53 protein-coding genes (1 of these 53 only partly in view) are annotated in these 56,259 nt (G+C 65.6%); 41 read left to right on the top strand and 12 right to left on the bottom strand.

What is annotated here, in order from left to right:
* The 3 genes from aspS to ACCD07_RS23940 form a co-directional block, all read left to right on the top strand.
* A protein-coding gene (aspS, locus tag ACCD07_RS23950; protein WP_176655515.1) for an aspartate--tRNA ligase crosses the window boundary here: on the top strand, positions 1 to 580 show its 3' portion. Its footprint begins 1,220 nt before the window's first position; 580 of the gene's 1,800 nt are visible here — the last part of the coding sequence; its start codon lies beyond the left edge, outside the window; the stop codon is at positions 578 to 580.
* Between the two features lie 48 nt (positions 581 to 628).
* Entirely contained in the window at positions 629 to 1,090 is a 462-nt protein-coding gene (nudB, locus tag ACCD07_RS23945) for a dihydroneopterin triphosphate diphosphatase (protein WP_176655330.1), read from the top strand.
* A gap of 74 nt (positions 1,091 to 1,164) precedes the next feature.
* Positions 1,165 to 1,980 (top strand): endonuclease/exonuclease/phosphatase family protein, encoded by an 816-nt coding sequence (locus ACCD07_RS23940; protein WP_176655331.1) that lies wholly within the window; start codon positions 1,165 to 1,167, stop codon positions 1,978 to 1,980.
* A gap of 1 nt (position 1,981) precedes the next feature.
* Here ACCD07_RS23940 and ACCD07_RS23935 read toward each other — a convergent pair whose 3' ends face one another.
* Positions 1,982 to 2,794 carry a substrate-binding periplasmic protein gene (locus tag ACCD07_RS23935; protein ID WP_413448769.1) on the bottom strand — a complete coding sequence of 271 codons (813 nt, stop codon included), beginning with the start codon at positions 2,792 to 2,794 and terminating at the stop codon, positions 1,982 to 1,984.
* Between the two features lie 103 nt (positions 2,795 to 2,897).
* Here ACCD07_RS23935 and clsB point away from each other — a divergent pair, with 103 nt between their 5' ends.
* Together clsB and ACCD07_RS23925 are read left to right on the top strand one after the other, a co-directional pair.
* Positions 2,898 to 4,061: a cardiolipin synthase ClsB gene (clsB, locus tag ACCD07_RS23930; protein ID WP_413448768.1), complete on the top strand. Its 1,164-nt coding sequence runs from the start codon at positions 2,898 to 2,900 to the stop codon at positions 4,059 to 4,061.
* The gene (locus tag ACCD07_RS23925; RefSeq protein WP_176655334.1) at positions 4,058 to 4,441 is read left to right on the top strand and encodes an RNA-binding S4 domain-containing protein; all 384 of its coding nucleotides are present in this window, start codon (positions 4,058 to 4,060) and stop codon (positions 4,439 to 4,441) included. The genes clsB and ACCD07_RS23925 overlap by 4 nt, the downstream gene beginning before the upstream one ends.
* On the opposite strand, the gene ACCD07_RS23920 is transcribed toward ACCD07_RS23925, so the two are convergent.
* Positions 4,438 to 5,778 carry an MFS transporter gene (locus tag ACCD07_RS23920; protein ID WP_413448767.1) on the bottom strand — a complete coding sequence of 447 codons (1,341 nt, stop codon included), beginning with the start codon at positions 5,776 to 5,778 and terminating at the stop codon, positions 4,438 to 4,440. The two genes, ACCD07_RS23925 and ACCD07_RS23920, sit on opposite strands and share 4 nt — an antisense overlap.
* A complete protein-coding gene (locus ACCD07_RS23915; RefSeq protein ID WP_413448766.1) occupies positions 5,778 to 6,797 on the bottom strand; it encodes a LacI family DNA-binding transcriptional regulator in 1,020 nt (339 codons plus the stop codon). Before ACCD07_RS23915 ends, ACCD07_RS23920 begins: the two co-directional genes overlap by 1 nt.
* Positions 6,798 to 7,083: 286 nt before the next feature.
* On the opposite strand from ACCD07_RS23915, the gene ACCD07_RS23910 reads away from it, so the two are divergent.
* The 12 genes from ACCD07_RS23910 (at position 7,084) to ACCD07_RS23855 (ending at position 23,597) form a co-directional block, all read left to right on the top strand.
* Entirely contained in the window at positions 7,084 to 9,936 is a 2,853-nt protein-coding gene (locus tag ACCD07_RS23910) for a TonB-dependent receptor (protein WP_413448765.1), read from the top strand.
* A complete protein-coding gene (locus ACCD07_RS23905; RefSeq protein ID WP_413448764.1) occupies positions 9,923 to 11,221 on the top strand; it encodes a BNR repeat-containing protein in 1,299 nt (432 codons plus the stop codon). Before ACCD07_RS23910 ends, ACCD07_RS23905 begins: the two co-directional genes overlap by 14 nt.
* A 101-nt stretch (positions 11,222 to 11,322) precedes the next feature.
* Positions 11,323 to 12,474 (top strand): glycoside hydrolase family 88 protein, encoded by a 1,152-nt coding sequence (locus tag ACCD07_RS23900; RefSeq protein ID WP_413448763.1) that lies wholly within the window; start codon positions 11,323 to 11,325, stop codon positions 12,472 to 12,474.
* Positions 12,475 to 12,492: 18 nt separating this feature from the next.
* Positions 12,493 to 13,758: a DUF2264 domain-containing protein gene (locus ACCD07_RS23895; protein ID WP_413448762.1), complete on the top strand. Its 1,266-nt coding sequence runs from the start codon at positions 12,493 to 12,495 to the stop codon at positions 13,756 to 13,758.
* A 1-nt stretch (position 13,759) separates the two neighbouring features.
* Complete coding sequence (locus ACCD07_RS23890) at positions 13,760 to 14,971, top strand: DUF4861 family protein (RefSeq protein WP_413448761.1); 1,212 nt, start codon at positions 13,760 to 13,762, stop codon at positions 14,969 to 14,971.
* Positions 14,972 to 15,211: 240 nt separating this feature from the next.
* Positions 15,212 to 15,832, top strand: coding sequence for a TetR/AcrR family transcriptional regulator (locus tag ACCD07_RS23885; RefSeq protein WP_176655342.1), 621 nt, complete (start codon positions 15,212 to 15,214; stop codon positions 15,830 to 15,832).
* Between the two features lie 49 nt (positions 15,833 to 15,881).
* On the top strand, positions 15,882 to 17,672 hold the full coding sequence (locus tag ACCD07_RS23880) for an acyl-CoA dehydrogenase C-terminal domain-containing protein (protein ID WP_353405026.1): 1,791 nt from the start codon (positions 15,882 to 15,884) through the stop codon (positions 17,670 to 17,672).
* 18 nt (positions 17,673 to 17,690) lie between these two features.
* Positions 17,691 to 20,090 carry a 3-hydroxyacyl-CoA dehydrogenase/enoyl-CoA hydratase family protein gene (locus ACCD07_RS23875; protein WP_413448760.1) on the top strand — a complete coding sequence of 800 codons (2,400 nt, stop codon included), beginning with the start codon at positions 17,691 to 17,693 and terminating at the stop codon, positions 20,088 to 20,090.
* Between the two features lie 56 nt (positions 20,091 to 20,146).
* Positions 20,147 to 20,596 (top strand): YiiD C-terminal domain-containing protein, encoded by a 450-nt coding sequence (locus ACCD07_RS23870; RefSeq protein ID WP_176655345.1) that lies wholly within the window; start codon positions 20,147 to 20,149, stop codon positions 20,594 to 20,596.
* Between the two features lie 30 nt (positions 20,597 to 20,626).
* Entirely contained in the window at positions 20,627 to 21,823 is a 1,197-nt protein-coding gene (locus tag ACCD07_RS23865) for an acetyl-CoA C-acyltransferase (RefSeq protein ID WP_176655346.1), read from the top strand.
* Between the two features lie 72 nt (positions 21,824 to 21,895).
* On the top strand, positions 21,896 to 22,675 hold the full coding sequence (locus ACCD07_RS23860; protein ID WP_413448759.1) for an enoyl-CoA hydratase: 780 nt from the start codon (positions 21,896 to 21,898) through the stop codon (positions 22,673 to 22,675).
* 55 nt (positions 22,676 to 22,730) lie between these two features.
* Positions 22,731 to 23,597: a hypothetical protein gene (locus ACCD07_RS23855; RefSeq protein WP_413448758.1), complete on the top strand. Its 867-nt coding sequence runs from the start codon at positions 22,731 to 22,733 to the stop codon at positions 23,595 to 23,597.
* Here the strand turns inward: ACCD07_RS23855 and ACCD07_RS23850 are convergent.
* Positions 23,594 to 23,974 carry a DUF427 domain-containing protein gene (locus ACCD07_RS23850; protein WP_413448757.1) on the bottom strand — a complete coding sequence of 127 codons (381 nt, stop codon included), beginning with the start codon at positions 23,972 to 23,974 and terminating at the stop codon, positions 23,594 to 23,596. The two genes, ACCD07_RS23855 and ACCD07_RS23850, sit on opposite strands and share 4 nt — an antisense overlap.
* Before the next feature lie 81 nt (positions 23,975 to 24,055).
* Between ACCD07_RS23850 and ACCD07_RS23845 the strand changes: the two genes are divergently transcribed.
* The 6 genes from ACCD07_RS23845 (at position 24,056) to ACCD07_RS23820 (ending at position 28,201) form a co-directional block, all read left to right on the top strand.
* On the top strand, positions 24,056 to 24,211 hold the full coding sequence (locus ACCD07_RS23845) for a hypothetical protein (protein WP_413448756.1): 156 nt from the start codon (positions 24,056 to 24,058) through the stop codon (positions 24,209 to 24,211).
* Positions 24,212 to 24,278: 67 nt separating this feature from the next.
* Positions 24,279 to 25,109: an AraC family transcriptional regulator gene (locus tag ACCD07_RS23840; protein ID WP_353405034.1), complete on the top strand. Its 831-nt coding sequence runs from the start codon at positions 24,279 to 24,281 to the stop codon at positions 25,107 to 25,109.
* Positions 25,110 to 25,156: 47 nt separating this feature from the next.
* Positions 25,157 to 26,344 carry a DUF4331 family protein gene (locus ACCD07_RS23835; RefSeq protein ID WP_413448755.1) on the top strand — a complete coding sequence of 396 codons (1,188 nt, stop codon included), beginning with the start codon at positions 25,157 to 25,159 and terminating at the stop codon, positions 26,342 to 26,344.
* A complete protein-coding gene (locus tag ACCD07_RS23830) occupies positions 26,341 to 26,934 on the top strand; it encodes a HupE/UreJ family protein (protein WP_413448754.1) in 594 nt (197 codons plus the stop codon). Before ACCD07_RS23835 ends, ACCD07_RS23830 begins: the two co-directional genes overlap by 4 nt.
* On the top strand, positions 26,931 to 27,383 hold the full coding sequence (locus ACCD07_RS23825; RefSeq protein WP_413448753.1) for a hypothetical protein: 453 nt from the start codon (positions 26,931 to 26,933) through the stop codon (positions 27,381 to 27,383). Before ACCD07_RS23830 ends, ACCD07_RS23825 begins: the two co-directional genes overlap by 4 nt.
* A gap of 8 nt (positions 27,384 to 27,391) precedes the next feature.
* Positions 27,392 to 28,201, top strand: a complete 810-nt coding sequence (locus ACCD07_RS23820) for a DUF4198 domain-containing protein (RefSeq protein ID WP_413448752.1) — start codon at positions 27,392 to 27,394, stop codon at positions 28,199 to 28,201.
* A gap of 4 nt (positions 28,202 to 28,205) precedes the next feature.
* Here the strand turns inward: ACCD07_RS23820 and ACCD07_RS23815 are convergent, their stop codons facing one another.
* Entirely contained in the window at positions 28,206 to 29,222 is a 1,017-nt protein-coding gene (locus tag ACCD07_RS23815; RefSeq protein WP_413448751.1) for an alpha/beta fold hydrolase, read from the bottom strand.
* 73 nt (positions 29,223 to 29,295) lie between these two features.
* Here ACCD07_RS23815 and ACCD07_RS23810 point away from each other — a divergent pair, with 73 nt between their 5' ends.
* From ACCD07_RS23810 to ACCD07_RS23800, 3 genes are all read left to right on the top strand, one after another.
* Positions 29,296 to 30,087 carry a helix-turn-helix transcriptional regulator gene (locus ACCD07_RS23810; protein WP_176655355.1) on the top strand — a complete coding sequence of 264 codons (792 nt, stop codon included), beginning with the start codon at positions 29,296 to 29,298 and terminating at the stop codon, positions 30,085 to 30,087.
* Positions 30,088 to 30,171: 84 nt separating this feature from the next.
* Positions 30,172 to 32,187, top strand: a complete 2,016-nt coding sequence (locus tag ACCD07_RS23805; RefSeq protein WP_413448750.1) for a DUF6600 domain-containing protein — start codon at positions 30,172 to 30,174, stop codon at positions 32,185 to 32,187.
* Between the two features lie 14 nt (positions 32,188 to 32,201).
* Positions 32,202 to 33,311, top strand: a complete 1,110-nt coding sequence (locus ACCD07_RS23800; protein ID WP_413448749.1) for a catalase family protein — start codon at positions 32,202 to 32,204, stop codon at positions 33,309 to 33,311.
* Here ACCD07_RS23800 and ACCD07_RS23795 read toward each other — a convergent pair whose 3' ends face one another.
* Complete coding sequence (locus tag ACCD07_RS23795) at positions 33,312 to 34,091, bottom strand: substrate-binding periplasmic protein (protein WP_353405045.1); 780 nt, start codon at positions 34,089 to 34,091, stop codon at positions 33,312 to 33,314.
* Between the two features lie 97 nt (positions 34,092 to 34,188).
* Between ACCD07_RS23795 and ACCD07_RS23790 the strand changes: the two genes are divergently transcribed.
* The 5 genes from ACCD07_RS23790 to ACCD07_RS23770 all read left to right on the top strand — a co-directional run bounded on the left by ACCD07_RS23790 (position 34,189) and on the right by ACCD07_RS23770 (position 40,589).
* Positions 34,189 to 35,127, top strand: a complete 939-nt coding sequence (locus ACCD07_RS23790) for an S-adenosyl-l-methionine hydroxide adenosyltransferase family protein (protein ID WP_413448748.1) — start codon at positions 34,189 to 34,191, stop codon at positions 35,125 to 35,127.
* A gap of 65 nt (positions 35,128 to 35,192) precedes the next feature.
* Positions 35,193 to 37,175 (top strand): ATP-binding protein, encoded by a 1,983-nt coding sequence (locus ACCD07_RS23785; RefSeq protein WP_413448747.1) that lies wholly within the window; start codon positions 35,193 to 35,195, stop codon positions 37,173 to 37,175.
* Between the two features lie 81 nt (positions 37,176 to 37,256).
* Positions 37,257 to 38,465 carry a M48 family metalloprotease gene (locus tag ACCD07_RS23780; protein ID WP_413448746.1) on the top strand — a complete coding sequence of 403 codons (1,209 nt, stop codon included), beginning with the start codon at positions 37,257 to 37,259 and terminating at the stop codon, positions 38,463 to 38,465.
* Between the two features lie 13 nt (positions 38,466 to 38,478).
* Positions 38,479 to 39,063 carry a nicotinamide riboside transporter PnuC gene (gene pnuC / locus ACCD07_RS23775; protein ID WP_353405049.1) on the top strand — a complete coding sequence of 195 codons (585 nt, stop codon included), beginning with the start codon at positions 38,479 to 38,481 and terminating at the stop codon, positions 39,061 to 39,063.
* Entirely contained in the window at positions 39,042 to 40,589 is a 1,548-nt protein-coding gene (locus ACCD07_RS23770) for a methyl-accepting chemotaxis protein (RefSeq protein ID WP_176655363.1), read from the top strand. The genes pnuC and ACCD07_RS23770 overlap by 22 nt, the downstream gene beginning before the upstream one ends.
* A 9-nt stretch (positions 40,590 to 40,598) precedes the next feature.
* On the opposite strand, the gene ACCD07_RS23765 is transcribed toward ACCD07_RS23770, so the two are convergent.
* Entirely contained in the window at positions 40,599 to 41,414 is an 816-nt protein-coding gene (locus ACCD07_RS23765; RefSeq protein ID WP_413448745.1) for a response regulator, read from the bottom strand.
* Positions 41,415 to 41,741: 327 nt separating this feature from the next.
* Here ACCD07_RS23765 and ACCD07_RS23760 point away from each other — a divergent pair, with 327 nt between their 5' ends.
* Positions 41,742 to 42,236, top strand: a complete 495-nt coding sequence (locus ACCD07_RS23760) for a winged helix-turn-helix transcriptional regulator (protein WP_176655365.1) — start codon at positions 41,742 to 41,744, stop codon at positions 42,234 to 42,236.
* Positions 42,237 to 42,240: 4 nt separating this feature from the next.
* Here ACCD07_RS23760 and ACCD07_RS23755 read toward each other — a convergent pair whose 3' ends face one another.
* Genes ACCD07_RS23755 through ACCD07_RS23745 form a run of 3 tightly spaced genes read right to left on the bottom strand, consistent with a single transcriptional unit; the run spans position 42,241 to position 43,933 of the window.
* A complete protein-coding gene (locus tag ACCD07_RS23755) occupies positions 42,241 to 43,059 on the bottom strand; it encodes an anti-sigma factor family protein (RefSeq protein WP_413448744.1) in 819 nt (272 codons plus the stop codon).
* Positions 43,056 to 43,559: an RNA polymerase sigma factor gene (locus ACCD07_RS23750; protein WP_413448778.1), complete on the bottom strand. Its 504-nt coding sequence runs from the start codon at positions 43,557 to 43,559 to the stop codon at positions 43,056 to 43,058. The genes ACCD07_RS23755 and ACCD07_RS23750 overlap by 4 nt, the downstream gene beginning before the upstream one ends.
* Before the next feature lie 14 nt (positions 43,560 to 43,573).
* Positions 43,574 to 43,933, bottom strand: a complete 360-nt coding sequence (locus ACCD07_RS23745) for a hypothetical protein (RefSeq protein ID WP_176655367.1) — start codon at positions 43,931 to 43,933, stop codon at positions 43,574 to 43,576.
* Between the two features lie 126 nt (positions 43,934 to 44,059).
* Between ACCD07_RS23745 and ACCD07_RS23740 the strand changes: the two genes are divergently transcribed.
* Together ACCD07_RS23740 and ACCD07_RS23735 are read left to right on the top strand one after the other, a co-directional pair.
* On the top strand, positions 44,060 to 44,578 hold the full coding sequence (locus tag ACCD07_RS23740; RefSeq protein ID WP_353405052.1) for a DUF4142 domain-containing protein: 519 nt from the start codon (positions 44,060 to 44,062) through the stop codon (positions 44,576 to 44,578).
* Between the two features lie 178 nt (positions 44,579 to 44,756).
* Positions 44,757 to 47,612, top strand: a complete 2,856-nt coding sequence (locus ACCD07_RS23735; protein WP_413448777.1) for a diguanylate cyclase — start codon at positions 44,757 to 44,759, stop codon at positions 47,610 to 47,612.
* Here the strand turns inward: ACCD07_RS23735 and ACCD07_RS23730 are convergent.
* Positions 47,609 to 48,067 (bottom strand): OsmC family protein, encoded by a 459-nt coding sequence (locus tag ACCD07_RS23730; protein ID WP_176655369.1) that lies wholly within the window; start codon positions 48,065 to 48,067, stop codon positions 47,609 to 47,611. The two genes, ACCD07_RS23735 and ACCD07_RS23730, sit on opposite strands and share 4 nt — an antisense overlap.
* A 104-nt stretch (positions 48,068 to 48,171) precedes the next feature.
* Here ACCD07_RS23730 and ACCD07_RS23725 point away from each other — a divergent pair, with 104 nt between their 5' ends.
* The 5 genes from ACCD07_RS23725 (at position 48,172) to ACCD07_RS23705 (ending at position 53,318) form a co-directional block, all read left to right on the top strand.
* Positions 48,172 to 48,729 (top strand): DNA-3-methyladenine glycosylase I, encoded by a 558-nt coding sequence (locus ACCD07_RS23725; RefSeq protein ID WP_176655370.1) that lies wholly within the window; start codon positions 48,172 to 48,174, stop codon positions 48,727 to 48,729.
* Positions 48,729 to 50,429 (top strand): FAD-dependent 5-carboxymethylaminomethyl-2-thiouridine(34) oxidoreductase MnmC, encoded by a 1,701-nt coding sequence (gene mnmC, locus ACCD07_RS23720; protein ID WP_413448743.1) that lies wholly within the window; start codon positions 48,729 to 48,731, stop codon positions 50,427 to 50,429. Before ACCD07_RS23725 ends, mnmC begins: the two co-directional genes overlap by 1 nt.
* Before the next feature lie 107 nt (positions 50,430 to 50,536).
* Entirely contained in the window at positions 50,537 to 51,271 is a 735-nt protein-coding gene (locus tag ACCD07_RS23715; RefSeq protein ID WP_353405056.1) for a sensor histidine kinase, read from the top strand.
* Entirely contained in the window at positions 51,268 to 52,968 is a 1,701-nt protein-coding gene (locus tag ACCD07_RS23710; RefSeq protein ID WP_176655373.1) for a tetratricopeptide repeat protein, read from the top strand. Before ACCD07_RS23715 ends, ACCD07_RS23710 begins: the two co-directional genes overlap by 4 nt.
* Before the next feature lie 134 nt (positions 52,969 to 53,102).
* The gene (locus tag ACCD07_RS23705) at positions 53,103 to 53,318 is read left to right on the top strand and encodes a hypothetical protein (protein ID WP_176655374.1); all 216 of its coding nucleotides are present in this window, start codon (positions 53,103 to 53,105) and stop codon (positions 53,316 to 53,318) included.
* A gap of 22 nt (positions 53,319 to 53,340) precedes the next feature.
* Here the strand turns inward: ACCD07_RS23705 and ACCD07_RS23700 are convergent, their stop codons facing one another.
* On the bottom strand, positions 53,341 to 54,060 hold the full coding sequence (locus ACCD07_RS23700) for a PhaM family polyhydroxyalkanoate granule multifunctional regulatory protein (protein ID WP_176655375.1): 720 nt from the start codon (positions 54,058 to 54,060) through the stop codon (positions 53,341 to 53,343).
* Between the two features lie 118 nt (positions 54,061 to 54,178).
* Here ACCD07_RS23700 and ACCD07_RS23695 point away from each other — a divergent pair, with 118 nt between their 5' ends.
* Together ACCD07_RS23695 and ACCD07_RS23690 are read left to right on the top strand one after the other, a co-directional pair.
* Positions 54,179 to 55,354 carry a DUF3108 domain-containing protein gene (locus tag ACCD07_RS23695; RefSeq protein ID WP_413448742.1) on the top strand — a complete coding sequence of 392 codons (1,176 nt, stop codon included), beginning with the start codon at positions 54,179 to 54,181 and terminating at the stop codon, positions 55,352 to 55,354.
* Between the two features lie 5 nt (positions 55,355 to 55,359).
* The gene (locus ACCD07_RS23690) at positions 55,360 to 56,115 is read left to right on the top strand and encodes a DUF3108 domain-containing protein (RefSeq protein ID WP_413448741.1); all 756 of its coding nucleotides are present in this window, start codon (positions 55,360 to 55,362) and stop codon (positions 56,113 to 56,115) included.
* Positions 56,116 to 56,259: the final 144 nt, after the last annotated feature.

Genomic DNA, 56,259 nt, shown 5'->3' with positions numbered 1-56,259 from the left:
GATCGGCGCGCTGCGCGTGAAGATCGGCCACTCGGAATTCGGCAAGAAAGCCGGCCTGTTCGACGACGTCTGGGCGCCGCTGTGGGTGATCGACTTCCCGATGTTCGAATACGACGAAGAGTCGGACCGCTGGACCGCGACCCACCATCCGTTCACCGCGCCGAAGGACGGCCATGAAGACTGGCTGGAAAGCAATCCGGGCGCCTGCATCGCCAAGGCCTACGACATGGTGCTGAACGGCTGGGAACTGGGCGGCGGTTCGATCCGTATCCACCGCGAGGAAGTGCAGTCGAAAGTGTTCCGCGCGCTGAAGATCGACGCCGACGAAGCCCGCCTGAAGTTCGGCTTCCTGCTCGACGCGCTGCAGTACGGCGCGCCGCCGCACGGCGGCCTGGCATTCGGCCTGGACCGTATCGTGACCCTGATGACCAAGTCCGATTCGATCCGCGACGTGATCGCCTTCCCGAAAACCCAGCGCGCCCAGGATCTGCTGACCCAGGCGCCGTCGGAAGTGGACGAGAAGCAGTTGAAAGAACTGCATATCCGCCTGCGTACGGCCGAGCCAAAAGTGGCCAGCTGATTATTGCAATGGAAAGGGCGCTTCGGCGCCTTTTCTTTTACCAGAACTATGAAGCCCTACAAGATCCCTGTCTCGGTGCTGGTGGTGATCCACACGGCCGATTTGCAAGTGCTGCTGATCGAGCGCGCCGACCGGCCCGGCTATTGGCAGTCGGTGACCGGCTCGCTGGACGCGGTCGACGAACCCTTGCTGGAAACGGCCGCGCGCGAGTTGTTCGAGGAAACCGGCATCGTCGCGGACGGCGAGCGCATCGTGCTGCGCGACTGGCACTTGTCCAACATCTACACGATCTATCCGGTCTGGCGTCACCGCTACGCGCCGGGCGTGACGGAAAATACCGAGCACGTCTTCAGCGTCGAGGTGCCGCGCGACATCGCCATCACCCTCGCGCCGCGCGAACACCTGAACCACGTCTGGCTGCCCTACCTGGACGCGGCCGACAAGTGCTTCTCGTTCTCCAACGCCGAAGCCGTCCTGCAACTGCCGCGGCAGGTCCGCGAGCTAGGCTAGCCGGCATTCAGGCGTCGGACTGTATGTGCGGCGCCGCACGCCATAAACCCGGACTCAGGGTTAGAATGAGCGCTATGAAAATCCGAGTCGCGACCTACAACATCCACAAAGGCGTGTCCGCCATCCGCAGCGAGCCGCGGGTGCTGGCGCTGAAGCAAGCCATCGGCCTGTTCGATGCCGATGTGGTTTTTTTGCAAGAGGTGCAGGGCAAGCACGACTTGAAAGCCGCCAAATACGGGGCCGAACATCTGGGCCACAAGCATTGGCCCGCTGCGGCGCAGCATGAATATTTTGCCGGCGAGTCGCGTCACGCGCATAGCGCCTACGGCATGAACGCGATCTACGACCACGGCCATCACGGCAACGCTCTGCTGAGCGCCTATCCGATCGCCAACCAGGCCAACCACGATGTGTCCGACCACGCCTACGAACAGCGCGGCATCCTGCACTGCGCGCTGAATACGCCGCACGGCGCCGTGCACTGCTTTGTGGTCCACCTCGGCCTGTTCGAGGCCGGCCGCCGGCGCCAGACCCAGGCGCTGATCTCGGCCGTGCGCGAGTCGGCGCCGAACGGCGAACCGGTCATCATCGCCGGCGATTTCAACGACTGGCGCAACACCCTGGGCGGCGAACTGCGCAACGCGCTGGGCGTGGTCGAGGCCTTCGACCAGATCGGCTCCAACTCCACGCTGGACGAGATCGTGCGCACGCTGCGCCGCAAATCCAGCGTCAACCCGGCCCGCACCTTCCCGGCGGCCCTGCCGTTCTTCCGCCTGGACCGCATCTACGTGCGCGGCTTCAAGGTCGACGCGGCGGAGGTGATGCACGGCAGCCTGTGGGCCAAGCTGTCCGATCACGCCCCCATCGTCGCCAACCTGACGCTGGCCTGAGTTATTTGCGGCTCAGCGTTGCGCTGTCGAGCTTGACGTCCAGGGTTTGCAGGCTGACGTTGAGCATGGCGATGTTGGTCTTGTTGGCCACCAGCTCCTTGAGCCGTGCTTCAAACGCGTCGAGATACTTGACGCAGGGGCTGGTTTTGGCGAAGGCGTAGTAATTCTTGTCCTCGGCCAGGAAGGGCCGCATCGCCATGAACTGCTCGCCCTGGCGATGGCGCGCCAGCCATGCTTCGCCGGTGAACAGGCCGCTGATGAAATAGTCGATGCGGCCCAGGGCCAGCTTGCGGAAATTGGTGTCGGCGGTGCCCGATTCCTCCAGCTGCAAATGGCTGGCGGCAAACTCCGAGAACGCCTGGCCGAAGGTATTGCCCAGCGCGATGCCGCCCTTGTGGCTGGCCAGGTCCTGCCAGTTGTTGAAGATGAAGGCGCGCTGGCGCTGCACGAACACCGCCACCGGATTGGGAAACGCCGGCGTGCGCACGAAGTCCAGGTAGCGTTCGCGTTCGGGCTGGATCTTCAGGGTCGCCACCAGGTCGACCTTGCCGACCGCGGCATTGGCCAGCACGCGTTTCCATGGGCCGACATAGCGCACTTCGTAGGGGATTTGCAGATCGGCCAGGATGCGCGCGGCCAGCTCGACGCTGGGGCCGCGCAACTCCTTGCCGTCGTACCAGTGCAGCGGGGGATAGTCGGGATCGGCGGACACCACCACCTTGGCGCAAGCCGCCGGAGTCTCGGCCGCCGCGGCCTGCAGCCAGGACGCCAGCAGCATCATCGACAGACTACGGGTCAGCAATCGTGCTCCCATGCATAGCGCTCCGAGCGTTAGCCCTCACAATAGGGTTGCAATTTATTATAGACTTGTTTCCACGGGAGCGCCTGATCTCGTCGCCCGGGGTTAGAATCCAGTTATGCGCACAGTCAATTTCCTTGCCGATAACGAAGTCACGCTCCTGCACACGGGCACCGACTTCTTTCCCGCGCTGATAGCCGCCATCGACGCCGCCCGCTACGAGGTATATTTCGAGACCTATATCTTTGCCGGCGACGCCACCGGACTCGCGGTGCAGGCCGCGCTGACCGGCGCCGCCCAGCGCGGCGTGCAGGTGCGCATGATTACCGACTGGTGGGGCACCGGCCGCCGCCAGGTCAACAGCATGCACGAGAAGCTGGTGGCGGCGGGCGTCGAGCACCGCGTGTTCAATCCCTGGTTCAGGCGCGGCGTCACGCGCACCCACCGCAAGATCTGCGTGGTCGACCGCGAGATCGCCTTCGTCGGCGGCATCAACATCAACGACGACATGTACTGCGACTACAACCACGCGATCAGCCTGTCGGCGCCACGCTGGGATTTCGCGGTGCAGGTGCGCGGCCCGCTGGTGGGGGCGATCCAGCTGGAGGCGCAGACGCAATGGCGCCGGATGGGCAAGCTGGGCATCATGAAGCGGATCCACCTGTACCGCGACATGCGCAAGGTCAACAAGCGCGCCACGCAGAACATGGTCCAGGCCGGCTTCGTGGTGCGCGACAACCTGCGCAACCGCCGGACCATACAGCGCGCCTATCTGCAGGCGCTGGGCCGGGCGCGCAAGAGCGTGCTGCTGGCCAATCCGTATTTCGCGCCGGGCGCGCGCTTCCGCCACGCGCTGGCCGCCGCCGCCGAGCGCGGCGTCGAGGTCACGCTGCTGATCGGCGTCGGCGAAATCTGGCTGCAGGATGCGGTCGCGCATTCCTTCTATCCGAAGCTGCTTGCGGCCGGCGTCAAAGTGGTGGAATATCACAAGACCCAGTTGCATGCGAAGGTTGCCGTCATCGACGACGACTGGGCCACTGTGGGCTCGAGCAATGTGGACGGCTTGAGCCTGTTTTTGAACCAGGAAGCGAATGTCGTGATCAAGGACGCCGCCTTTGCGCAAAGCCTGCGCCGGCATATCGAGGCGGCGATCGCCGACGGCGTGGAAATCCATTACGCCGATTTCGAACACGTCGGCCGCTTCCGCCGCATCGGCTACGAGATAGCCTTTTTCTGCTACAAGATGCTGATGCGCGTTTTTGCCGTGGGGAAGTACGCTTGAGCGATAGTGTCAGACTGGACAAATGGTTGTGGGCCGCGCGCTTCTTTAAAACCCGTTCGCTGGCCACCGAGGCCGTCGACAGCGGCAAGGTCAGGCTGGGCGGCGACAAGGTCAAGCCGGCGCGCGCGGTGCGCGTCGGCGACCAGCTGGACATCGACAACGGCTCGGATCGCTGGGAGGTCGACGTGATGAACCTGTCGGACGTGCGCGCCGCCGCGCCGATCGCGCGCAATCTGTACGAAGAGACCGACCTCAGCGTCGCCCGGCGCGCCGCCGTGGCCGAGAACCGCCGCATGTTCCGCGAACCGAGCGCGGACTTCAAGGGCCGTCCCACCAAGCGCGACCGGCGCCAGCTGGGCAAGGCCGGCGATTACGACTAGACAGGCATCGGCCGCGCCTGCAGGCGGGCCAGGCACAGCACGCACAGCAGCGCGAACAGGGCGCCGCTGAGCAGCGTCAGCCGATAGTCGTGGCCGGACAGGTCGAGCACGGGCCCCTGCACGCCGCTGACCAGGATATTGCCCAGCACAACCATCAAATCCTTGGTCGAGTTGTATTGCACGAACTGAGCCCTGGGGAACAGCGCCATCGGCATCGATGCCGCCGCCGTGAACCAGGCGCCGGACACTACCACATGGGCCAGGTAAAACCACGGGAAGCAGGCCGGGTTGCCCAGGCTCAGGTAGCCGATCGCGGCCGCCGCGCAGTACACCCCCATGATCAGGCTGGACACGCGCAGCGCGCCGTAATGGTCGACCAGCCAGCCGATGCCGAACGCGGACGCGATGGAGACGGCATAGCCGTAGGCCGTCAGCGTGCCCAGCGTCGCCTTCGGGATGCCGGACAGGTGGGCGTAGTACTGGTAAAACGTATTGAAGGGATTGAAGGTGACGCTGGCCAGCATGAAGGCCGCCACCGCCCACAGGAAGGGGCGGTGGGCGAAGCAGGCCAGCACGTGCGCGCGCGGCACGGCCAGCGCGCGCCAGCCGCCGGCGCGCCGGCCGTCGTCCTGCGCGCCGCAGGCCGGCTCCTTGACCATCAGGCACACCAGCAGCAGCGCCAGGCCGAACACGACGCCGATGGCCAGCAGGATTTCGCTCAGGTAGTGGTCGGTCAGCGCGAACACCCAGGTGTTGAAGGCGATGCCGACGCTGAGCCCGACGATGCGGAAGGCGGCGTAAAAGCGCCCCAGCAGTCCCTGCGGCACGACGTCGTTGACCAGGCCGGTGAACAGCGACGCGGCGCTGATGCCGGCGCATTCGAAGATGGTCCAGAACAGGCTGAAGGCGGCCAGGTTGCACAGGCGGCGTCCCGGCGACAACGCGCCCAGCGCGGCGTCGGCCAGCGCGCCCAGCGCCGGCGAGCAGGCCAGGCCCAGCATGGCGGCGCAGCCCACCGGCGCCACCGCCAGCAGGAAGGGCCGGCGCCGGCCCCAGCGGCTGCGCAGGCGGTCCGAGTGGTAGCCGAGCAGGGGCACCAGCAGCACGCTCAGCAGCGCCGGCACGGTCGACATCAGCAGCGAGGTGGTGGTGTCGGAGGCGCCGTTGCGGCGCAGCAGTTCCAGCCCGCTGGGCAGCGCGGCCCGTTCGCGGATCGAGATCGCCAGGTCGCCCACCAGCAGCCAGAACAGCACCGCCAGCAGGCCGGCCGAGGCCAGGCCCCAGGCAGCGCGCTGGCCGACGGGGCGGGGGCCGGCCATGGCGCCGTCGCTGTCCATCAGTCCGGCCGGCGCAGCGGCCCGGTGGAACTGCGCAGCACCAGGTTCATCGGGAAACCGATGCGCTGGGCCTGCTTCTCGCCGCCCTGTATCTGCGCCAGCAATTCGTTGACGGCGCGCGCCGCCATGTCGGCGTTGGGCTGGCGCATCGTGGTCAGCGGCGGATGGACAAAGCTGGAGGTCGAGATGTCGTCGAAGCCGATCACCGAGATATCGTCCGGCACCTTCAAGCCCCGGCTGTGGATGGCGTCGATGGCGCCGAAGCCGGTTTCATCGTTGGCGGCGAAGATGGCGGTGGGCGGGGTGTCCAGCGACAGCAGTTTTTCGGCCGCGGCATAGCCGCCCGTCTGCGAGAAATTGCCGTCCACCGCCAGCGCCGCGTCGGCCGTCACGCCGGCCGCCCGCAGCGCGTCGTGATAGCCCTTGAGGCGCTCGGCGCCCTGGCCGGTGCCGGCCGTGCCGCCGATGAAGGCGATGCGGCGGTGGCCCAGCGACAGCAGGTGCTCGACCGCCGTGCGGGCGCCGGCGCGGTTTTCCACCACCACCACCGGCAGGTTGACCGGACGCGCGTCGAAGCCGACAAACACACAGGGCAGGCTCTGGCGCTCGACCACCGCCAGGTAGCCGTCGGCCGCGTTGGGCAACAGCAGCACCAGGCCGGCGCACAGCTGGCTCAGCATGGCGCAGGTTTCCGTGCGGCTGGGCAGGTCGAAGCGCTCGGCGTTGAACAGCAGGATGTCGTAGCCCTGGCGCCGCGCCTCGTCGCTGATGGCCTTGGTGATTTCATGCAGCACCAGCGAGCCATAGTTGTTGACGAACACGCCGATCAGCTTGCTTTTATCGCCGCGCATGCGGCGGGCCAGCATGTCGGGCGTGTAGTTCAGCTGCGCCGCCGCCGCCATCACGCGCGTGCGCGCCGCCTCGGACACGTAGCCGGTGCCGCGGATCGCGCGCGAGGCGGTGATGGGCGAGACCCCGGCGATTTTCGCCACTTCACTGAGTTTGCTCGATTTTGCCATGTGTGCGAATGAGTTGCTGGAGATCAGGATGTGGTCACGATACCACATCCTTAATTGCTCTTCCATCAAATTTATTTCTGATAAAAATCAAATAGATACGTGCATTTCACGGGCAGTGCTGAAAAATTAAGTTGTACGATGAGTTCAATGGGTGGTAACGTGACCACATGCGATATGCCAAAAAATCAGGCAGCAGCGCGGCACGCTTTTCAGGAGACACCGGCGTGGCGTGAAAAAAACTACACAGTGAACTTTTAGATTGTTGCATACAACAACGGGGGAAATAATGCGTAAGAAACTACTCGCCACTCTGCTGCCGCTGGCTCTGGCTGCCGCCTACGGGGCGAACGCCGCCGCGCAGGAGACGCCGCCGCCGGCCGCGCCAGCGCCGGCGGACGGCGCCGCCGAGCCGACCACGGTGGTGGTCACCGGCTTCCGCTCCAGCCTGCAAAAAGCCTTGAACCTGAAACAGCAGGCCATCGGCGTGCGCGACTCCATCGTGGCCGAGGACATCGGCAAATTCCCCGAGGCAAACATCGCCGAATCGCTGCAGCGGGTGCCCGGCATCATCCTCAACCGCGACGACAGCTCGGGCGAGGGCCAGCGCATTTCGATCCGCGGCCTGCCGACCGAATACTCGGTGACCACGCTCAACGGCGCGCCGGTCAACACCACCTCGACCAGCACCATCGGCAGCGCCGCGCGCGGCTTCAACTACGACGTGTTCGCGTCGGAACTGTTCGGCCGCGTCGACTTCTACAAGTCGCCGCTGGCCGAGCTGAGCGAAGGCGGCATCGGCGGCGTGGTCGACCTGCAAACCCCGCGCCCGTTCGACAATCCCAAGCGCACCATCCGCTACGCGATTTCCGAGCAGTACAACACCATGTCCAAGCACGCCGACCCGATGGGCTTCGCGCTGTTCTCCAACACCTGGGGCAACTGGGGTTTCCTGGTGGGTGGCTCGCACTCGGCCAGCGTCAACAACCGCTCCGGCTTCGAGGCGACCGGCGGCTACAACAGCTCGGCGCGCGGCAGCCAGAGCCCGGTCAAGGGCACCTTCGCCGTGCAGCTGGATTATGACGATCCGCGCGCCAACCTGAGCGGCTACACCCGCGACCAGATCGACAACGCGCTGCTGCCGCGCATCTACCGCTTCTACGGTTCGGCCAACGACCGCACCCGCGACGGCCTGGTGTCCTCGCTGCAGTACAAGAACGGTGACGTCAACATCAGCCTGGACGTGCTGGGATCGCAGCTGAAGAACACCCGCGATGAAATGTATATGGGCATCCTGGTGCGCAACAGCAAGACCACCAACCGCGCCGCGCCGGCCGGCCAGACCGGTCACAGCGGTTTCGTGCCGCTGAACGTGCACATCGATCCGGCGTCCAATCTGTTGACCGGTACCTTCGGCAACACCTCGTATAGCAGCGGCGTGACCTACAGCGAAGACGAAACCAAGTTCGGCTACATGTCGTTGAACGGCCGCTGGGCCGCCACCAAGGAACTGGTGTTGACCGGCCAGGTCAGCGGCAACAACAGCACCGCGCTCAGCTACCAGGACACCTTGTCGGGTCAGATCTTCGGCGTCGACTCGACCATCGACTACGGGTCCGACCATGTCTATCCATCGGTCTCCTCCACCACCAGCTATACCGACGTGAACAACTACCAGGGCTTCGGCATCGGCACCACCTGGACCAAGGAAACCGACCACGGCAAGCAAGGCCGTCTGGTCGCCGACTGGGACTACCAGCTGCCCGGCGACTGGACCGGCCACCTGAAGGCCGGCACCGTGTACGTGGAAACCACCAAGGGCATCAACAAGCGCAACGGCACCACCCAGGCGACGGCCAAGCTGAATTCGCTGGGCAACACCGGCATGCGCGGCATCATGACCACCACGCTGCCGATCGACAACCTCGACATGGGCCCGGGCTGGCCGCACGCGTTCGGCACGTTCACGCGCGCCTCGACCTACTCGACCTTCGATCCGCTGGCCTTCAATCCGGCGTCGGCGTTCACGCCGGCGCAAAGCTTCACGGCGGCGGAAAAAGTCACCACCGGCTTCGTCCAGTCCGACTTCAAGGGCGAGGTGGGCGGCCACGAGCTGCGCCTGAACGCCGGCGTGCGCTACTCGCGCACCGAGACCGAGATCGACAACTTCAAGCAGCAGGGCGCCAGCCTGGTCTATGCGCCGAACCACGAGAAGGGCACCTACAGCAATGTGCTGCCGGCGCTCAGCGGCGCCTTCGACCTGACCGATGCCCTGATGTGGCGCGCGTCGTGGGGCAAGACGGTCAGCCGCGCGTCGCTGGCCATCATCGCCGCGCAGACCACGATACCGAATCCCTTCGATAACTCGGCCACCTCCGGCAATCCCGGCCTGAAGCCGCAACAGTCGAAGAACCTGGACACCAGCCTGGAATGGTATTTCGCCCCGGGCAGCCTGCTGTCGGGCGCCGTGTTCAAGAAGGAGCTGACCGACGCCACCGTGGCCAACACCACCAACACCACCTTCGGCAAGCTGGGCCTGCCGGACACGGCGCTGGGGGCGATCTTCTACGACGCCAGCGGCCACGTCGATCCGAACCTGCCGATGACCTTGCGCAGCTACACCAATGCCGGCGAGCAGACCTTGAAGGGCTTCGAGCTGGCCTACCAGCAGGCGTTCACCTTCCTGCCGGAACCGTTCAAGGGCCTGGGCGCGCTGGCCAGCTACACCCACATCAATCCGTTCAACAGCGTGCCGTGGATCAGCAACGCGGGCAAGGACATGAATGTCAATTCCGTGCCCAAGTTTGCCTACAGCACCACGGTCTACTACGAGAACGGCCCGCTGGCGCTGCGCATGTCCTACAACTACAAGGACCGCTCGCTGCATCCGGACAGCCCGCGCAACACCGGCGACGACCTGATCCGCTGGCACGCCGGCCGCGGCTACCTGGACGCCAACGCCAGCTACAAGATCAGCGAGCAGCTGGAACTGCGCATCGATGCCTTGAACCTGTCCAATACGCTGGCCTACGACTACTTCGAGGACGTCAGCGGCAAGTATGGCAGCGGCAAGAAGACGCGCATGGACTATGCCAAGTACGACGGCCGCACCATCAAGGTTGGACTGCGTGGCAAGTTCTAAGCGCCTGAGGTTGTTGGCCTGCCTGGCCATCGCGTCGCAGGCGGCCGGCGCGGCCGGCCCCGCGCGCGTGGTCGACGTCGCGCCGGGCTGGGCCAACAACTCGGTCAACGCCGTGGTGTTCCGCAAGAACTCGCTGGTATCGGACGGCGACACGCAGTACATCGCCTTCTACGACAAGGATGCGATGGTGGTGCTGGGCAAGCGCAAGCTGGGCACGGCACGCTGGGCGCTGCGGCGCACGCCGTATCGCGGCAACGCGGCGGACGCGCACAACAGCATCAGCATCATGGCCGACGGCGCGGGCTATCTGCACCTGGCGTGGGACGCGCACAACCAGCGCCTGCGCTATGCGCGCGGCATCCGCCCCGGCGCGCTGGAGTTGACGCCGGAAACAGCGATGCTGGGCCGGGACGAGGCCTCGGTCAGCTATCCCGAGTTCTTCCGCTGCCCGGACGGCGGCCTGCTGTTCCTCTACCGTGACGGCGGTTCCGGCCACGGCAACCTGGTGATGAACCGCTACGACGTGGCCAGCGCCAGCTGGACCCGGCTGCACAGCAACCTGATCGGCGGGGAAGGGCGGCGCAGCGCCTACTGGCAGGCGTTTGTCGACCGCGCCGGCACCATTCACCTGTCGTGGGTTTGGCGCGAATCGCCGGACGTGGCCAGCAACCACGACATGGCCTACGCCCGCTCGCGCGACGGCGGCCTGACGTGGGAACGCAGCGGCGGCGAGCGCTATACGCTGCCGATCACGGCGGACAGCGCCGAGTACGCGGCGCGTATTCCGCAGAGCAGCGAGCTGATCAACCAGACCTCGATGGCGGCCGGTGCCGACGGCGAGCCGGTGATCGCCAGCTACTGGCGCGCGGCCGGCTCGGCGGTGCCGCAGTACCACCTGCTGTATCGCGACGGCGGCGCCTGGCGCCAGCTGGACCTGGATTTCCGCCGCACGCCGTTTTCGCTTGCCGGCCTGGGCACCAAGGCGATTCCGATTGCGCGGCCGCAGGTCATGGTGGATGGCCACGCGGCCCTGCTGGTGTTCCGCGATGCCGAGCGCGGCAACAAGGTCTCGGTGGCCAGCATCGCCGATCTGCGCCGGCCGCGCTGGACCGTGCGCGACCTGGGCGAGGCGCCGGTGGGCGCGTGGGAGCCGTCGTTCGATACCGAATTGTGGCGGCGCCGCGGCGAGCTGCACCTGTTCGTGCAGGACGTGCGGCAGCTGGACGGCGAGGGCACGTCCGCCGGCGTGTCGGCGCCGGTGCAAGTGTGGCAGTGGAAGCCCTAGTGTTTTTGTTGGCAGTGCACTCCAGGCCGGGACCGCTTGACGGGTCCCGGGTGTTTATGCCGAAGGCCGCCCCGCCTTCGGCCCTTTTTTCAAACGGTCCCATGAATTTCAAAAAATACGCGCAAGGATTTTTGCTGCTGCTGGCCTTTACGCTGGGCGGCTGCGCCACCCGGGCAGGGGACGGCGCGGCCATCGGCGGCAGCCGGGCGGAGGTGGTCGCCATCATCGACCAGGTCAACGGCCACTGGCAGCGCACCACGCCGGCGCAGCAGTGGTCGTTCTGGCACGTGGCGGCCTACCACACGGGAAATATGGCGGCCTACCAGGTCACGCACAACCAGGCGTACCTGCGCTATTCCGAAGCCTGGGCCGCGCACAACCAGTGGATGGGCGCGCGCTCGACGGACAGGGAGCGCTGGCAGCACACCTATGGCGAGACCGACGAGCACGTGCTGTTCGGCGACTGGCAGATCTGCTTCCAGACCTACGCCGACCTGTACAAGCTGGCGCCGGATCCGCGCAAGATCGCCCGCGCCCGCGAGGTGATGGAATACGAGATGAGCACGCCGCGCAACGATTACTGGTGGTGGTCCGACGGCCTGTACATGGTGATGCCGGTGATGACCAAGCTGTACGGCATCACCGGCGACCGCCGCTACCTGGACAAGCTGCACCAGTATTTCGAGTACGCCAACAGCATCATGTACGACCCGGCCGAGCGGCTGTACTACCGCGACGCCAAGTATGTCTATCCGGCGCACGCCAGCGTCAACGGCAAGAAGGATTTCTGGTCGCGCGGCGACGGCTGGGTGTTTGCCGCGCTGGCGCGGGTGCTGGACGAGCTGCCGGCCGACGATCCGCACCGCGCGCAATACGTGGCCCGGTTCCGGGACATGGCACAGGCGCTGAAACGCGCCCAGCAGCCCGAAGGCTACTGGACCCGCAGCCTGCTCGATCCGCTGCACGCGCCGGGGCCGGAGACCAGCGGCACCGCCTTCTTCACCTACGGCTACCTGTGGGGCATCAATCACGGTGTGCTGGCGCGCGACGAGTTCCTGCCGGTGGTGCGCAAGAGCTGGCATTACCTGAGCAAGGTGGCCTTGCAGCCGGACGGCCGCGTCGGCTATGTCCAGCCCATCGGCGACCGCGCGATCCCGGGCCAGGTGGTGGACCAGGATTCCACCGCCGATTTCGGCGTCGGCGCTTTCCTGCTGGCGTCGGCGGAACTGGTACGCTTGCTCGATCAAAAATAAATCAACATCGGAGACACTATGGAACGTCGCAACTTCATGCAGGCGGTGCTTGCCGGATCCGCCGCCACCGGCCTGATGGCCTCCGCCGGCGCCAGCGCCGCCGACAGCGCGCCGCTGGCCGCCGGCGGCGAGCGCGCCTACATGGCCGGCCTGCTGCAAAAGATGGCCGAGCCGGTGCTGTCGAACATGGCGCAAGGCAAGCTGAAGAAGAATTTCCCGGTCGAACTCAGCCCGACCTGGGACGGCCGCGACCAGGGCGTGACCTACCTCGAATGCTTCGGCCGCCTGATCGCTGGCGCCGCGCCGTGGCTGGCGCTGCCGGAAGACGGCACGGCCGAGGGCAAGACCCGCAAGCGCCTTCAGCAGCTGGCGCTGCAAAGCTATGCCAACAGCGTCGATCCAAAGAACCCGGACTATCTGCTGTGGAAGGGGCCGGAGCAGGCGCTGGTCGACTCGGCGTATTTCACCAACGCCCTGATGCGGGCGCCCAAGGCGCTGTGGGAGCCGCTGGACAGCGCCACCAAACAGCGCATCATTACCGAGATCAAGAGCTTGCGCCGGGTCGATCCGCCTTACACCAACTGGATCTTGTTCGCCGCGATGAACGAGGCCTGGCTGATGTCGATCGGCGAGCAGTACGACCAGATGCGCATCAGCCTGGCGGTCCGCAAGATCAACGAGTGGTATGCCGGCGACGGCTGGATCAAGGATGGCGACGCCTTCCACTTCGATTACTACAACTCGTACGTGATCTATCCGATGCTGGTGGAGATCCTGGAAGTGCTGGCGCGGGCCAGGACGCCTTTCTGGGGCGGCAATTCGGAAGAGCTGCTGGCGCAGGCGCTCAAGCGCACCCAGCGCTACAGCGAGCACCTGGAGCGCTTCATCTCGCCGACCGGCACCTATCCGCCGATCGGCCGCTCGCTGACCTACCGCACCGCCGTATTCCAGCCGCTGGGCCTGCTGGCCTGGCGCAAGCAGCTGCCGGCCAGCCTGCCGGCCGGGCAGGTGAGGGCGGCGCTGCACGCTGCGCACCAGGCCGTGTGGTCGGCGCCCAGCAACTTCACGCGCGACGGCTTCCTCACCATCGGCTTCGTCGGCCACCATCCCGAGCTGGGCGACTGGTATTCCAACAACGGCAGCATGTACATCGCGTCCGAAGGCTTCCTGTCGCTGGGCTTGCCGGAGAACGATCCCTACTGGACCGCGCCGGCGCAGGACTGGACCCAGAAGCTGGCCTACTCGGGCCGCCAGTTCCCCAAGGACTATCCGGTGAAATACTGACATGCGCCCACGCTACGCACTGCTGCTGGCCTTGGCCGGCGCTTCCGCCGGCGCGGCGGAACGGCTGGTGGTCACGGCCAGCCACGAGCTCGACGCGGCGCGGCCGGCCGAAACCATTACGGTGCCGTGGAAGGACGTCAATCAGGCCCTGCCGGGCGCATTGCTGCAACACCTGACGATTCGCGACGCGGCCGGCCGCAGCCTGCCCTACCAGGTGACCAATGTGGCGCCGGAGGCCAAGGACCCGCAGGGCAAGGGCATCGCGTACGGCGAGCTGATCTTCCAGCACGACTTTGCCGCCGGCGAGCACAGCGCCAGCTTCACGGTGGAGAAGAGCGAGGCGGTGGCGCCGCCGTTCCCGGTGCAGGCCTTTGCCCGCTACGTGCCGGAACGGCTGGACGATTTCGCTTGGGAGAACGACCGCATCGCCCACCGCACCTATGGCCAGGCGCTGGCCGCGCCGGATGCCCAGGGCAACGGCAAGGAGGTGCTGGTGACCAGCGGGCTCGACATCTGGTTCAAGCGGGTACGCTATCCCGTCGTCGACCGCTGGTACAACAAGGGCCACGACCATTATCACAAGGACGAGGGCGAGGGCCTGGACATGTACGGCGTCGGCATCACGCGCGGCGCCGGCGGCACCGGCATCTGGGATGGGAAGCTGCTGCACACCAGCCGCAACTACGCCAGCTGGAAGGTCATCGCCAACGGGCCGATCCGCGCCATCTTCGAGCTCCGCTACGACGCCTGGGACGCGGCCGGCGCCAGCGTGTCGGAAGTGAAGCGCTTCACGGTCGACGCCGGGCACGATTTCGACCAGATCGACAGCACCTTCAGCTTCAGCGGTCCGGCGCAGCTGACCGCCGCCATCGGCCTCAACAAGACGCCCGCCTACGCGCCCCAGCAGCCGACGGTGGCCGCCACGCCGCTGCCGGCGGCGCACGCGCTGACCCAGTGGGTGACCCAGCGCAGCGCCGGCGACTTCGGCGTGGCCATCGTGCTGCCGGCCGGCGAGCCGGCCTATGCCGCCGACGCCGCCAACGAGCTGATCCTGGCGCCGGTGCGTCCGGGCCAGCCGCTGCGCTACTACGTGGGCGCCATCGCCAGCTGGTCCGGCGAGGTGCCCGACGCCGCCGCCTGGCAGCGCCGGGTCGCCGCCTATGCCGCCCGCCTGCGGGCACCGTTGTCCATCCGCCTGCGCCCCCTGCCTTAACATCCCTCCCTCACCCCGCTGTTGCCGCCCGTTGTCCCCCGGCGGCAACAGCCATGTTGCGTCAAGATAATAGAACGCCACCTCTAACGGTACTGTTTGACATTTACCCCTCGGTGGATAATAGTACGAGCGTTCGCAATTCTTTTCACACGGAGTAAATTTAACTGGAGCAAAATGCTCTTTTCTCCATGATTAAATTTTACTTTGGGATGAAATCTTATTAATACCTCAACTAAATTTATGCGCAAAGGTGAACTGACACGCGCCGCAATCCTCGACGTGGCGCTGGATCTGGCCAGCCGGGACGGTCTCGAAGGCCTGACCATCGGATTGCTCGCGGATAAGATGAACATGAGCAAGTCCGGCGTGTTTGCGCACTTCGGATCGCGCGAGGATTTGCAGTTGGAAGTACTCAAGCTGTACCACCACCGCTTCGAGCAGGAAGTGTTCTTCCCCAGCGTCAAAGAGCCGCGCGGCATCCAGCGTCTCAAATCGATGTTCGCGCGCTGGGTCAAGCGGGTCAGCGTGGAAGTGGCCTCCGGCTGCATCTACATCAGCGGCGCCGTCGAGTATGACGACCGCCCGGGCCCGATCCGCGAAGAGCTGATGGCGATGGTCGGCGCCTGGCAGGGCGCGCTGCTGCGCTGCGTGAAGCAGGCCGTCGAATGCGGCGACCTGAAGGCGGACACCGACCCGCAGCAGCTGGTGTACGAGATGTACGGCCTGATCCTGGCACTGCACCACGATGCGCGCTTCCTGCGCATCCCGGGCAGCCTGGAGCGGGCGGGCAAAGGCTTCGAGCGCTTGATTGAAACGTATCGCAATCCGCAATCGCCGGCAGCGGTGGTTGCGCAGCACTAATTAAGTCAAACCAAACTAAACCAATAGTTGTAGTCATCAGGAGAAAATCATGGGTCAATACGTCGCGCCAATCCGGGATATGCAATTCGTTCTGCACGAATTCCTGAACGTGGGCGAAGAGCTGAAGGCATTGCCGGACTACGCCGAAGTCGATGCCGACATCATCAACCAGGTGCTGGAAGAGGGCGGCAAGTTCACCGCCGAAGTGCTGTTCCCGCTGAACCACTCGGGCGACCGCGAAGGCTGCAAGCACGACGCCGCGACCCATACCGTGACCACTCCGAAAGGCTTCAAGGAAGCGTACAAGCAGTACGTCGACGGCGGCTGGGCCGCGCTGGCCTGCGATCCGCAATACGGCGGCCAGGGCCTGCCGGTCGTGCTGAACAACTCGTTCTATGAAATGCTGAACTCGGCCAACCAGGCCTGGACCATGTACCCCGGCCTGTCGCACGGCGCCTACGAGTGCCTGAAGGAACACGGCACCGACCACCAGAAGGAAGTCTACCTGCCGAAGCTGGTGTCCGGCGAATGGACCGGCACCATGTGCCTGACCGAGCCGCACTGCGGCACCGACCTGGGCATGCTGCGCTCGAAAGCGCTGCCGCAGGCCGACGGCTCCTGGCTGATCACCGGCAACAAGATCTTCATCTCGGCCGGCGAACACGACATGTCGGAAAACATCCTGCACCTGGTGCTGGCCCGCGTGCCGGACGCGCCGGAAGGCTCGAAAGGCATCTCGCTGTTCCTGGTGCCTAAGTACCTGCCGAAGGAAGACGGCTCGGTCGGCGAGCGCAACCCGATCACCTGCGGCGCCATCGAAGAGAAGATGGGCATCCACGGCAACTCGACCTGCCAGATGAACCTGGACGGCGCCAAGGGCTGGATCATCGGCCAGCCGAACAAGGGCCTGAACGCCATGTTCGTGTTCATGAACGCGGCCCGCCTGGGCGTGGGCATGCAATCGCTGGGCCTGACCGAGATCGCCTACCAGAACGCGCTGATCTACGCCAAGGACCGCATCCAGATGCGTTCGCTGTCGGGCGTGAAGGCACCGGACAAGCCAGCCGATCCGATCATCGTGCACCCGGACGTGCGCCGCATGCTGTTGACCGGCAAGGCCTACGCCGAAGGCGCGCGCGCCTTCACCTCGTATGTCGCGCTGCAGATCGACCGTGAACTGCACCACCCTGACGAAGACGTGCGCAAGGAAGCGGCCGACGAAGTCGCGCTGCTGACCCCTATCGTCAAGGCCTTCATCACCGACAACGCCTGGATCGCCACCTCGGAAGCGATGCAAGTGTTCGGCGGCCACGGCTACATCTCCGAATGGGGCATGGAGCAGTACGTGCGCGACGCCCGCATCAACCTGATCTACGAAGGCACCAACACCATCCAGTCGCTGGACTTGTTGGGCCGCAAAATCCTCGGCGACAACGGCGCTAAACTGCGCAAGTTCGGCGAGAAGATCAAGGCTTTCGTGGAAGACAACGGCACCGACGAAGCGATGAGCGAATTCGTCACCCCGCTGGGCGACCTGGGCGACAAGGTCACCAAGCTGACCATGGAAATCGGCATGAAAGCCTTCCAGAACCCGGACGAAGTGGGCGCGGCATGCGTACCTTACCTGCGCGTGGTCGGCCACATGGTGTACAGCTACTTCTTCGCACAGATGGCGAAAATCGCCCTGGCCAAGGAAGACAGCGGCGACAATTTCTACAAAGCCAAACTGGCCACGGCGCGCTTCTACTTCGCCCGCCTGCAGCCGGAAACTGCAACCCTGATTCGCCAGGCACGTTCGGGCTCCGCCAACCTGATGGCACTCGACGCCGACCTGTTCTAAGAACCTAGAGGAAACGACATGACCAATTTCATCGTTAAAAAAGTAGCCGTGCTGGGCGCCGGCGTGATGGGCGCGCAAATCGCCGCCCACTGCGTCAACGCCAAAGTGCCGGTCGTCCTGTTCGATTTGCCAGCAAAGGAAGGCCCTAAGAACGGCATCGTCCTGCGCGCCATCGAGAACCTGAAAAAACTGTCGCCTGCACCGCTGGGCAACAAGGACCACGCCGCGCTGATCGAAGTGGCCAACTACGAGGACGACCTGGCCAAGCTGGCCGAGTGCGACCTGATCATCGAAGCCATCGCCGAGCGCATGGACTGGAAGCACGACCTGTACAAGAAGGTCGCTCCCCACATCGGCGCCAACGCGATCTTCGCCTCGAACACCTCGGGCCTGTCGATCACCAAGCTGTCCGAAGGCTTCGACGCCGACCTGAAATCGCGCTACTGCGGCGTGCACTTCTTCAACCCGCCGCGCTATATGCACCTGGTCGAGATCATCCCGACCGAGTTCACCAAGCCGGAAATTTCCGACCAGCTGGAAGGCTTCCTGACCACCACGCTGGGCAAGGGCGTGGTCCGCGCAAAAGATACGCCTAACTTCATCGCCAACCGCGTCGGCGTGTTCGGCATCCTGGCGATCGTGCACGAAGCCGAGAAGTTCGGCCTGTCCGTCGACGTGGTCGACGACCTGACCGGCGCCAAGCTGGGCCGCGCCAAGTCGGGCACCTTCCGCACCGCGGACGTGGTCGGCCTGGACACCATGGGCCATGTGATCAAGACCATGCAGGACTATCTGCCGAACGATCCGTTCGCCGCCGTCTACAAGACTCCAGCCGTGCTGGCGGGCCTGGTGGAAAAAGGCGCGCTGGGCCAGAAGAGCGGCGCCGGCTTCTACAAAAAAGTTGGCAAGGAAATCCAGCGCCTGGACTTCGCCACCGGTGAATACGTCGCCGGCGGCGGCAAGGCCGCCGACATCATCGCCCGCATCCTGAAGGAAAAGGATCCGGTCAAGAAGATGAAGGCGCTGCGCGAATCGACCAACCCGCAAGGCCAGTTCCTGTGGGCGATCTTCCGCGACGCTTTCCACTACATCGCGATCCACCTGGACACCGTGGCCGACAACGCGCGCGACATCGACTTCGCCATGCGCTGGGGCTTCGGCTGGAACGTCGGCCCGTTCGAAACGTGGCAGGCCGCAGGCTGGTCGCAAGTGGCCCAGTGGGTCAAGGAAGACATCGACGCCGGCCAGGCGCTGTGCAGCGCACCGCTGCCGGCCTGGGTGTTCGAAGGTCCGGTCGCTGAGAAAGGCGGCGTGCACACCGCCGAAGGTTCGTGGTCCGCGGTCTCGAAATCGTTCGTGCCGCGCTCGACCCTGTCGGTCTACGACCGCCAGCAGTTCCGCGCACCGGTGCTGGGCTCGGGCGCCATCGACGGCCGCACCGCCGGCACCAGCGTGCACGAAGACGACGACGTCCGCCTGTGGCACTCGGGCGACGACGTCCTGGTGATCTCGCTGAAAACCAAGATGCACGTCATCAGCCCTGGCGTGATCGCCGGCTTCCGCAAAGCACTGGCCGAAGCCGAGAAAAACTTCAAGGGTCTGGTGATCTGGAGCGCGGACGCGGCCGACGGCGGCGCGTTCTCGGCCGGCGCCGACCTGCAATCGGCACTGCCTGCGTTCATGCAGGGTGGCGCCAAGGCGGTCGACCCGATCATCCGCGAACTGCAAGACACCTTCATGGCGATGAAATACTCGAACGTGCCGGTGGTGGCGGCTGTTGCCGGCCTGGCGCTGGGCGGCGGCTGCGAAATGGCGCTGCACGCGTCGAAGCGCGTGGCATCGATCGAATCGTACATCGGCCTGGTGGAAGTGGGCGTGGGCCTGATCCCTGCGGGCGGCGGCCTGAAGGAAGCGGCAGTGCGCGCGTTCAAGGAAGCCAAGGGCAACGACATCCTGCAATTCCTGAAAACCGGCTTCACCAACGCCGCCACCGCCAACGTGTCGAAGTCGGCACTGGAAGCGCAGGCGATGGGCTACCTGAAGGACGACGACGTCATCGTGTTCAACCCGTACGAGCTGCTGCACGTGGCCAAGGTCGAAGCGCGCGCGATGTTCGACAAGGGCTATCGTCCGCCGCTGAAGACCCCTGTGCAGGTGACAGGCCGCTACGGCTACGGCACCATCAAGGCGCAGCTGGTCAACATGCGCGACGGCGGCTTCATCTCCGCGCACGACTTCAAGCTGGGCGAGATGATCGCCGAGATCGTGTCGGGCGGCGATATCGACCAGGGTTCGTTCGTGAACGAGCAGTGGTTCCTGGACATGGAGCGTAAAGCCTTCCTGGAACTGCTGAACCATCCGAAGACCCAGGAACGCATCATGGGCATGATGCAGACCGGTAAGCCAGTCCGCAACTAATCGGCATGTCGATCCTGAAACTGGTTTTTAAAGTTCTACTGCGCGTGAGGCCAAGCATGGTGTATGACCGTATCAAGCAACAGATGATGGACACCTTGCCCTTCGTGCGTTTGCTGGGGATCAGGATCGACGAGATCGGCAGCGGCACTTCAAAAGTGTCGATGCCGGAAGACCCGAAGCTCAATAACCACCTGGGCACGCAGCACGCCGGGGCCTTGTTCACGCTGGCCGAAACGGCCTCCGGCGCGGCCATGGCGGGCGGCTTTGCGGATCTGATCCTGGGCTTGCGCCCAGTCGCCAAGGAATCGCGCATCCAGTACCAGAAAGTAGCCAAGGGCGCCACGCGCGCCGAAGGCCGCGTCCCTGGCGATCTGGCCGCGCTGAAAGCCGAGCTGAAAGAGCAAGGCAAGGTGGCGTTCCCGGTGGAAGTCGACATTTTCGACGCCGCCGGCACGCTGGCCGCACAGGTTCAAGTGGATTGGTATTTATCCGAGAAGCGCACGTAAGCCCTCGATCAAAACTATTGAAAGCACAAAATGAGCAAACAAATTCAAGACGCATACATCGTCTCCGCCACCCGCACCCCGATCGGCAAGGCGCCGCGCGGCATGTTCAACAAGACCCGCCCGGACGACCTGCTGGTGCGCGTGCTGCAATCGGCACTGGCGCAGGCGCCTGGCCTGGACCCGGCGCTGATCACCGACGCCATCATCGGCTGCTCGTTCCCGGAAGCGGAACAGGGCTTCAACATCGCCCGTCAATCGGTGCTGCTGGCCGGCCTGCCTAAGACCATCGGCGGCGTGACCATCAACCGCTACTGCGCATCGGGCATCACCGCGCTGGCCATGGCGGCCGACCGCATCCGCGTCGGCGAAGCCGATGCGATGATCGCCGGCGGCGTCGAATCGATGTCGATGGTGCCGATGATGGGCCACCACCCATCGATGAACCTGAACATGTTCACCGACGACAACGTCGGCATGGCATACGGCATGGGCCTGACCGCTGAAAAAGTGGCGACCCAATGGAAAGTGTCGCGCGAAGCGCAGGACGCGTTCGCCGTCGAATCGCACCGCCGCGCCATCGCCGCGCAGCAGGCCGGTTTCTTCAAGGACGAGACCACCCCGGTCGAGATCATCACGCGCACGCCTGACCTGGCGACCGGCGAAATCAAGATCAAGACCCGCACCGTCGACACCGACGAAGGCGCGCGCGCCGACTCGACCGTGGAATCGCTGTCCAAGCTGAAGCCTGTGTTCGCCGCGAAGGGTTCCGTGACCGCCGCCAACAGCTCGCAGATGTCCGACGGCGCCGGCGCGCTGCTGGTCGTGTCCGAGAAGTTCCTGCGCGAGCACAACCTGACCCCGCTGGCCAAGTTCTCGTCGTTCGCCGTCAAGGGCGTGCCGCCGGAAATCATGGGCATCGGTCCCAAGTTCGCGATCCCGGATGCGTGCAAGGCCGCCGGCATCACCCAGGACCAGTTGGACTGGATCGAGCTGAACGAAGCGTTCGCCGCACAGGCGCTGGCCGTCATCGGCGACCTGGGCCTGGATCCAGCCAAGGTCAATCCAATGGGCGGCGCGATCGCCCTGGGCCACCCGCTGGGCGCGACCGGCGCGATCCGCGCCGCGACCGTGGTGCACGCACTGCGCCGCAACAACCTGAAGTACGGCATGGTCACCATGTGCGTAGGCGCAGGCATGGGCGCCGCGGGCATCATTGAACGTGTGTAAAGACTGAACACGGAATCATCAAGAAGGGCGCTGCGGTTCAACCACGGCGCCCTTTGATCATTTGGAGATCACATGGATATTTTGAGCAGCAAGACCAACGGCGTGCTGACGCTGGAATTCAACCGCCCGGAACGCAAGAACGCGATCACCTCGGCGATGTACCAGAGCATGGCCGACGCCATCAACGAAGCGGAGCAGGATGCCGCCGTGCGCGCGATCCTGATCGTCGGCAAGCCGGAAATTTTCACCGCCGGCAACGACCTGGAAGACTTCATGAAGACCTCGCGTCCGGCCGACGGCTCGGGCATCGAAGAGCGCTCGGTCTACAAGTTCATGATGGCGCTGAGCGGCTCGACCAGGCCGGTGGTGGCGGCCGTGGCCGGCGCGGCAGTCGGCATCGGCACCACGCTGCTGATGCATTGCGACCTGGTCTACGCGGCGGACAACGCCAAGTTCTCGATGCCGTTCGTGCAACTGGGCCTGTGCCCTGAATTCGCATCGAGCGTTTTGCTGACGCAAATCGCCGGCTACCCGCGCGCCGCCGAGAAGCTGATGCTGGGCGAGGCCTTCCTGGCGCAGGAAGCGCTGGAGATGGGCCTGGTATCGAAGATCGTGCCGGCCGCCGAGCTGCGCGCGTTTGCCGAGGGCCAGGCCGCCAAGCTGGTGGCCCTGCCGGCCAGCTCGATCCGCGCCACCAAGCAGCTGATGAAGGCCGCCCGCAAGGGACCGGTCACGGAAGCCATCGCCGCCGAAAACAAATTTTTCGGCGCCATGCTGGCCGCACCGGAAGCCAAGGAAGCCTTCACCGCCTTCTTCGAAAAGCGCAAGCCGGACTTCACCAAGTTCGCCTAGGAACCGCCGAGCCTGTGGTAGGCTACAAACCCGACCTTTCTCTGGCGTCGCGAAAATGTCTTCCACGCTGCGGTTCATCCGTTTTTTCGTTTGCATGCTGTTGGTGTCGTTTCCTGCGTTCGGAAAAGCGGAGAAGGGCCCATCAGCATCGTCGCCGACGCGTGCATCCGAGGTCGCGCCGCTTGAGTTACGCATCGCGATGGTGTCCGATGGACATGCCGATTACTTCATCCGCCTGCTGGAAGAGTCGTTGCGCTTGATTCATCAGCCCTACCATCTCCACTACGTGAAGGACATTCCCGCCCGCCGCATGTGGTGGATGCTGGGTAACGGCGACATCAATCTGTTCTACGGCATGCGCACGAAGGATAAGGACAGCAATAAACAGCTCGTTCCCGTGCGTAGCGCACTGACCAATGGCTTGATCGGCCAGCGTGTGTTATTGATCCGTCGAGCCGATGCCGCGGTCTTTGCCCGCGTCCAGTCAGTGGGCGACTTGAGGCGTACCGGGCTGATCGCCGGGTTCGGCGCCGGCTGGGGCGATGCGAAAGTATGGAAGGCGGCGGGCTTGCCGCTGTATGAGCACGCCGCGCCATGGACCACGATTTATGCGATGGTGGATGCGGGAAACCGGCACGTCGACTATCTGCCGCGCGGTGTCATCGAGGTATTGGACGAGGCGCGCGGACATCCAGAATTGGCGGTGGAGCCGCGCCTGTTACTGGATTATCCAGGCGACTTTGGTTTCTATCTGGCATCTTCGGCCGCCAGCTATCGGCCCATCATCGAGCGGGCTTTGAAAGAAGCAGAAGCCACGGGACTCAAGGCACGCCTGATGGACGAGGCGTTCGGCGCCGATATCAAGGCGCTGGGCCTGGATCGCCGCCTGCGTCTGCATCTGTCGGTCCCGACGGAACCTTAGCCGTCGATGAGGATCTCGTCGACGCGGTCGGGATAGAAGGCCAGGTGGCCGCCGATGGCGGCAACCGCCTCGTAGGGCGCCTCGTAAGTCCAGACGGCGTTGAGCGTGCGTTCTCCGCCGGACGGAATGCTGTAATAGCTGCATTCGCCCTTGTACGGACAGTACGTCGTGTGCTCGCTGCGTTGCAGCTGGCTCATATCGACATCGGCACGCGGCACATATTGCACCGCCGGGTATGCCGCTTCGCGCAGCGTCAGCGCGTGGGTGCTGTCCGCCACCACCTTGCCGGCAACGACGACGCGCACACGGCCCGGCGTCACTTCGATGGTGATGGGGTGATCCGGCCCGGGAATCTTCACGGTACGTTGGGTAGTCATGTCGGAATGCCTTTCCTTGAGTAGTGCGGCGCCGGCCGACAGGCCGAACGCAGCGTTCATTATAGGGATACCGCGAATATCATGCTGAAGCGCTGGATGGCCGGCGACGTCCCGACCATCGCCCTGGCGGCCGGTTACAGCAGGGCCAACACTTCGCCGGTGCTCAAGCTGTTCCTGTCGCTGCTGGTCGAGTTGGCCGCCGCTGAATATGCCGTCCTGGAGTTGGGGGCGGCATAACCTCGGAGGTAATGGATACGCTGACCCCTTCGTCATAAAATGAAGGACCTTTCCCTACGGAGCAGTGATGTCCACGATACAGGTCGATCGTTTGCTTGGCACACCTGCGCTCACCGTCAGCGACGTGCGCTGCGCTGGCGGATGCCGGCATGAAGACGAGCTGGAATGCGCGCAATCGACGCACATCGTGTTTCCCTATCGCGGCGTGTATGTACGCAGCGTAGGGCAGGACGTCACCGTGGCCGACGGCAACCAGGTCTTGTTCTTCAACGAGCAGCAGGAATACCGTATCAGCCATCCGGTCGAGGGCGGCGATGCCTGCCTGTCCATTTCCGTCGATCCCGCCACGTTGCGCGAGCTTGCGCCGGCATCGATGCTGCAAGCGGGTGGCGGCAGCGCTTTCTTGCGTCAGCAGCAGCGCATCGATTCCCAGACGCAAATGCTCGCCGCCCAGCTTCGCCATGGCGCGGCCGAACCGTTGGAGGCCGAAACGCTGGTGCTGGCATTGTTGCGCCGTGCCTTGGGCCGCCCGGCTGAGACGCCTGCCGGTGCCACCGTCGGGCGCAGGCGTCTGGTCGAGCGCGTCAAGTTGACGCTGGCCGGCGACGTGGCGCGGCGCTGGACGTTGGCCGAGATCGCCGCCGAGACCGGTGGCTCGCCGGTCTACCTGACGCAGGTTTTTCAGCAGGTCGAGGGCATTCCGTTGTACCGCTATCAACTGCAGCTGCGCCTGGCGCGGGCGCTGTCGGTCATCGATCAGTACGACGACCTGTCGGCGATGAGCTTCGACCTCGGCTTTTCCAGCCACAGCCACTTCAGCGCCAGCTTCCGCCAGGCCTATGGCCGCTCGCCTTCCGCGTACCGCAAATTCACTAAAGATTTCGACAGCGGCAGATAATGCCTTCGGCGATAGTGAGTCATCTGCTCACTACCCAGGAAACTCAAATGCTGCGCTTCATTCTTTCGCTGGCTTTGCTGGCGCCTTTGGCCTGCATGGCCTCTGACCACCTCGACACGCCCAGCGTGATCGCCGATCCGCGCACCGATATCGGCGACCTGTATGCATGGACCTCGGCCGACGGCCGCCGTCTCAACCTGGTCATGACCATCGTCGGCCACAGCTTTTCCGACAAGACCGACTACGTGTTCCACATCGATAGCGGCAAGACCTTCGGCAAGACGGCGCACACCACCACGGTCCGGTGCAACTTCCCGTCTGCCGGCATCACCAGCTGCCGCGCCGGCAACGACGACAGCGCGCAAGGCGACGCCAGCCAGCCCGTCGGCCTCGACAGCGCCAAGCACCATTTCCGCGTGTTTGCCGGATTGCGTGACGATCCCTTTTTCAACAACGTCAAAGGGACCAGGGCGGCATATTCGGTGGTCTTCGACACCTTGCAGCGCGGCACGGCGATGGATGCCGCAGGTTGTCCTTTGCTGACACAGGAGCAGTCGGACATCCTGCTGGAGCAGTGGCGGCATACCGACGGCGGCCCGGCCACCAATTTCCTCAAAGGGTGGACGCCGGCGTCGATCGTGGTCTCCATCGACCTGCCGCTGGTAGCCAAAGGCGGCAAGCTGCTCGCCGTATGGGCCGCGACGCGGCAAGGCGGCCGCCAGATCGACCGCGCCGGCCGGCCGCTGACGGGGAATGCCTTGCTTGGGACCATCGCAACAGATGACATCAGCGATGCGTTGAAGGAGCGGTACAACGCCGCCACGCCATCGACCTCGGCGGAGTTCATCACGGAGATTGGCAAGGGACTTGCCTTGTATGACAGCTTCGATGGCGCATGCGGCAACCAGTGGTTGATCGAGAAAGCGGCGTCGCCATCGGAACGCTATCGTGCGCTGGCGGCGCTGCTTGCCGACGACCGCTTGTGGGTCAATACGGAATCGCACAGCTGCACGCAGCTGTTTGCCGTCGAGCTGGCCCACCTGGGCCGGCAGGAAAAATGGCGCGGCGACTGCGGCGGACGCACACCCAACTACAACGCGGTCAACGAATACCGCTCGCTGCTGGTGAACGGCACCACGCAGGGTGTGGACGATGGCGTCACGCACGACGAACTGCGCCATTCGGACGATGTGTTTCCATTCCTCGCCGCACCTAACCAGAGGGAGAAATATTGAATTCCCGCAGCTTGAGAAGCGCGGCCGTCTGGGCATGCCTGCTGCCGGTCCCGGCATTCGCGCACAGCGGAACGGGGCTTGCAGGAGGCCTTGCCGCCGGATTCGCGCATCCATGGAACGGACTCGACCACCTGCTGGCGATGGCGGCGGTGGGATTGTGGGGCGCTTTTCTTGGGCGGCCGATGGTCTATCTGTTGCCGATGATTTTCCCGGCGATGATGGTGTGCGGGGCCATGCTGGGCATGTTTGGCGTGTGGCTGCCGCCGGTTGAAATCGGCATTGCAGCATCGCTGTTGATGCTGGGCGTGTGCGTGGCCGGCGCCTTGCGCTTGCCCGCCCGGGAGGCGTGTTTGATTGTCGCGGTATTCGCCATATTTCACGGCTATGCGCACGGGCAGGAATTGCCGTCGGCGGCGGATCCTGTCGGCTACAGCATCGGCTTTGTCTTCGCGACCGGGCTGGTGCATTTATCCGGCATCGCGCTGGGCATGTTGAAGGATAACGCCGCAGGCCTGCGGATGATACGGGGTTGCGGCGCCGCGATCGTGATCGTGGGTGGGGGCTTGTTGGTGCGGGCGGTGATTTCATGACAGGGGAGAGCTATGCAGTTGTTTTGCTGGCGGGCGCTTCGGGCCTGGCGTTGTCGGCCAACCCGGTCGCCGGGCGGTTGAAAGGCTATGCCGGTTTTGTGCTGGCCATGTCGCTGGCCGCGATGATGTCCTTGCCGCCGGCGCCTGCCCGGCAAGCGGGCTGGTATTGCATCATCGCGCTGGCCCTCACTTTGCATCTGCCGCTGCTTGCCCGCTTGCAGCTGGCTTTGTCTGCCGCAGCCGGGTTTTGTGCCGGTGTTTCGACGGCGTCGCCGTACGTGGCAGCCATCGCCGTGCTGCTGATTTTTCCTGCCGGACTGCTGATCGGCAACCGCGCTCCGGTGCTGGCGAAAATCCTGGCGGGATGGCTGGCTGCCGTCGCCTTGCTCACCATATCGCTGGCATATCTTCCCGTCAGCCCGGGCTACATGCCCGACCATCTCGATTAGGTTTTGATATGAACAAACTACGTGGCATCGCCGGATTTGTTGTTTCGCTTTGCATGCCTGCCCAGGCGCACGACTTCTGGCTGCAACCGGAACACTTCAAAATTTCTCCCGGTGCGTCGATGCCGATGACCTTGCAGGTTGGCCATGGCCCGTTTCGCCAGCGCTCGCAGATTCCGTTGCGGCGCATAAGCCGCTTTTCCGACATCGGCATCGACGGCGGTGTCACCGACCTGCGACCTTCATTGCACGCGGGCGGCGCTACCGACGACGGCATGCTGACGTTCAAGCAGGCGGGCACCCATGTACTGCTGCTGGAGACGGATAGCAAGGCGCAGAGCCATTTGCCGGCGCTGCGCTTCAACGACTATTTGCGGGTTGAGGGGCTGACGCCGGCGCTGGAGGAGCGGCAACGGAATAAAAGCCTCAACGCGGAGGGCTCGGAGAATTACAGCCGCTGTGCCAAGGTCATCGTGCAGGTGGGGGCGGATGCCGGCGGCCGCGTGACGTCGCCGGTAGGGTTACCGCTGGAAATCGTGCCGGAGATGAATCCTCACGCACAGCCGCGGTCCGGGCGCTTGCCGATTGTCGTGCTGTACTTCGGCAAGCCGCTGGCCGGCGCCACCGTCAAATTGACCAATCTTGACCATGACGCCGAGCCGTTCGAAACTCGCGTCAGCGACAGCCGTGGCCGCGCTGACTTCGGCATGCCCCAATCCGGCCGCTGGATGCTGAACGTCATCTGGACCAGGGCGCGGCCGCGCGGCAGCGACACCGACTTTGAAACCGTCTTCTCCAGTCTCAGCTTTGGCTTCGAATAACGCGCTAGCTGATGCCCCACAGCGTGAGCGCTTCGCCAGCGATGATCTCGGGGCGTTCTTCCGGCCAGAACAGTTTGCTGCCCGCGATCATTCGCAAGCCCTTCGAATTGCCGAACATTCCGTCGAGGTAGTGCCCGCCTGGCGGGGCAAAGATCGTGTCGTCGGCGCCCCACAGGATGCGCGTGGGCACGGTGGAATTGCGCAAGCCGCCGGCGACGCCCGCCAGCACGTTGCGCTCGAGTGCCAGAGCGTAGGCGTGCACCAGGTCCTTCCTCCGTTGCGACGCCACCAAAGGCCCCAGGTAGCAATCGATCGCCTCGTCGCTCGGATTGGCCGGATTGCCGTAGCATTGGCCACCCAAGCCTTCCCTGGACCGCGCCAGCGGCTTGTCCTTGACCCATGCGGCCAGCCAGCGGTCGGCAAACGTGCCGTCATGCGCCATATCGATCACGGGCTTCAGGGCGGCTGGCGGGCAGTCGATCTCCGAGTCGCAGTTGGTCAGCAGCAGGGAGCGGATTCGCTGCGGGTGGCGCGTCAACAAGAGTTGCGCCACCGCGCCGCCGCTGTCGTTGGCAACCAGGTCGACCTGTGCGACGCCCAGTGTATCGAGCAGAGCGACCAGCATGGCGACCTGCGCATCCGGTCCAACATCCTGGCCAGCCGCCACCTCGGTGTAGCCGAGCGCCAGGAAGTCCGGTGCGATGCAGCGGCGCCATGGACTCAGCCGCTCCAGCGCTCCGCGCCATTGGAAGCTGTTCAGCGGGAAGCCATGCAGAAACAGTGCGGCTAGTCCCTGACCTTGTTCCGCGTAGGCGATGCGTCCGAAGCGCGTGGTGGCGAACTTGCGCATAGCGTGGAACCGCGCGGCGTCGATGGGGGCGGGCATGGCATGCGGTTCCGCCGCGCCGGCCAGAGCGACGGCGGCCATCGCCGCCGGCAGTGCGATAAATGTCCTGCGTTTCATGGTGTAGTCCTGTCGGATTGAAAACGCCAGCATCGCGCAACGGATGCTGGCAATCAATTACGCGCCATTTCCAGGATTGATAACCTCGGAGGTTATGGTTGTGTGTCGCAAACGTGATTAGAATGCTCTCATGGAAAATACAGCACACATAGGCGGCCTGCTGCGCGAATGGCGGCTGAGCCGCCGCCTGAGCCAGCTCGACCTGGCGCTGCAGACGGATATTTCGTCCAGGCATCTCAGCTACGTGGAAAACGGCAAGTCCAAGCCCAGCCGCGAAATGATTGCCCGGCTGACGGAGTCGCTGGCGGTGCCGCTGCGCGAGCGCAACAACCTGTTCATCGCCGGCGGATTTGCGCCGATGTACCCGGAAACCTCCATCGATACGCCCAAGCTGGCGCAGATGCGCTTTGCGATCGAAGCCATGCTGGCGCAGCAGGAGCCATATCCGGCGTTTTTGCTGAACCGGCACTGGGATGTGCTGATGGCGAACCAGGCCGCCCGCAAGCTCAACCGCTTCATGCTCGGCGGCCGCGACAGCAAACACGGCAATATATTGCACCAGATTTTCGATCCCGAAGACTTGCGGCCGGCCATCGACAACTGGGAAGATGTCGCCGGCACCCTGCTGCGCCACTTGCACAACGAAGTGGCGGCCGTGCCTTCAGACACGAAGGCCAGACAGTTGCTCGATGACATGTTGGCCTATCCCGGCGTGCCCACCCACTGGCGGCAGCGCGACCTGGCCACCGCGCCGGCGCCCATCCTGACCACCGCGTTCCGGCGCGACGGTGTGCAGATCAGCTTTTTCTCGACCATCACCACTTTTGGTACTCCGCGCGACGTCACGCTCGATGAATTGCATGTCGAAGCATGTTTCCCGACGGACGACATCACCGCCGATTTCTGCCGCCGCCTCGGTTAGGGAGGTTATTTGTGCGTAATCGCACGGTCTGCCAGGGCGCAACGGGGTATGTTGACTCACCGAATATTTCTGGCGAGTCTACCCATGTCTTATCCATTCCGTATCGTTGTGGCGCTGGCCGGGGCGTCGTTGCTCTACAGCGGCGCCGTGCTGGCCGACCCGCCTTCCCGTGTGGCGCGGCTGGCTTACAGCTCCGGCCCCGTCAGCCTTTCGCCGGTTGGCCGCGATGACTGGCAGGCGGCCGGCATCAACCGTCCGCTGGTGGCGGGCGACCGCGTCTGGGCCGCCGACGGCGCGCGCGACGAAGTGCAGGCCGGCCCGGCCAACGTGCGCATGGGCGCCAATACGCTGGTCACGCTGCTCAATGTCGACGACCGGACCACGCAGCTGCAACTGTCGCAGGGGCGCCTGAACCTGCGCGTGCGCCAGATGCGGCCGGACGAGGTGCTGGAGATCGATACGCCGAATCTGGCGTTCAATATCCGCAAGCCCGGCCACTACCGCCTCGACGTGGATGCCTCGGGCAATGCCACCCAGGTGTCGGTGATCGACGGCCAGGGCGAGGCCTATGGCGAGGGCAATGCCTATCTGATCGATCCTGGCCAGTCCTACCGCTTCGGCGGCACCAATCTGACGGATTTCAGCGTGACCCAGCCGCCGCCGGCCGACGAGTTCGACCAATGGGCAGCGCAGCGCGATCGCCGGCTAGACCATCCCGCGTCGGTGCGCTATGTTTCCAGCGACGTGGTCGGCTACGAAGATTTGGATGACAACGGCAACTGGCGCGACGTGCCGGGCTACGGCAATGTGTGGATGCCTGCCCATGTGGCGTCGGACTGGGCGCCGTACCGCGACGGCCATTGGGCCTGGGTCGACCCCTGGGGCTGGACCTGGGTCGACGATGCGCCGTGGGGCTTCGCGGTCACGCACTACGGACGCTGGGCGCAGACGCCGGCTGGCTGGGGTTGGCTGCCCGGGCCAGTGGCGCAACGGCCGGTGTACGCGCCGGCGCTGGTGGTGTTTGTCGGCGGCGCCAATCTGCTGCTCGACGAGCGCTCGCGCGATCATGGCGTGGCGTGGTTTCCGCTGGGACCGCGCGAGGTCTATCGGCCGTCGTACCGCGCCAGCCCGCGCTATGTCACCAATATCAATGTCAGCAACACGGTGGTCAACCAGACGCAGATCACCAATGTCTACAACAACGTTCAGGTCAATAACATCCGCTATGTGAACCGGCAGGCGGTAACGGCGGTGCCTGCGGCGGCGTTTGCGCAGTCGCAGCCGGTGCGCGGGCACGCGATGCACGTTTCGCCGCAGCAGCTGGCTGCTGCGCCGTTGGCGACGTCGGCCCCGGCAAGGCCGCAACGGCCTGCGCCTGGAACGCACGAGGGCCCGCGCCCTGCGCCGGCTCTTCTGGCACGGCAAGCGGTGGCCAGGACGGCGCCGGCAGCGATGGCGCCGCGGGTTCATCTGGTCAAGGCGGACCATCCCGCGGCGCCGATGCCTGTTCCTGCCCACGCCGGGCCACCGGCTCCCCAGATCGCCGCGCACGCGGATCCGCGCCGGCCGCAGCCTGGCGCCCAGCCGGCGCCGCGCGATCAGGCGCACCCACAACCCCAGCCGACGCCGAGGCCACAGGAATTGGCGCACGCACAGCCGCGCCCACAACCGATGCCGCCTCATGAGCAACCGCATCAGCAACCGCAACCGCAAACGGCGCCGAAGCCGCAGGAACTGGCGCACGCCCAGCCACGTCCACAACCGATGCCGCCGCATGAGCAACCGCATCAGCAACCGCAACCGCAAACGGCGCCGAAGCCGCAGGAACTGGCGCATGCCCAGCCACGTCCGCAACCGATGCCGCCGCATGAGCAACCGCATCAGCAACCGCAGCCAGCGCCGCGGCCGCAGGAGCTGGCGCATGCCCAGCCGCGACCGCAGCCGGCGCCGCCTCCGCATGAGCACACCCAACCTCATCCTCAACCGGCGCCTCAGCAGCACGAACAGGCGCATGGCCAGCCTCATCCGCAGCCTGGGCAGGAGCCGCCAAGCCGCGAAGCGGCGCGTCACGATCCGAAGCACGAACCCAAACGCGAATAGCCAGGAGCATATCCGTGGACTTTCCTACCCGTCATTTGAACCAGCCCTTGCCTTACGACCCGTCCTACGAAATCGAGGAGGACGACGAGGCCGGCACGATTGCCGGTCTGCAGGAGCAGATGCACTACATTGCCGACACCGTGCGCAAGGACACCGGCCACGCCCATCGCGGCGTGCACGCCAAGAGCCACGGCCTGCTGCGCGGCCGGTTGCGCGTGCTGGACAACCTGCCTCCCGACTATGCGCAGGGCTTGTTCGGCAACGCCGGCGGCGAGTGGCCGGTGGTGATGCGGCTGTCGACCACGCCGGGCGATATGCTGGACGACAAAGTCTCCACGCCGCGCGGCATGGCCATCAAGGTCATCGGCGTGCCGGGCGAACGCCTGCCCGGCGGCGGGGCCGATGTCACGCAGGATTTCGTCATGGTCAACGGCCCGGTGTTCCTGGCGCCGACCGCAAAAAAATTCCTTGGCAGCGTCAAGCTGCTGGCCGCCACCACCGACAAGGCGCCGGCGCTGAAGGAGGCGTTGTCGGCCGCCTTGCGCGGCACCGAAAAGGCGCTGGAAGCCGTGGGCGGCGAGAGCGGCACGCTCAAGGGCCTGGGCGGCCAAGCGGAAACCCACATCCTCGGCGAGACCTTCTTCACTCAGGTGCCGGTGCTGTACGGCCGCTACATGGCCAAGCTGTCGCTGGCGCCGGCGTCGCCGGAACTGCTGGCGCTGCGGGACAAGGAAGTCGACCTGGAGCACAAGCCCAACGGCCTGCGCGCGGCGGTGGTGGACTTTTGCACCGTGCACGGCGCCGAATGGGAGTTAAGGGTGCAACTGTGCACCGATCTGCAAACGATGCCGATCGAAGACGCCTCGGTGGAATGGACCAGTCCCTGGATCGCGGTGGCGCGCATCACCACGCCGCCGCAGGCCGGCTGGACCCACGGCCTGTCGGTGCTGGTCGACGACGGCATGCAGTTCAGCCCATGGCACTGCCTGGCCGCACATCGCCCGCTCGGCTCCATCATGCGGGTGCGGCGCGCCGTGTATGAAGCGTCGGCCCGCTTCCGCGCCCGGCGCAACGGCGCGCCGCTGGCCGAGCCGCACAATCTCGACAACTGGAAAGAGCACTGATCAGGATTCGCCGTAGCGTCCGCGTATCTCGCTGAGCACGCCTTGCCGCTCGAGGCGCTGGATGGCGCCGTTCAGCAACTCTAACTGTGCCTGCGTGGTGCTGTCTTTATTCAGCATCAGGTGCACCGGCGCGCGCAGCACGGTGAACGGCAGCGCGCTGATGGCGAGGCCTTGCTCCCTGGCTTCGTGGCGCAGCGCGGCGGTGTCGCCGAGGATCAGGTCGGCGCGGCCGGCCTCGAGCATGCGCACGCCTTGCTGAAAGCTGAGGAAGGTGCTCAGCAGTCCCGATTGCGCCAGCTCGGGCTGCACACGCGCGTAGGCCTTGCCATACCAGCCCATCTTGGGCGCCAGCAATGACAGCTTGTTGCGCGCCAGCGCATCGAGACTGCCGATGCCCCGGTAGCCGGCCAGCTTGCCGGTAGGGACGAACACACTGACGGTTTCATAGCGGTAAGCGATGCTGAAGCGCGCGTACTTGCGGCGCTCGGCCGTGTCCGAGGCCGCCAGCAGCAGGTCGATGCCGCCTTGTTCGAACTGGCGTTGCCGGCGCGCGGTCGGCAACTCGGGCAGCAGCTGCAGCGTGCAGCCCGCTTCCTTCACAATGGCTTGCGCCAGTTCCCAGTCCAGGCCGGCGGGCGGCGAGTTGGGTTTGCTGTAAAGATAAGGCGGCCATTGTTCCATCGCCAGCTTCAGCTGGCAGGATTCCGCCGTGGCGGCCCAGGCTGGTATGACAATTGCATGCGTCAACGCCATGACGGATAACACGTGACGCGCTTGCATGGAGATACCCCTTCTTGGCCTTTGGCTACAATTTGCCAGATGTGACGGGAATGTCAAGCGCACCTTTGCCTGCCCACCCACCACTATAAGGACCAACATGATTCGATTCCGCTTTCACCTCTCCCGCTTGCTGGCGCTGGCCAGCCTGAGTGCCGCCATGCTGGCGCCGCTGCCGTCGCAGGCCGGCTCGGCGCTGGTGCTGCTGACCGACTTCGGCACCTCGGACGGCGCGGTGTCGGCCATGCACGGCGTGGCCTACGGCGTCGATCCGACGCTGACCGTGTCCGACCTGACGCACCAGATACCGGACTACGACATCTGGCTCGGCGCCTACCGCCTGTACCAGACCGCCAACTATTGGCCCAAGAGCAGCGTGTTCGTGGCGGTGGTCGATCCGGGCGTGGGCACCAGCCGCAAGTCGGTGGTGTTGAAAACCACGGAAGGCCGCTACTTCGTCGGCCCCGACAACGGCCTGTTCACGCTGATCGCCGAGCGCGACGGCGTGGCCGAGCTGCGCGAGATCGACGAGACCGTCAACCGCCTGCCGGGCTCGGGCGAGTCCTACACCTTCCACGGCCGCGACGTGTATGCCTATGTCGGCGCGCGGCTGGCGTCCGGCGCGATCCGCTACGACGAGGTCGGCCCGCTGCTGCCGAGCGCTTCGGTGGTGAAGATCCCTTACCAGCAACCCGTGCGCAAGGGCGGGGTGGTGCGCGGCATCGTGCCGGTGCTTGATGAAAAGTACGGCAACGTCTGGACCAATATTCCCAAGTCGCTGTTCGACGAGCTGCAGATCGCGCTGCACGACAAGGTGCGGGTGCGCATCCTGCACGGCGGCAAGCAGGTGGCCAGCGTGGTGGCGCCGTATGAAAACACCTTCGGTGGCGTGGCGGCCGGCAAGCCGCTGGTCTATATGAACAGCCTGATGGATGTCGCCGTGGCCATCAGCCAGGGCAATTTCGCCGTCAGGCACCATGTGGGCTCCGGTGTCGACTGGGAGATTGAAGTGAGCAAGGCATCGTCGTCGAGGAAATAGATCTCTATTGTGCGCCGTCAGACAATACAGTTGTTACACTTTCACTTTCTGAATCTAGGCGCCTTATGTCTGCATTACCTGTTTCCACCTCATCCGCGGTAGCCGAGCCGGCCTGGCGCTTCATCGGCGGCGGCACGCCCATGCGCGACATGGTGCAAGCCCATGCGTGGGAAGACACGCCGCTGGGACCGATCGCCGGTTGGCCGGCCTCGCTGCGCACCAGCGTCGGCATCGTCCTGCACTCGGTGCATCCGATGTTCCTGTGGTGGGGCGAGCAGCTGGTGCAGGTGTATAACGACGCCTACGTGCCGTGCTTCGGCGCCGGCAAGCATCCGGCCGCGCTGGGCCAGCCCGGCCGCGAGTGCTGGCCGGAGACCTGGCCCATCATCGGCCCGCAGATCGACTGCGTGCGCAACGGCGGCGAATCGCAGTGGTATGCCGACAACCTGGTGCCGATCTGGCGCAACGGCCGCATCGAGGATGTCTACTGGAGCTACACCTACACGCCGGTGTTCGACGAGCACGACCGCGTCGGCGGGGTGCTGGTGGTGTGCACCGAAACCACGTCCCAGGTGCTGGCCGAGCGCCGCCGCCACGGGCTCGACATGCTGGCGCGCAGCCTGCTCAACTGCCGCAGCGAACAGGACGTCCTCGCCAGCATCGCGCAGTGCGTGGCCGACAATGCGGCCGACCTGCACGGCGTCGAGCTGTACCACGGCGATCCGCCGGTCGAGCAGGGCGACGGCACGCTGGTCATCCGCAGCGCCGAGCTGCAACTGTGCGACGACCTGGCGCTGGTGTTCCGGCTGTCGCCGCGGCTGCCTCTGGACCACAACTATCGCCAGTTCCTGGAACAGATCACGGCCGCCGTGTGCGCCACGCTGAGCCGGCTGGAAAGCGACCGCGCGCTGGCGCAGGCGATGGCGGAGAGCGAGCGCCTGAACATCGACCTGAACATGTCCTCGCGCATCAAGGATGAATTCCTGGCGATGCTGGGCCACGAGCTGCGCAATCCGCTGGCACCCATCGTCACCGCGCTCAAGCTGATGAAGCTGCGCGACACCGGCAGCGCCAACGAGCAGGCCGTGATCCAGCGCCAGGTCGACCACCTGGTGCGGCTGGTCGACGATTTGCTGGACGTGTCGCGCATCGCCAGCGGCAAGGTCGAGCTGCGCAAGGAAACCGTGGCGCTGGCGGACGTGCTGAACAAGGCGATCGAAATGACCAGCCCGCTGCTGGAGCAGAAGCAGCACCAGTTGCTGGTCGACCTGCCCACCGCGCGCTGGCATGGCGATCCGGCGCGGCTGGCGCAGGTGGTGTCCAACCTGCTGAGCAACGCCGCGCGCTACACGCCGGCCGGCGGCCACATCACGCTGTCGACCCGCATCAAGGGCGACTGCCTGCAGATCCAGGTGACCGACGACGGCAACGGCATAGCGCCGACCTTGCTGCCGCACATCTTCGACCTGTTCGTGCAGGGCAACCGCCAGCTGGACCGCGCCAAGGGCGGGCTGGGTATCGGCCTGGCGCTGGTGCGCAACCTGGTGCAGATGCATGGCGGCGAGGTCAGCGCCTACAGCGCCGGCGAAGGACGCGGCAGCACCTTCACCTTGACCTTGCCCGGGTCGGTGGTGGCCGAGGCCGAAACGCCGGCCGCGGCGGCGCCGGAAACCATGGCCGGCCATGGCGCCAGCGTGCTGGTGGTGGACGACAACCAGGACGCCGCCGATTCGCTCGGCGACTTGCTGGGCGCGCTGGGCTACAGCGCGACGGTGGCCTACGATCCGGCCCACGCCATCGTCGCCGCCGGCGGCGCCATGCCGCAGGTGGCCATCCTCGACATCGGCTTGCCCGGCATGGACGGCTTCGAACTGGCTGGCCATCTGCGCGGCCTGCCGGACGGCGCGGCGCTGAAGCTGATCGCGCTGTCCGGCTACGGCCAGGAGCACGACAAGTCGCGCAGCCGCGCGGCCGGCTTCGATGCCCATCTCGTCAAACCCGTCAATATCGCCGAACTGCAAACCGTGCTGGACACCCAGATTGGTTGAAGTTATCAAAAATAGTTGTATATTTCTTAAATAAGCCATTAAAATAGCCTCGTGGAAACTTTTGTCTGGCACGAGGACGGTATGGAACTGGTTTACAAGAACGAAAAAACGCTGTTTGCGATCATGCTGGGCGTGTCCGTGCTGATCTGGGCCGGGCTGCTGCTGGGAACCATGGGCATGGCGCTGGTGTGGCTGCTGCTGTTTTTCATCTCCTGGTGTTTCGCCCAGTCGGCGCTGGTGTCCTATCTGCGCGGCACGGCGGTGCGCATCACGCCGCAGCAGTTTCCCGACCTGCAGCAGCGCATCATCACCTGCTGCCAGCGCCTCGGGCTGGAGCAGGCGCCGGAGGCCTACCTGCTGCAGATGGGCGGGCTGTTCAACGCCTTCGCCACGCGCTTCCTCGGCAATCACTACATCGTGCTGTACTCGGACGTGGTCGATGCGCTGGAGGACAAGCCGGACGCGATCAATTTCTATATCGGCCACGAGATCGGCCACATCAAGCGCAACCACCTGCGCTGGTCGGCGCTGCTGGCGCCGGCTTCGCTGGTGCCGCTGCTGGGCGCGGCCTATGCGCGCGCCCGCGAATACACCTGCGACCGCCACGGCTTCCACGCCTGCGACGATTTGAAAAGCGCGCAGGTCGGGCTGGCGGCGCTGGCCGCCGGCGGCAAGCGCTGGCGCCAGCTGAGCACGGCGGGCTACGCGGCGCAGGCGCGCGAGTCCTCCGGCTTCTGGATGTCGTTCCATGAACTGGTCGGCGACTACCCGTGGCTGGTCAAGCGCATGGCCGTGGTCAAGGGCCTGGCCGCCGGTACAGAAGTCGAGCAACCCGGCCGCCACGGCCTGGCCTATGTGCTGGCGCTGTTCGTGCCGCGCCTGGGCGTCGGCGGCCTCGGATCGCTGATCGGCGTGGTGGCGCTGGCCGGCGTGCTGGCCGCCGTGGCGATTCCCGCCTACAGCGACTACACGGCGCGCGCCCGCATGGCCCAGGTGGTGGCGGTCGGCCACGGCGCGACGGCGGCGGTGGAGCGCTACTTCTACGCCAACGGCCGCGGCCCGGCCACGCTGGCGCAGGCCGGCTATGCGATGGACGACCCCAGCCACGTGGTGCAGGAGGCCACCGTCGACGCCGGCAACGGCATGGTGCGCGTGTTCCCGGCCGATCCCGGCTACCGCGGCAAGGCTATTGCTTTCACGCCAAGAGTGGACGAGAATAAGCGTGTCGTCTGGCAATGTGGCAGCGAGGAAATTCCCGCACGCGTGCTGCCGCCGGACTGCCGCAACTAACGCAAGGATACCGTTGACCTCTGCCCTGGAAATCGCCGCCAATGTCGTCATGACGGTTTCCATCGTGCTGGCGGGGCGCAACAATGTGCACTCGTGGTGGCTGGGCGTGGTGGGCTGCTCGATGTTTGCCGCGCTGTTCTACGGCGTCAACCTGTACGCCGACGTCGCGCTGCAGCTGTTCTTCATCGTCACCTGCCTGATCGGCTGGCTGCGCTGGGTGCGCGGCGACGCCGGTTCCGCGCTGCCGATCAGCCGCGCGCGGCTGGGCGCGCTGGGCTGGATGGTCGCCGTCGGCCTGGCCGCCACCGTCGTCTACGGCCTGATGCTACAGGCTTACACCAACGCCTACGCCCCCTTCATCGATTCCGCCGTGCTGATGTTCAGCATCGTGGCCCAGCTGCTGCTGATGGGGCGGCGGCTGGAAACCTGGCCGTTCTGGCTGCTGGTGAACACCATCTCGGTGCCGCTGTACGCCAGCCGGGGGCTGTATCTGACCGCCGTGCTGTATGCGGCTTATTGGCTCAATGCGCTGGTCTCGTGGTTGTTCTGGCGCCGCCAAATGACAAAGGAGACATCATGCAATGGTTCTATGACCTGAAAATCGGCAGGAAGCTGATACTGGCGTTCGCGCTGGTCATTGCGCTGACCTGTTTCCTGGGCCTGTTCTCGCTGGGGCAGCTGGCCAAGGTCAACCAGGCGTCCACCGACATCGCCACCAACTGGCTGCCGGCGGTGCGCTACCTGGGACAGATGCAGGCGTCGATGTCGCGCTACCGCATCTCCGAGGCGACCCACATCCTGCTGGCGGAAGACAGCGAAATGACGGCCACCGACAAGTCGATGGCGACCCGGCTCGAGACGCTGCGCAAGCAGCAGGCCGCGTACGCGGCGCTGGTGTCGGAGCCGGAGGAAAAGCGCATCTACGGCGAGCTGCAGAAGTCGCTCGACGACTACCTCGCCACTAGCGGCAAGCTGACCGCGCTGTCGCGCGAAGGCAAGAAGGACGAGGCGCGCGCGCTGTTCCGCGGCGGCTCCAACAAGCTGTTCCGCCAGGCCAACGAGCAGCTCGACGCGCTGATCAAGATCAACGACGACGGCAGCGCCGGGGCCGACCGCTCCGCCGGCGACACCTACGCGATGTCGCGCAGGCTGATCCTCGGCACGCTGGCGGTGCTGATCGTGGTCAGCATGGTGCTGGCGACGGCGGTGGCGCGCATCGTCTCGACGCCGCTGGAAGAGGCGGTGACGATTGCCCAGCGCGTCGCCGACGGCGACCTGACCGGCCACATCGTCAGCCACGCCAGGGATGAAACCGGCCAGCTGATGGACGCGCTCAAGGCCATGAACGACAGCCTGCTGCGGGTGGTGGGCCAGGTGCGCAGCGGCACCGACACCATCGCCACGGCGTCGGCGGAAATCGCCAGCGGCAACCTGGACCTGTCCAGCCGCACCGAAGGCCAGGCCAGTTCGCTGGAGGAAACCGCGTCGGCGATGGAGGAACTGACCAGCACCGTCAAGCAGAACGCCGACAACGCGCGCCAGGCCAACCAGCTGGCGCAATCGGCGTCCGGCACCGCCGCCGACGGCGGCAAGGTGGTGGGCGAGGTGATCGCGACGATGGAATCGATCAGCGCGTCGTCGCGCAAGATCGTCGACATCATCAGCGTCATCGACGGCATCGCGTTCCAGACCAACATCCTGGCGCTGAACGCGGCGGTCGAGGCGGCGCGCGCCGGCGAACAGGGACGCGGCTTCGCCGTGGTGGCCACCGAGGTGCGCAACCTGGCCCAGCGCAGCGCGGCGGCGGCCAAGGAAATCAAGGCGCTGATCGACGATTCGGTAGTGCAGGTCGACAGCGGCACGGCGCTGGTGCAGCAAGCCGGCAGCACGATGGCGGCCGTGGTGGCCAGCGTGCAGCGGGTCAGCGACGTGGTGGCGGAAATCTCCTCCGCCAGCAGCGAGCAGAGCACCGGCATCGAGGAAGTCAACAAGGCCATCGTGCAGATGGACGAGGTGACGCAGCAGAACGCCGCGCTGGTCGAGCAAGCGGCGGCGGCCGCCGGCGCGCTTCAGGACCAGGCCGCCAGCCTGGCCGGCGTGGTCAGCGTGTTCCGCCTGCGCTGACTCTCGGCGTCAGCCCTGCGGCGTCTTGCGCAGCTGGTTGGCCTGGCGGAAGGCGCTGGGCGTGATGCCCATGCGCTCGCGGAAGGCGGTGGCGAAGTTGCCGGCGTTGTTGAAGCCGATCAGCAGCGCGATATCCTGCACGTCGATGTCGGTTTCCCTCAGCAGCTCCTCGCCGCGCCGTATGCGCGCCTCGCGGATGTAGGCGAACACCGTCATGCCGGTTTGCTCGCGGAAGACCTGCGACAATTTTTCGCGGTAGGTGCCGACGTTGCGGGCGATCTCGGCCAGGCCGGGCAGCGACGCCAGGTTGTCTGCGATCAGGCGCTTGGCGGCGTTGACGATGACCGCGTCCGGTTCGGCGTCCGGGGTGCCGGCGGCCGCCGGCTGAGCGGGCGAGTGTGCCTGTGCCTGCGACTGCGCCTGGCTGGCGCGGCGCGCCAGGTTCAGATGCACCTGGATGCGCGCCGCCAGTTCCCCCGATGAAAACGGCTTGGATACGAAATCGACGCCGCCTATCGACAAGCCCATGATGCGCTCCTCGTCGGCATCGGCGCCGCTGAGGAAGATGATGGGGATATGTTCGGTGACGGGATTGGCCTTGAGCAGCCGGCAGGCGGTGTAGCCGTCCATATTGGGCATGCGCACATCGAGCAGGATCAGGTCGGGCTGATCGGCCAGCGCCAGCTGGTAGCCCTGCAGGCCGTTGAAGGCGACCGACACGCGATACGGCAATTCGCTCAGCAGGTCGACCAGCACCCGCTGTTCGAACGCGGAATCGTCCACGATGAGGATCTTGCGCTGTTGGCTGTCGCTGGCATTTTGCATGGCCGGCCCTGATACATGGTTGATAAGGTTTTGTCACGCCCTGTTGCGTATTATGCCTATCTTTTAAAATTTTTTGATAGTTTTCTCCTGTAGAGCTCGGCTTGCATGGTTGTTGCAAATTTTGCCTATCCTCAAAATATTTTTCATAGATTTCTACGCTAGCAAAACCGTAGCCGCCTGTGGCAAAAGCACGTGTTTCCTGGATCGTTAATAATGAAATCGACTGTTCAGGGCGGCGCCCGCCGACCCGGAAAATCGTAGAAGAATCAATCCTATTGTGCAAAATGCAATTTTTGTTTGCTAATCTGGAACAGAGGAGTCAAAAAAATGAAACATACCGATTTTGGTCGCATGTCCTGCCCCATCGCACGCAGCCTGGGCAAGGTGGGTGAGTGGTGGAGCATCCTGATCCTGCGCGACGCCTTTTATGGCCTGTCGCGTTTCGACGAATTTGAAAAGAGCCTGAAGATCGCGCCGAACATGCTGACCCGCCGCCTGGCCGGGCTGGTCGAAGGCGGCCTGATGGAGCGCCGCCTGTACAGCACCCGTCCGCCGCGCTACGAATATGTGCTGACCAAGTCCGGCCGCGATTTCAAGCCGGTGCTGCTGGCCTTCATCGCCTGGGGCAACGACCACCTGGCACCGGAAGGCGCCAGCCTGCTGGTGGTCAGCCGGGAAACCGGCAAGCCGGCCGACCAGGTGCTGGTCGACGCCAATAGCGGCCTGGCCATCAACGACGAGGACTATATGTTCGCGCCGGGACCTGCCGCCACCGACGTGATGCGCACGCGCCTGATCGAAATCAGCAAGCACGCTTCCTGACGCGCTACAACGCCGGTTCCAGCTGGGCGTAGACGGCGTTGGCCACTTTGGCCAGCGCCGCCTTGTCCAGGTTGCCGGACAGGGCATAGCCGAACTGCCCGTCTATCCAGTAGAACACGCCGACCTGGCCTTCCTGCGCAAAGCGGAAGCCGGTTTCCCGGTTGTGCGTTTGTTCCGTCGATACATACAGCGTCAGGCGCGCGCCGCCGGCGTCGCGGTACATGAATTGCGCCACCGGCCCGCTCTGGCCGGGCAGCAAACGTCCCCCTTCCAGCTCATAGCCCTGCGCCGCCAGTTGCGGCGGTTTCAGCGGCGCGCCCAGGCGTTTCGACAGCCAGGCCACCAGGTGCGCCTGCTGGTCGGCGCCCACTTCGACCGGGTGCCGCACTTCCGGCGTGTAGACCACGTGGGCCAGCGCGGCGCGGCGCGGCAGCGCGGCCAGGCTGGCGGCGGCGTTCGGCGCATTGTCGGCCGACAGCGCCTGCAGCGCGGCCTGGTCGGCGGCGCCGTGCAGCAGCCAGCCGGCGCCGCCGCCGGCCAGCGTCAGCGCCAGCATCGCGGCGGCGCGCAGCGGCAGCGGCCAGGCTGGGGCTGGGCCTGGGCCCCGGCCTGGCGGGCGCGCCGTCATCGCCGCCGGCACGGGCTCGTCCAGCAGCGGGTTGAAGACCGCGCGCAGTGCGGCGTTTTGTTCGCGGTAGGCTTGCAGCCGGGCCGCTTCGGCCGGATGCAGTTCCAGATAGGTATCGACCGCGCCGGCGCGCGCCGGCGGCAGGCGGCCATCGACCCAGGCTTGCAGTTCGGCTTCGGTTACGGTGGCGTTCATTTGACGACCTTTAGCGGAGAGGGCAGGGGCTGGCCCGCCATAATCAGGCGCAGCCTTTCGCGCGCACGGGACAGGCGCGACATCACGGTGCCCAGCGGAATATCCAGCGCGGCGGCCACTTCGTCGTAACTCAATTCTTCCAGCGCCACCAGCAGCAGCACGTCGCGCTGTTCGGGCGGCAATTGTTGCAGCGCCCGGTCCATGTCGCGCAGGGCGAGGCGGCCGGCGCTGCCGTCGACGCCGGCCAGCGGCAGGTCGTCATCCAGCGCTTCGGTGGCCAGCGCCGGGCGGCGCTGGCTGTCCACATGCAGGTTGTGCATGATGCCGAACAGCCAGGCGCGCATGTCGCTGCCGCGCCGCCACGAGGACAGCTTGTCCCAGCCGCGTTCGATGGTGTCCTGCACCAGGTCGTCGGCGTCGGCGCGGCCGCCCAGCAGCGCCCGCGCGTAGCGGCGCAGGCGCGGGATACAGGCGATCAGGCGCTCGCCGTCGTCTTGCAGCGACATGGATGGGCTTAGTCCTTGACGACGTGCCAGATGTCCTTGAAGTTGTCGCCGTTGCGGTCGCCCGGCTTGACGTCCTTCTTGAACGTGTACAGCGGCTTGCCGTTGTAGGCCAGCTGCTTGGCGCCGTCGTCGCGGGTGATCACCGAATACGGCGGGGCCACGCTGGCGGATGGCGCCACGGCTGGCCAGTTCTCGCTGCACGGACCGTTGCAGGCGCTCTTGCCGGCGCTGTCCTTGTCGAAGGTGTAGACGGTCATGCCGGCGCTGTTGACCAGCACGCCGTCCTTTTTCATGACGTCGTCGGCATGGGCGGCGCCGGCCAGCAGCGCGGCAGCGAGGAGGGAGGTCAGGCGTATCATGGTTTTCATGGCGTTTTCCTTGGTATGGTTGAGTGAACTGCGGACGTTGCAATTGCGTATACGTAAGGTACGGCCCGTATATTCCCGCGACCGTAAAATAAATCTCCGATCAGTTCATCTTGAGAGGGGAGCAACATGAATAAACTCCATCGCATCATCACCGCCAGCCTGGCCGCTGCGGCAATGACGTCATCCTACGCCCAAACGCTGAACAAGGGCGATCAGCACATACTCGCACAACTGGCGCAGGCCAATATGGCCGAGGTCGCGGCCGGCAAGATCGCACTGGAAAAAGCCTCGTCGCAGGAGGTCAAGACCTTCGCCCAGCAGATGGTGGACGATCACACCAAGGGCCTGCAAGCGGTGCAGGACGTGGCGCGCAGCAAGAACGTCACGCTGCCGACCGAGCCGGACGCCAGGCACAAGAAAATGGCCGACAAGCTCAACGGCCTGAGCGGCACGGCCTTCGACAAGGCTTACCTGGCCAATGCCGGCGTGCGCGACCACAACGAGGCGCACAAGCTGGTCGCCAGCGCGCAAAAGAAAGCCAGCGATCCGGACGTCAAGGCGCTGGCCGCCAAGCTGCAGCCGACCGTCGATCAGCACTTGCAAACTGTGCAAGCAATGGCGGCCGGCGGCACCTCCAAACAGTAGCGCCGGATATTTCTTCCAGTAAGATAATTTCCGTGCGGAACTAAATTCTCTTTGATTTCAGGGACTTGGAAGGGAGGAATAGTGCCGTCCGTAAACTGTGGAATAATGCCGGCTATGGCGTTATATGCGCCCAGGCAATGGGCTGCGGCCCACAGGAAAAGGAAGTCATTTGGTGGATATGTTTGCGCTCGATGAAGAGCTGGCGCAGTGGCAGGAGGAGTTGTCGGAAGCGCAAGGCTTGCCCCGCCTGCGGCTGTTGACGGCGCTCGCCTGGCACAACCGCCAGCGCGACCCGGTGCGCGCGCAAGCCCTTTCCGCAGAGATTGTTCCGCTGCTGGACCTGCTGCCGCCGTCGCAGGTGGCGCTGAGCCGCGCTCGGCTGCTGCTGATCTCCGCCGAATCCGAATGGCTCAACGGCCAGCTTGACTCCGCCCAGTACCAGGCCGAACAGGCGCTGGCGCTGTGTGACCAAGCCGCCGCCGTGCTGCCGGAGGAGTCCAGCCTGGGCCGCGCCGACGCCTGCTGGGTGCTGGCCTGGATCGCCAACGACCGCGGCGCCAGCTCCACCGGCGACGGCTGGCTGGAACGGGCGGCGGCCGCCGCGCGCGCCGGCGCCGATCCGGTGCGCGTCGACGTCATCGACGCCGCCGCCGGCATCTGCGACACCTTCGGCGACTGGCAGCTTGCGCAGCAACGCTGGAGCGGCCGCTTCAGCGCCGGCCTGGACGGCGTGGCGCCCATCGCCGCCGGCTGGATCAGCGATTTCTTCGGCACCTGCGCGTTCCAGCGCAGCGAGTACGGCCGCGCCATCGGCCACCTGATGCTCAGTTTTGAAACCGCGCTGGCGACGGGGCAGATACGCCGCGCGGTCATCGTCGCCACCAACATCGGCAACGGCTTCACCAGCCTGAACGCGCATGAAGCGGCGCTGGACTGGATGCAGCGCGGCCTCGATCTGGCGCGCCCCACCGGCTGGCCGCTGAGCATCGGCATGTGCCTGATGCAGACCGCCGAAACGCTGCGCCAGCTGGGCCAGCGCGAAGCGGCGCAATCGCTGCTGCGCGAAGCGCTGACGACGCTGGCGCCGTTGTCCGGTTCGCGCGCCTACGCGGTGGCGCTGGAATACCAGGGCGACCTGGCGCTGGACCTGGGCAACCACGCGGCGGCGCTGGACAGCTTCACCCGCCTGGCCTCGCGCGGCGATGCGCTGGGCCAGAGCGATTTCCAGAGCAGCGCGCGTCGCGGCCAGGCACACGCGCTGTCGCACCTGGCGCGTCCCGCCGAGGCGCTGGCGGCTGCGCAAGGCGCGCTGACGCTGGCGCGCGAGCATGCCGACGCCTCCAGCCAGATCGCCGCGCTCAGCGTGCTGGCCGACATCCATGCGCGCCACCGGCTGCCGGCGCCGGCCGACATGAAGGCCGCCAACCCGATGCTGCATTACCTGCAGCTGGCGCTGGAAATCGCCGCCACCATCGAAGGCTACACGGTGCCGGGATCGCTGCTCGACGCGACCGCGCGCGAGCACGCCGCCATCGGCGATTTCGAACGCGCCTATGCGATCTCGCTGCAGGCCAGCGCCTCGCGCGATTTGACGCACAGCCAGCAGGCCACCAACCGCGCCATCGCGATGCAGGTGCAATACCAGACCGAGCGCGCGCAGACGGAGGCCGAGCATCACCGCCAGCTGGCCGCCGCCGAGGCGCAGCGCGCCGCAGTGCTGCAGCAGACCAGCGCCACGCTGGAGCACCTGAGCGCGATCGGCCAGGAGATCACCGCGCACCTGGATGCGGCGGCGGTGTTCCGCGCGCTGGACCGCCACGTGCATGGCCTGCTCGACGCCACCCACTTCTCGATCTTCCTGCTGGAGCCCGGTGGCGAGTGGCTGGCCTGCGCCTTCGGCGTCGAGGTGGGCAGGCCGCTGCCCGCGGTGCGCGTGCCGCTGTCGGATCCGAACGCCAATTCGGCGCGCTGCGTGCGCGAGCGCCGCGAGATCCTGGTGGAGCTGGGCGAGGAGGATGTCACGCCGAACCTGATCCCCGGCACGCTGCAGACCCTGAGCCTGCTGTTTGCGCCGCTGCGCGTGGGCGACCGCGTGCTGGGCGTGATGACGGTGCAGTCGCTGCGGGCGGGCGCCTACGGCGAACGCGAACGGCTGATCTTCCGCACGCTGTGCGCCTACGGCGCGATCGCGCTCGACAACGCCAGCGCCTACCGCCAGGTGGCGGCGACGCTGAAGACGCTGAGCACGACGCAGGAACAGCTGCTGGAAAAGAACCTGGAACTGGAACGGGCCTACAAGGCGCTGGAGGAGGTCAGCCTGACCGACCAGCTGACGGGCCTGCGCAACCGCCGTTTCTTCCTGCAGAATGTCGACGCCGACGTCGCCATGAGCCTGCGCGGCTACGACGCCGGCCAGCACCGCGAGCTGACCGAATGCGATCTGCAGGCGGCCAACGACCTGGTGTTCTTCATGGTCGACCTGGACCACTTCAAGGAAGTGAACGACCGCTACGGCCACGCGGCCGGCGATGCGATCCTGGTGCAGATGCAGGAGCGCCTGCGCGAGGTGTTCCGCGAATCGGACTACGTCATCCGCTGGGGCGGCGAGGAATTCCTGGTGCTGGCGCGCGCCACCCATCGCGACGAGGCGCGGGCGGTGGCCGAGCGCATGCGCCGCGCGGTGGCGGACCGCGACTTCGACCTGCCGGACGGCGGCCGCCTGGCCAAGACCTGTTCGATCGGCTTTGCCTGCTTCCCGTTCATGCCGGAGCAACCGCGCCTGCTGTCCTGGTCGCAGGTGGTGGAACTGGCCGATCAGGGCCTGTACATTGCCAAGCGTTCCGGCCGCAATGCCTGGGCGGCCCTGTATAGCACCGAGGCCACGCGGCCGGACGGCATCTTCCCGCGCCTGATGCGGCAGCTGGACCGGGCGCTGACGGACGGCGAGGTGCGGCTGGTCAGCAATTTGACCGGGCCGCTGGTGCTGGACGGCGAGCGTCGCCGCGTCGGCCTGTCGAGCGATCTGGAAACCTAAGGCGCTTCCACCACCACGTCACAATTGAGCGTATTGGCGATGTAGCACTTGTCGTGCGCCTCGTGGTGGATCGCCTCCAACTCTTCCGCACCAGGCGGCGCCGTGCCGGCGAAGGTGATCGCCGGGCGCAGCGTGATGCGCGTCATCGCCATTTTCCCTTGGGCGTTTTTACCCAGCAGGCCGATGGCGTTGTCGCGATACGCATCGACCGTGTGGCCCCGCTTGGCCGCGATCGACAGGAAGAACAGCATATGGCAGCTGGATGCGGCGGCCACCAGCGCTTCCTCGGGATCGACGGCGGCGGCGTCGGACATCGGCAGCGGCACGGACAGCGGCGAGGACGAGGCGGGCACCGTGGCGCCGCCGTCGAAATGCCAGGTGTGCGCGCGACTGTAGCGCTGCCCGTGAAAATCCTGCCCGTTGCGGTTCCACTCCACCTGTGCTTCGAATTGCATGTTCCGCTCCTTCGATGAGATGGCCCATATGATAACCCTTTGCTTGCGTTTTGCTTGCGCTTTTACTTGATATACTGTCGGCTCCTCCCCTCGCACCCTACGCCATGACCAAGACGCGCTGCAGCTGGGCCAATCCGGCCAATCCCCTTTATCTTGAATACCACGACAAGGAATGGGGCGTGCCTTGCCACGACGAGCGCCGTTTGTTCGAGATGCTGAACCTGGAAGGCGCGCAGGCCGGCCTGAGCTGGGAGACGATACTCAACAAGCGCGAGAACTACCGCGCCGCCTTCGACCAGTGGGACGCCGAAAAAATCGCCGCCTATGACGCGGACAAGGTGGCCGAGCTGCTGGCCAATGCCGGCATCGTGCGCAACCGCCTGAAGGTGGCGGCGGCGATCACCAATGCCCAGGCCTACCTGCGCCTGCGCGACAGCGGAACGACGCTGGACCAGTGGCTGTGGGCATACGTGGCAGGCAAACCGCTGGTCAATGGCAAGGGGCCGCGCCCGGCGAAGACGGAGCTGTCCGACCGCATCTCCAAGGACCTGGCCAAGCTGGGATTCAAGTTTGTCGGCTCGACGATTATCTACGCCTACATGCAGGGCATCGGCATGGTGAACGATCACGATCCGGCCTGCTTCTGCAGGGCGCGCAAGTAATGACACAGCGGATTTGCCGGGTGGTGCTCGATACCGATTTCGGACTCGGCGAGCGCTTCACGGCGGCATGGCGGGAGCGCGCGCAGAAGGGCGGCCTGCAAAGTAAACTGCATTACGTGGCGGTGGTGGCTCAAGTGCCGCCGGCGGCGCAGATAGCCGATGCGCAGCTGCGCTCCTTGTGGCCGCTGAACGTGCCGGGCTTACACCGCATCTTGCTCGACGATGGCCGCGTGACGCTGGACCTGCTGGCCGGCGCGTTGGACGCGGTGCTGCCGCAGATAGATGCGCGCGTCGATGCGTTCCACGTCGCGGCGATGCCCGCGCCGAGTGCGACGGCTCTGGCGCGCGGCCTGGCGAAGCTGGCGGTGCAGGGCGCCAGCTTGCGCGCCGAGGCGCCGGACGAAGCGCTGGTGTGGGCATTGACCGCGGCAGGCTTTAGCTGCCAAACCATCGAAGGCACGCGCGATGTCGGCGCCGTCTACCAAAGCCGCAGGCCGCAGCCAGCCGCGCCGCCGGAACCGGTACGCCGCGCCATCGTGATCGGCGCCGGACTGGCCGGCTCCTCAGCCTGCCAGCGCCTGTGCGCGAACGGCTGGCAAGTCACGCTGATCGAACGGCACGCGGAACCGGCGCAGGAGGCGTCCGGCAATTTGGCCGGCATCTTCATGCCGCTGCTGTCGAAGGACGACAACATCCCCACGCGGCTGAGCCGCGCCGCCTATCTGTTCGCCCTGCGCGAGTGGCAGCGGCTGGGAGGCGTCGGCGCTGCGTTCGACGGCCAGCGTTGCGGCGTGCTGCAACTGGCGCGCGACGCCGCGCATGCCAAGGTCCAGCGGGACGTGGTCGAAGCCTGGAACTACCCGCCTGAGTACGCGCGCTGGCTGGATGCCGGCGCGGCCGGCGAACTGCTGGGCGCCGCGACGCCCGACGGCGGCTGGCTGTTCGAACTGGGAGGATGGGTGCGTCCGTCATCGTTGTGCGAGGCGATGTTGCTGGCATGTGGCGACCATTTGTTCCGCGTGTTCTGCGCCGAGGCGCTGGACTTGCGGCGCGCCGATGGCGAATGGCAGGTGCGCGGACGCGATGGCGAACTGGTGGCGCAAGCGCCGACGGTGGTGCTGGCCAACGGCACCGGCGCCGTCAACGTGGCGCAGGCCGCCGAACTGCCGCTGGCCGCGCTGCGCGGCCAGGTCACCCACCTTGCGGCGCAGGACGCGCCGCAATTGTCGCTGGTGGTCTGCCGCGAAGCCTATGTCACGCCGCCGGCGAACGGCATCGTCTGCGCCGGCGCCACCTACGACAACGACGGCGATCCGTCCTTGCGCGCCGCCAGCCAACTGGAAAACCTCACCCGTCTCGCGGAGATCGTGCCCGGCGACGCCGTGGCCGCGCTGGCGGCCAGCGCGCCGCTGGCTGGCCGCGTCGGCTTCCGCTGCGCCGCGCCGGACCGCCTGCCGCTGGCGGGCGCGCTGCCCGACTACCCTTCCGCCGGCCGCCTCGAACGCCTGCGCGACGTGCCGCGCCATCCCGGCCTGCATTGCCTGCTGGGCTATGCGTCGCGTGGCCTGATCTGGGCGCCGTTGATGGCCGAACTGCTGGTCGCGCAACTGGAAAACGCGCCGCCGCCGCTGGAGGCCACGCTGGTCGAGGCGCTCGATCCGGGCCGCTTCCTGCTCAAACAGCGTCGCCGCAGCCAATAGAGTCGTTGCGCTCGCGCAAACGCGCGGGCATCCTTGCGTTGGCGCTGTCATGTCCGACAGGATATAATCCGAACACCATACCAATGCCGTCCACGGAGAGCCGAACGATGGATGAAGACGATGCGCAGCACCATGAAGGATCGCCGGAGCTGTTCATGTTCCTGGCATCGACTGTGCACGACATGAAAAATTCCATCAGCGTCCTCAGTGGCACGCTGGAGAACTTGCTGGCCGGCGCGGGCCAACCCGCCGCTGTTCCCGAGCCGCCCGATTACGACCAGCTGGCGCAGATGCTGTATCAAACCAAGCGCCTCAACGACAACCTGATCCAGCTGCTGGCGCTGTACAAGGACGTCGGCAAGCCCGGTTACCCGTTCGACCCGGCCGCTCAAAGCATCAGTGAATTGGTGCAGCAGGTGGCGGGGCAGGCGCGCATCCTGCTGCAGTCGCGCGGCATCGCGCTCGATCTCGATTTCCCGCCTGACGCCATCTGGACGCTGGACGAAGACCTGATCATCGGTGTGCTGGTCCACGCCATCAACAACGCGATCCGCTACACGCGCGACCGCATCCGCCTGGCGGTCCGCATCGACGGCGACTACCTCGAACTGCGGGTGGAGGACAACGGCGGCGGCTTCCCGCCGTCCCTGCTCGAAGCGGGTGTCAGCGCGATGGGCAACCGGCGCAGCGGCGTCAATTTCATCAGCAACAGCAGCGGCCTCGGTCTCTACTTCTCCAGCGAAGTGGCGAAGATGCACAAGCACCGCCGGCGCGGCGGCAGCATCGCGCTGGAAAACGGCGGCGCGCTGGGCGGCGGCTGCTTCGTGCTGCGGCTTCCATGAGCGTCGTCGAGCATGCGGCCACCGGCGGCGTCGATTGGGCGGAGAAGCGCTATCTGCTGATCGACGACTTCGTCGGTATCCGCCAGCTGCTGCGCGAATCGCTGCGCAATCTCGGCGCCAAGCATATCGACCAGGCGGCCAGCGGCGGCGAGGCGATGATGCTGCTGTCGAAGACCCGCTACGACGTGGTGCTGTGCGATTACAACCTCGGCGACGGCAAGAACGGCCAGCAGGTGCTGGAGGAGGCGCGCATCCGCAACCTGATGATGCCGAGCAGCGTATGGCTGATGGTCTCCGCCGAAAAGAGCGTCGAGTCGGTGATGGGCGCGGCCGAGCACCAGCCGGACGCCTACATCATCAAGCCGATCACCGAAGGCGTGCTGCTGACGCGCTTGAACCGCGCGTGGAACAAGAAGCAGATCTTCAGCGAAATCGACCAGGCCTTTGCCGACAAGGACTACCTGCGCGCGGCCAAGCTGTGCGAAGAACAGATCGTCCACTATCCGCTACACGCCGTCGACCTGCTGCGCATGAAGGCGACCTTGCTGCTGAAAAGCGGCGAGCCGGAACAGGCCCGCGCGGTTTATGAAAAGGTGCTCGACGACCGCGATTACAACTGGGCGCGCTGCGGCCTGGCCAAGATCCGCATGAACAACGGCGAGCTGGAATCGGCGCGGCAAATGTTCCAGTCGGTGATCACCGACAACCGCTTTTACATCGACGCCTTCGACCAGCTGGCGCAGTCGTTCCAGCTGCAGGGCAAGACCGAGGAAGCGTTCGACGTGCTGGAGAAGGCGGCCAAGCTGTCGCCGAACTCAGTGCCGCGCCAGCGTGCGCTGGGACAGACGGCGCTCAAGCTGGGCAACATCCCGGTGGCGGAAAAGGCCTTCCGCAAATGCATAGAGATGGGCGAGTACTCGGTGCTGAAAACGGTCGACGCATTTTTCGGCCTGGCGCGCGTGTGCGGGCAGAAGAACGACATCAAGGAAGCCATCCGCCTGCTGAACGCGGCGGTCCACCAGTTCGGCGGCGACCAGGTCACGCTGCGCGCCAAGATCACCGAAGGGCTGGTGTATCACGAAAGCGGCGACTATCGCCGCGCGCGCAAGGCCGGCGACGAACTGGAAGCCTTGCTGGCCGATGAGAACAAGCCGCGGCCGGACACCGACACCTGTCTCGACATGGCGAGCCTGATGTTCGCCGTCGGCGTCAAGGAAGCGCCGGTCGGGCTGCTGGTGTACGTGACCCGCAACAACCATGACAATACGCCGCTGCTGGACGACGTGCAGAAGATCTTCGACAAGGCGCGCATGGGCGACGAGGGCATGGAGCTGATCAAGTCGGCGCGCAAGGAAGCGTCCGACATGATGAACAAGGGCGTGCTGCTGTGGAAGAGCGGCAAGCTGGTCGAGGCGGTCGAGTGGATGCGCGTGGCGCGCAAGGCGCTGCCGCACAATATGCGCATCCTCTTCAATTCGGCGCAGATACTGATCTCCCAATTGCAGCAGACCGGCTATGTGCGCGAGCTGGCCGAGGAGGCCATCGGTGTGCTGATGCATGTCGACGCGATCGCGCCGGGGCAGCAGCGTTTCGCCCAGCTGATGGAGCAGCTGGCGATGCTGGCGCCGGTGTCCGGCGTGGTGGCGGCGGCCGCCGCCAGCGAGTACGAAGCGGCCAACGGCGCCGTGCCGGAATGAGTGCGCAGCGTGACGGATGGACGCAACAGCGAACTTGTTTCCGGGTCGGCAAATGATTACACTGGATCGCGGCGCGGCTCTGTCCGCGCCTTGATTCGCTGTCAATATTGAGGGCAAATAAAGGGCACAAAAATATGCGCGATATCGCCAAGGAAGTGTACGTGAAGATGAAAGTGGGCAGCGTGGCCTGGATACGGCCGGTCGCCGCCAAAGGGGATACCCTGGACAGTTTTCAGGCCGCCCACGACAGCGCAAAGCTGCTCGAAGAAGAGGGCCTGATCGATATCGAAAAAGTGCAGCGCCAGGCGGATGGCCTGATCGACGCGATCCGCATCCAGCGCCTGGCTTAGGTTCGGCGTTCCCGCCCGGCTGTTACTTGTCCGCCGCTGCCGGCTTGGCCTTGGCGGGCGGCCGCTTGACCGGTGCTTTTTTCTCCGCCGGCTTGGCTGCTTCGGCGGCCGGCTTGGCCTTGACCGGCGCGGTGGCCGCCGCCGCGAACTTGGCGGCGGTGTCGGTGGCGCGCGCCGCGGCGCTGGCCATCATCGATTCGGACGCCATGGCCGTCGATACGGCCTGCTTGAACTGATCCTGCAGCATATTCCACCAGACAGCCGGATTGGCCATCTGCGCGGCCGCCGCATCGGCGCCCGGCTTGTCGGCCGGGGCGGTGGCTTCCGGCTTGGCTTCCGGCGCCGGTGCGGGCGTTGCCGGCGTCGCGGTCTTTTCCTTGTCGGCCTCGCGGGCGTGGTGGAAGAAGGCCGAGGCGTATGGATTGGCGTCGAAGATCGACTTGTCGTTGCCGGTCGGCTGGTTGACCGCCGCCGCCAGGCTGGCGCCGACCGATTTGAGCGTGGCGATGGTTCCGCGCTGCACCTCCAGCGCCTGGATGGTACCGCGCAGCATGCTCATGTTCAGGTTCAGCCAGGTCTCGACGGCCTTCAGGTCGTTGATCTTCTTGTCCAGTTCTTCGACCGACAGCGTCGGCGCAGTCAGGCCGGGCACGCTCATGGTGCCCCACAGGCTCTTGACGAAGTCCAGCGTATCGTTCATCACACCTGCACCCGGTATGTTCGGCATTTGCGTATTGGCCATGAAAAGTCTCCTGTGGGAATAGCGTTCAGCGTAGCAGATAACGCGATGGCATTCAAAAGATTTTGACAACATTTCTGATCCGCCGCGTATCGCGGCCGAAAGCGTTAAACTAGCGCCCATGAGCTTATTCACCCATCTATTCCACCGCCGCCGCCTGTTGATTTTGTGCGCAGCCACGGTGGCGCTGCATTATGTGGCGATCGACTGGGTGGACAACCGGCTCGGCAACGAGGCGGCGCGGCCGATGCCGCAGCCGTCGCTGATGACGGCGCAATTGCGGCTGACCTTGCCCAAGCATGTCGACACGCCGCCGTCGGCCGAGGTGCAGCCCTTGCCGCCCGCCGCCAAGCCGCGGCGCAAGCCGAAACCCAGGCCCGAACCCGAACCGGTGCTGGACCAGCCGGAAGAGCCGGCGTCGGCCGCCAGCAGCGCGGCCGCGGCGGATGCCGGCGCCTCGACCCCGGCGGCGGGAGAGGTTGCCGCCACGCCGGACGCCGGCGCCAACCAGTCCGGCGCCGCGCAGGCGCAAACCGCGGCGCCGCCGGCGGCCGACGCCGAAGCGGCCAAGCCGGCCGCGCCGGTCGCGGCGGCCGAGGAGGAGCCCAGGAGCGCGCGCCGCTACAAGGTCAATCTGCCGCCCTCCGCGCGTTTCGAGATGGACGTGGCGCGGGTCGACGCCGACGGCACCAACTGGACGGGCTCCGCCGGCATGACGTGGCATACTGACGGCAGCAAGTACGAAGCCTCGGCCGAGGCGGGCATCAGCCTGCTGGTCACGCGCCTGAATTTGCTGGTCGCGCGCAGCCGCGGCACGATCGACGACTACGGCATCTCCCCGGACACGGCCACGGAAAAGCGCGCGCGCCGCGCCGAAACCGCGACCCATTTCAACCGCGACGCCGGCACCATCACGTTTTCCGCGTCCGAGCGCAGCTACCCGCTGCTGGCGGGCGCGCAGGACAAGACCACGGTGCCGTTCCAGCTGGGCGGCATCGGCCGGGCCGACGTCAACCAGTTCCGCAGCGATATCGAGATACAAGTCGGCGAGGACAAGGAGGCGACGATTTTCCGCTTCCAGCTGGTCGGCGAGGAAGAGCTGGACACCAGGATGGGCAAGATCGTGACCTGGCACCTGAGCCGGCCGCCGCGTCCCGGCAGTTATTCGTCGCGGTTCGACATCTGGCTGGCGCCGGGGCTGAACTGGTACCCGATCCAATTCCGTAATACCGAAGCGAGCGGCGCGCTGACCACGCAGACCGTCACCAAGATCATCAAGACCGAACCTGGAAAGTGAAACGCATGCGAACCTCTATTATCCTTGGCCTGCTGGGCGCCACCGTGCTGCTGGCGGGCGCCGCGCAAGCGGCCGACGCGCCGGGCGAACACCCGAGCGTCAAGCGTCCGACCAGCATGCCGCCGTCGGCCGACCTGAGCTACTCGCTGAAGATCAAGCAGAGCGGGCTGTCGCTCAACGGCCAGGCCAGCGTGCAGTGGCGCGCGGGCGAGGGCAAGTACTCGATCGTCACCGAGAGCCGCGCCGCGATCTTCGGCAAGGTGGTGGAAAACCGCAGCGAAGGCGCGATCGACGATTTCGGCCTGGCGCCGGCCACGTTCTACGAGAAGCGCTTCCGCAAGGAGCCGTACACGACGTCGTTCAAGCGCGACGCCAAGACCATCACCTTCACCGAAAGCGACGTCAGCTACCCGATCAAGGGCGGCGAGCAGGATCGCTCCAGCGCCCAGTGGCAGCTGGCGGCCCAGGCGCGCGCCACGCCGGACAAGTTCAAGCCGGGCAGCGAATGGCAGTACTTCGTCGCCGGCCGCCGCGACGCGGAGCCGTGGACCTTCAAGGTGGTCAAGACCGAGGCGGTGCAGATCGGCACCGGCGAGGTGCAGGCCATCCACCTGGTCAAGGCGCCGCCGCCGGACAAGGAAGGCCAGCAGGTCGACCTGTGGCTGGCGCCGTCCATGGACTGGTACCCGGTCCGTGTGCGCTTCAACGACAGCGACGGCGACTTTGTCGACCAGACACTGGAAAAGGTCGTGAAGAAGTAGCCGCCTGCTATACTGACGCCCCCGCGATGATAATGCTTTGTTGCAATAATTGTAATCGCGTTGAGCAACCCAAATCCGGGGTGGGGGGGGGGAAAAAGGGGGGGGGGGGGGGGGGGGGGGGGGGGGGGGGGGGGGGGGGGGGGG

The organism is Duganella sp. Dugasp56 (assembly GCF_047304105.1).
GTDB lineage: Bacteria > Pseudomonadota > Gammaproteobacteria > Burkholderiales > Burkholderiaceae_D > Rugamonas > Rugamonas hordei.
Note: the sequence above shows the minus strand (reverse complement) of the source record. Positions and strands in the feature narration are given on the sequence as shown.

Bases quoted from the DNA above. Each gene is read 5' to 3' on its own strand.
- ACCD07_RS23740 (WP_353405052.1), top strand. From the start codon at position 44,060: ATGAATAAACTCCATCGCATCATCACCGCCAGCCTGGCCGCTGCGGCA.
- ACCD07_RS23825 (WP_413448753.1), top strand. From the start codon at position 26,931: ATGACAGGGGAGAGCTATGCAGTTGTTTTGCTGGCGGGCGCTTCGGGC.
- mnmC (WP_413448743.1), top strand. From the start codon at position 48,729: ATGACACAGCGGATTTGCCGGGTGGTGCTCGATACCGATTTCGGACTC.
- ACCD07_RS23695 (WP_413448742.1), top strand. From the start codon at position 54,179: ATGAGCTTATTCACCCATCTATTCCACCGCCGCCGCCTGTTGATTTTG.
- ACCD07_RS23845 (WP_413448756.1), top strand. From the start codon at position 24,056: ATGCTGAAGCGCTGGATGGCCGGCGACGTCCCGACCATCGCCCTGGCG.
- ACCD07_RS23850 (WP_413448757.1), bottom strand. From the start codon at position 23,974: ATGACTACCCAACGTACCGTGAAGATTCCCGGGCCGGATCACCCCATC.
- ACCD07_RS23910 (WP_413448765.1), top strand. From the start codon at position 7,084: ATGCGTAAGAAACTACTCGCCACTCTGCTGCCGCTGGCTCTGGCTGCC.
- ACCD07_RS23710 (WP_176655373.1), top strand. From the start codon at position 51,268: ATGAGCGTCGTCGAGCATGCGGCCACCGGCGGCGTCGATTGGGCGGAG.
- ACCD07_RS23870 (WP_176655345.1), top strand. From the start codon at position 20,147: ATGGTGTATGACCGTATCAAGCAACAGATGATGGACACCTTGCCCTTC.
- ACCD07_RS23835 (WP_413448755.1), top strand. From the start codon at position 25,157: ATGCTGCGCTTCATTCTTTCGCTGGCTTTGCTGGCGCCTTTGGCCTGC.
- ACCD07_RS23940 (WP_176655331.1), top strand. From the start codon at position 1,165: ATGAAAATCCGAGTCGCGACCTACAACATCCACAAAGGCGTGTCCGCC.
- ACCD07_RS23705 (WP_176655374.1), top strand. From the start codon at position 53,103: ATGCGCGATATCGCCAAGGAAGTGTACGTGAAGATGAAAGTGGGCAGC.
- clsB (WP_413448768.1), top strand. From the start codon at position 2,898: ATGCGCACAGTCAATTTCCTTGCCGATAACGAAGTCACGCTCCTGCAC.
- ACCD07_RS23730 (WP_176655369.1), bottom strand. From the start codon at position 48,067: ATGCAATTCGAAGCACAGGTGGAGTGGAACCGCAACGGGCAGGATTTT.
- ACCD07_RS23765 (WP_413448745.1), bottom strand. From the start codon at position 41,414: ATGCAAAATGCCAGCGACAGCCAACAGCGCAAGATCCTCATCGTGGAC.
- ACCD07_RS23865 (WP_176655346.1), top strand. From the start codon at position 20,627: ATGAGCAAACAAATTCAAGACGCATACATCGTCTCCGCCACCCGCACC.
- ACCD07_RS23760 (WP_176655365.1), top strand. From the start codon at position 41,742: ATGAAACATACCGATTTTGGTCGCATGTCCTGCCCCATCGCACGCAGC.
- ACCD07_RS23805 (WP_413448750.1), top strand. From the start codon at position 30,172: ATGTCTTATCCATTCCGTATCGTTGTGGCGCTGGCCGGGGCGTCGTTG.
- ACCD07_RS23735 (WP_413448777.1), top strand. From the start codon at position 44,757: ATGTTTGCGCTCGATGAAGAGCTGGCGCAGTGGCAGGAGGAGTTGTCG.
- ACCD07_RS23700 (WP_176655375.1), bottom strand. From the start codon at position 54,060: ATGGCCAATACGCAAATGCCGAACATACCGGGTGCAGGTGTGATGAAC.
- ACCD07_RS23690 (WP_413448741.1), top strand. From the start codon at position 55,360: ATGCGAACCTCTATTATCCTTGGCCTGCTGGGCGCCACCGTGCTGCTG.
- ACCD07_RS23920 (WP_413448767.1), bottom strand. From the start codon at position 5,778: ATGGACAGCGACGGCGCCATGGCCGGCCCCCGCCCCGTCGGCCAGCGC.
- ACCD07_RS23795 (WP_353405045.1), bottom strand. From the start codon at position 34,091: ATGCAAGCGCGTCACGTGTTATCCGTCATGGCGTTGACGCATGCAATT.
- ACCD07_RS23810 (WP_176655355.1), top strand. From the start codon at position 29,296: ATGGAAAATACAGCACACATAGGCGGCCTGCTGCGCGAATGGCGGCTG.
- ACCD07_RS23880 (WP_353405026.1), top strand. From the start codon at position 15,882: ATGGGTCAATACGTCGCGCCAATCCGGGATATGCAATTCGTTCTGCAC.
- ACCD07_RS23900 (WP_413448763.1), top strand. From the start codon at position 11,323: ATGAATTTCAAAAAATACGCGCAAGGATTTTTGCTGCTGCTGGCCTTT.
- ACCD07_RS23860 (WP_413448759.1), top strand. From the start codon at position 21,896: ATGGATATTTTGAGCAGCAAGACCAACGGCGTGCTGACGCTGGAATTC.
- ACCD07_RS23935 (WP_413448769.1), bottom strand. From the start codon at position 2,794: ATGGGAGCACGATTGCTGACCCGTAGTCTGTCGATGATGCTGCTGGCG.
- ACCD07_RS23725 (WP_176655370.1), top strand. From the start codon at position 48,172: ATGACCAAGACGCGCTGCAGCTGGGCCAATCCGGCCAATCCCCTTTAT.
- ACCD07_RS23895 (WP_413448762.1), top strand. From the start codon at position 12,493: ATGGAACGTCGCAACTTCATGCAGGCGGTGCTTGCCGGATCCGCCGCC.
- ACCD07_RS23755 (WP_413448744.1), bottom strand. From the start codon at position 43,059: ATGAACGCCACCGTAACCGAAGCCGAACTGCAAGCCTGGGTCGATGGC.
- ACCD07_RS23875 (WP_413448760.1), top strand. From the start codon at position 17,691: ATGACCAATTTCATCGTTAAAAAAGTAGCCGTGCTGGGCGCCGGCGTG.
- ACCD07_RS23770 (WP_176655363.1), top strand. From the start codon at position 39,042: ATGCAATGGTTCTATGACCTGAAAATCGGCAGGAAGCTGATACTGGCG.
- ACCD07_RS23840 (WP_353405034.1), top strand. From the start codon at position 24,279: ATGTCCACGATACAGGTCGATCGTTTGCTTGGCACACCTGCGCTCACC.
- ACCD07_RS23790 (WP_413448748.1), top strand. From the start codon at position 34,189: ATGATTCGATTCCGCTTTCACCTCTCCCGCTTGCTGGCGCTGGCCAGC.
- ACCD07_RS23745 (WP_176655367.1), bottom strand. From the start codon at position 43,933: ATGAAAACCATGATACGCCTGACCTCCCTCCTCGCTGCCGCGCTGCTG.
- ACCD07_RS23890 (WP_413448761.1), top strand. From the start codon at position 13,760: ATGCGCCCACGCTACGCACTGCTGCTGGCCTTGGCCGGCGCTTCCGCC.
- ACCD07_RS23785 (WP_413448747.1), top strand. From the start codon at position 35,193: ATGTCTGCATTACCTGTTTCCACCTCATCCGCGGTAGCCGAGCCGGCC.
- nudB (WP_176655330.1), top strand. From the start codon at position 629: ATGAAGCCCTACAAGATCCCTGTCTCGGTGCTGGTGGTGATCCACACG.
- ACCD07_RS23780 (WP_413448746.1), top strand. From the start codon at position 37,257: ATGGAACTGGTTTACAAGAACGAAAAAACGCTGTTTGCGATCATGCTG.
- ACCD07_RS23715 (WP_353405056.1), top strand. From the start codon at position 50,537: ATGGATGAAGACGATGCGCAGCACCATGAAGGATCGCCGGAGCTGTTC.
- ACCD07_RS23820 (WP_413448752.1), top strand. From the start codon at position 27,392: ATGAACAAACTACGTGGCATCGCCGGATTTGTTGTTTCGCTTTGCATG.
- ACCD07_RS23885 (WP_176655342.1), top strand. From the start codon at position 15,212: ATGCGCAAAGGTGAACTGACACGCGCCGCAATCCTCGACGTGGCGCTG.
- ACCD07_RS23915 (WP_413448766.1), bottom strand. From the start codon at position 6,797: ATGGCAAAATCGAGCAAACTCAGTGAAGTGGCGAAAATCGCCGGGGTC.
- ACCD07_RS23855 (WP_413448758.1), top strand. From the start codon at position 22,731: ATGTCTTCCACGCTGCGGTTCATCCGTTTTTTCGTTTGCATGCTGTTG.